Annotated in this window: 61 protein-coding genes (1 of these 61 running past the window's edge); 39 read left to right on the plus strand and 22 right to left on the minus strand. The window is 65.0% G+C overall.

Translation table 11 applies throughout. The features are described from left to right. Positions 1-161: 161 nt before the first annotated feature. On the plus strand, positions 162-611 hold the full coding sequence (locus CH271_RS08520; protein ID WP_094633377.1) for a YdeI/OmpD-associated family protein: 450 nt from the start codon (positions 162-164) through the stop codon (positions 609-611). 128 nt (positions 612-739) lie between these two features. On the opposite strand, the gene yczR is transcribed toward CH271_RS08520, so the two are convergent. Together yczR and CH271_RS08530 are read right to left on the minus strand one after the other, a co-directional pair. Continuing rightward, a complete protein-coding gene (gene yczR, locus CH271_RS08525; RefSeq protein ID WP_094633378.1) occupies positions 740-2203 on the minus strand; it encodes a MocR-like transcription factor YczR in 1464 nt (487 codons plus the stop codon). A gap of 201 nt (positions 2204-2404) precedes the next feature. Beyond that, positions 2405-3361 (minus strand): formylglycine-generating enzyme family protein, encoded by a 957-nt coding sequence (locus CH271_RS08530; protein WP_256986333.1) that lies wholly within the window; start codon positions 3359-3361, stop codon positions 2405-2407. Between the two features lie 274 nt (positions 3362-3635). Here CH271_RS08530 and CH271_RS08535 point away from each other — a divergent pair, with 274 nt between their 5' ends. From CH271_RS08535 to CH271_RS08635, 21 genes are all read left to right on the plus strand, one after another. Continuing rightward, positions 3636-5273: an FAD-dependent monooxygenase gene (locus CH271_RS08535; protein WP_094633380.1), complete on the plus strand. Its 1638-nt coding sequence runs from the start codon at positions 3636-3638 to the stop codon at positions 5271-5273. 52 nt (positions 5274-5325) lie between these two features. After that, positions 5326-5781 carry a VOC family protein gene (locus CH271_RS08540; protein ID WP_037193869.1) on the plus strand — a complete coding sequence of 152 codons (456 nt, stop codon included), beginning with the start codon at positions 5326-5328 and terminating at the stop codon, positions 5779-5781. Positions 5782-5814: 33 nt separating this feature from the next. Then, positions 5815-6582 (plus strand): dienelactone hydrolase family protein, encoded by a 768-nt coding sequence (locus CH271_RS08545; protein ID WP_256986334.1) that lies wholly within the window; start codon positions 5815-5817, stop codon positions 6580-6582. Between the two features lie 178 nt (positions 6583-6760). Beyond that, complete coding sequence (locus CH271_RS08550) at positions 6761-8092, plus strand: ABC transporter substrate-binding protein (protein WP_052047933.1); 1332 nt, start codon at positions 6761-6763, stop codon at positions 8090-8092. A 47-nt stretch (positions 8093-8139) separates the two neighbouring features. Then, positions 8140-9384 (plus strand): acyl-CoA dehydrogenase family protein, encoded by a 1245-nt coding sequence (locus CH271_RS08555; RefSeq protein WP_094633382.1) that lies wholly within the window; start codon positions 8140-8142, stop codon positions 9382-9384. Positions 9385-9422: 38 nt separating this feature from the next. After that, complete coding sequence (locus CH271_RS08560; protein ID WP_094633383.1) at positions 9423-11405, plus strand: branched-chain amino acid ABC transporter permease; 1983 nt, start codon at positions 9423-9425, stop codon at positions 11403-11405. Continuing rightward, positions 11402-12172 carry an ABC transporter ATP-binding protein gene (locus CH271_RS08565; protein ID WP_094633384.1) on the plus strand — a complete coding sequence of 257 codons (771 nt, stop codon included), beginning with the start codon at positions 11402-11404 and terminating at the stop codon, positions 12170-12172. Before CH271_RS08560 ends, CH271_RS08565 begins: the two co-directional genes overlap by 4 nt. After that, positions 12169-12930: an ABC transporter ATP-binding protein gene (locus tag CH271_RS08570; protein WP_052047936.1), complete on the plus strand. Its 762-nt coding sequence runs from the start codon at positions 12169-12171 to the stop codon at positions 12928-12930. Before CH271_RS08565 ends, CH271_RS08570 begins: the two co-directional genes overlap by 4 nt. Beyond that, a complete protein-coding gene (locus tag CH271_RS08575) occupies positions 12927-13568 on the plus strand; it encodes an NADPH-dependent F420 reductase (RefSeq protein ID WP_037193876.1) in 642 nt (213 codons plus the stop codon). The genes CH271_RS08570 and CH271_RS08575 overlap by 4 nt, the downstream gene beginning before the upstream one ends. A gap of 29 nt (positions 13569-13597) precedes the next feature. Next, positions 13598-14014: an SRPBCC family protein gene (locus CH271_RS08580; RefSeq protein ID WP_037193878.1), complete on the plus strand. Its 417-nt coding sequence runs from the start codon at positions 13598-13600 to the stop codon at positions 14012-14014. Next, positions 14007-14699 carry an SDR family NAD(P)-dependent oxidoreductase gene (locus CH271_RS08585; RefSeq protein ID WP_094633385.1) on the plus strand — a complete coding sequence of 231 codons (693 nt, stop codon included), beginning with the start codon at positions 14007-14009 and terminating at the stop codon, positions 14697-14699. Before CH271_RS08580 ends, CH271_RS08585 begins: the two co-directional genes overlap by 8 nt. Positions 14700-14731: 32 nt before the next feature. Beyond that, complete coding sequence (locus tag CH271_RS08590; protein WP_094633386.1) at positions 14732-15451, plus strand: CoA transferase subunit A; 720 nt, start codon at positions 14732-14734, stop codon at positions 15449-15451. Beyond that, positions 15448-16086: a 3-oxoacid CoA-transferase subunit B gene (locus tag CH271_RS08595; RefSeq protein WP_037193885.1), complete on the plus strand. Its 639-nt coding sequence runs from the start codon at positions 15448-15450 to the stop codon at positions 16084-16086. The genes CH271_RS08590 and CH271_RS08595 overlap by 4 nt, the downstream gene beginning before the upstream one ends. Positions 16087-16160: 74 nt before the next feature. Beyond that, a complete protein-coding gene (locus tag CH271_RS08600) occupies positions 16161-16988 on the plus strand; it encodes an IclR family transcriptional regulator (protein ID WP_037193887.1) in 828 nt (275 codons plus the stop codon). A 139-nt stretch (positions 16989-17127) separates the two neighbouring features. Then, positions 17128-17664, plus strand: a complete 537-nt coding sequence (locus CH271_RS08605; protein ID WP_094633387.1) for a flavin reductase family protein — start codon at positions 17128-17130, stop codon at positions 17662-17664. Beyond that, entirely contained in the window at positions 17661-18599 is a 939-nt protein-coding gene (locus CH271_RS08610) for a fumarylacetoacetate hydrolase family protein (protein ID WP_094633388.1), read from the plus strand. Before CH271_RS08605 ends, CH271_RS08610 begins: the two co-directional genes overlap by 4 nt. Positions 18600-18606: 7 nt before the next feature. Further along, a complete protein-coding gene (locus CH271_RS08615) occupies positions 18607-19401 on the plus strand; it encodes a hypothetical protein (RefSeq protein ID WP_094633389.1) in 795 nt (264 codons plus the stop codon). 26 nt (positions 19402-19427) lie between these two features. Then, positions 19428-20384 (plus strand): helix-turn-helix domain-containing protein, encoded by a 957-nt coding sequence (locus tag CH271_RS08620; RefSeq protein WP_179274703.1) that lies wholly within the window; start codon positions 19428-19430, stop codon positions 20382-20384. A 129-nt stretch (positions 20385-20513) separates the two neighbouring features. Next, positions 20514-22301: an FAD-dependent oxidoreductase gene (locus CH271_RS08625; RefSeq protein WP_094633391.1), complete on the plus strand. Its 1788-nt coding sequence runs from the start codon at positions 20514-20516 to the stop codon at positions 22299-22301. Next, a complete protein-coding gene (locus CH271_RS08630) occupies positions 22298-23374 on the plus strand; it encodes a maleylacetate reductase (protein WP_094633392.1) in 1077 nt (358 codons plus the stop codon). Before CH271_RS08625 ends, CH271_RS08630 begins: the two co-directional genes overlap by 4 nt. Positions 23375-23382: 8 nt before the next feature. Beyond that, positions 23383-24279 carry a dioxygenase family protein gene (locus CH271_RS08635; RefSeq protein WP_037193899.1) on the plus strand — a complete coding sequence of 299 codons (897 nt, stop codon included), beginning with the start codon at positions 23383-23385 and terminating at the stop codon, positions 24277-24279. Between the two features lie 14 nt (positions 24280-24293). On the opposite strand, the gene CH271_RS08640 is transcribed toward CH271_RS08635, so the two are convergent. Genes CH271_RS08640 through CH271_RS08660 form a run of 5 tightly spaced genes read right to left on the minus strand, consistent with a single transcriptional unit; the run spans position 24294 to position 27702 of the window. Beyond that, entirely contained in the window at positions 24294-24917 is a 624-nt protein-coding gene (locus tag CH271_RS08640) for a TetR/AcrR family transcriptional regulator (RefSeq protein ID WP_037193901.1), read from the minus strand. Positions 24918-24927: 10 nt separating this feature from the next. Further along, on the minus strand, positions 24928-26148 hold the full coding sequence (locus CH271_RS08645; protein ID WP_094633393.1) for an NAD(P)/FAD-dependent oxidoreductase: 1221 nt from the start codon (positions 26146-26148) through the stop codon (positions 24928-24930). After that, a complete protein-coding gene (locus CH271_RS08650; protein ID WP_027495558.1) occupies positions 26145-26318 on the minus strand; it encodes a rubredoxin in 174 nt (57 codons plus the stop codon). Before CH271_RS08650 ends, CH271_RS08645 begins: the two co-directional genes overlap by 4 nt. After that, positions 26315-26479 carry a rubredoxin gene (locus CH271_RS08655; RefSeq protein ID WP_037193905.1) on the minus strand — a complete coding sequence of 55 codons (165 nt, stop codon included), beginning with the start codon at positions 26477-26479 and terminating at the stop codon, positions 26315-26317. Before CH271_RS08655 ends, CH271_RS08650 begins: the two co-directional genes overlap by 4 nt. Then, complete coding sequence (locus CH271_RS08660; protein WP_094633394.1) at positions 26479-27702, minus strand: alkane 1-monooxygenase; 1224 nt, start codon at positions 27700-27702, stop codon at positions 26479-26481. Before CH271_RS08660 ends, CH271_RS08655 begins: the two co-directional genes overlap by 1 nt. Positions 27703-28160: 458 nt before the next feature. Between CH271_RS08660 and CH271_RS08665 the strand changes: the two genes are divergently transcribed. The 4 genes from CH271_RS08665 (at position 28161) to CH271_RS08680 (ending at position 32529) form a co-directional block, all read left to right on the plus strand. After that, positions 28161-29990, plus strand: a complete 1830-nt coding sequence (locus CH271_RS08665; protein WP_094633395.1) for a DUF4012 domain-containing protein — start codon at positions 28161-28163, stop codon at positions 29988-29990. 32 nt (positions 29991-30022) lie between these two features. Continuing rightward, the gene (locus CH271_RS08670; RefSeq protein ID WP_179274704.1) at positions 30023-30691 is read left to right on the plus strand and encodes an SGNH/GDSL hydrolase family protein; all 669 of its coding nucleotides are present in this window, start codon (positions 30023-30025) and stop codon (positions 30689-30691) included. Between the two features lie 418 nt (positions 30692-31109). Beyond that, positions 31110-31328 carry a hypothetical protein gene (locus tag CH271_RS08675; RefSeq protein WP_037194183.1) on the plus strand — a complete coding sequence of 73 codons (219 nt, stop codon included), beginning with the start codon at positions 31110-31112 and terminating at the stop codon, positions 31326-31328. Between the two features lie 91 nt (positions 31329-31419). Then, entirely contained in the window at positions 31420-32529 is a 1110-nt protein-coding gene (locus CH271_RS08680; protein ID WP_094633397.1) for a GGDEF domain-containing protein, read from the plus strand. Positions 32530-32592: 63 nt separating this feature from the next. Here CH271_RS08680 and CH271_RS08685 read toward each other — a convergent pair whose 3' ends face one another. Both CH271_RS08685 and praA read right to left on the minus strand, forming a co-directional pair. Further along, positions 32593-33309, minus strand: coding sequence for a hypothetical protein (locus tag CH271_RS08685; protein ID WP_037193916.1), 717 nt, complete (start codon positions 33307-33309; stop codon positions 32593-32595). Positions 33310-33361: 52 nt separating this feature from the next. After that, positions 33362-33871 carry an alkane oxidation protein activator PraA gene (gene praA, locus CH271_RS08690; protein ID WP_094633398.1) on the minus strand — a complete coding sequence of 170 codons (510 nt, stop codon included), beginning with the start codon at positions 33869-33871 and terminating at the stop codon, positions 33362-33364. A gap of 445 nt (positions 33872-34316) precedes the next feature. Between praA and CH271_RS08695 the strand changes: the two genes are divergently transcribed. Beyond that, positions 34317-35531, plus strand: a complete 1215-nt coding sequence (locus tag CH271_RS08695) for an EAL domain-containing protein (RefSeq protein ID WP_037194187.1) — start codon at positions 34317-34319, stop codon at positions 35529-35531. A gap of 144 nt (positions 35532-35675) precedes the next feature. Here the strand turns inward: CH271_RS08695 and CH271_RS08700 are convergent, their stop codons facing one another. The 8 genes from CH271_RS08700 to CH271_RS08730 all read right to left on the minus strand — a co-directional run bounded on the left by CH271_RS08700 (position 35676) and on the right by CH271_RS08730 (position 40593). Then, entirely contained in the window at positions 35676-35897 is a 222-nt protein-coding gene (locus tag CH271_RS08700; protein ID WP_094633399.1) for an ANTAR domain-containing protein, read from the minus strand. Positions 35898-36016: 119 nt separating this feature from the next. Then, positions 36017-36325 carry a WhiB family transcriptional regulator gene (locus CH271_RS08705; protein ID WP_037193923.1) on the minus strand — a complete coding sequence of 103 codons (309 nt, stop codon included), beginning with the start codon at positions 36323-36325 and terminating at the stop codon, positions 36017-36019. A gap of 106 nt (positions 36326-36431) precedes the next feature. Then, positions 36432-37559, minus strand: coding sequence for a cation:proton antiporter (locus CH271_RS08710; RefSeq protein ID WP_094633400.1), 1128 nt, complete (start codon positions 37557-37559; stop codon positions 36432-36434). A gap of 15 nt (positions 37560-37574) precedes the next feature. Next, a complete protein-coding gene (locus tag CH271_RS08715; RefSeq protein WP_094633401.1) occupies positions 37575-37775 on the minus strand; it encodes a hypothetical protein in 201 nt (66 codons plus the stop codon). A gap of 164 nt (positions 37776-37939) precedes the next feature. Further along, on the minus strand, positions 37940-38536 hold the full coding sequence (locus CH271_RS08720; RefSeq protein ID WP_143546026.1) for an Rv1733c family protein: 597 nt from the start codon (positions 38534-38536) through the stop codon (positions 37940-37942). Positions 38537-38654: 118 nt separating this feature from the next. After that, a complete protein-coding gene (locus tag CH271_RS08725; protein ID WP_094633403.1) occupies positions 38655-39539 on the minus strand; it encodes a universal stress protein in 885 nt (294 codons plus the stop codon). Then, positions 39533-39691 carry a hypothetical protein gene (locus tag CH271_RS28760; RefSeq protein ID WP_170945769.1) on the minus strand — a complete coding sequence of 53 codons (159 nt, stop codon included), beginning with the start codon at positions 39689-39691 and terminating at the stop codon, positions 39533-39535. Before CH271_RS28760 ends, CH271_RS08725 begins: the two co-directional genes overlap by 7 nt. 128 nt (positions 39692-39819) lie before the next feature. Continuing rightward, complete coding sequence (locus CH271_RS08730; RefSeq protein ID WP_037193931.1) at positions 39820-40593, minus strand: sulfite exporter TauE/SafE family protein; 774 nt, start codon at positions 40591-40593, stop codon at positions 39820-39822. A gap of 129 nt (positions 40594-40722) precedes the next feature. Between CH271_RS08730 and CH271_RS08735 the strand changes: the two genes are divergently transcribed. From CH271_RS08735 to CH271_RS08745, 3 genes are all read left to right on the plus strand, one after another. After that, on the plus strand, positions 40723-42102 hold the full coding sequence (locus CH271_RS08735) for a rhodanese-like domain-containing protein (protein ID WP_094633404.1): 1380 nt from the start codon (positions 40723-40725) through the stop codon (positions 42100-42102). 281 nt (positions 42103-42383) lie between these two features. Next, positions 42384-42815, plus strand: coding sequence for a hypothetical protein (locus CH271_RS08740; protein ID WP_143546027.1), 432 nt, complete (start codon positions 42384-42386; stop codon positions 42813-42815). Beyond that, complete coding sequence (locus CH271_RS08745; protein ID WP_179274705.1) at positions 42812-43312, plus strand: flavodoxin domain-containing protein; 501 nt, start codon at positions 42812-42814, stop codon at positions 43310-43312. The genes CH271_RS08740 and CH271_RS08745 overlap by 4 nt, the downstream gene beginning before the upstream one ends. Here the strand turns inward: CH271_RS08745 and CH271_RS08750 are convergent. Beyond that, on the minus strand, positions 43287-43745 hold the full coding sequence (locus CH271_RS08750; protein WP_094633407.1) for a DUF1003 domain-containing protein: 459 nt from the start codon (positions 43743-43745) through the stop codon (positions 43287-43289). The two genes, CH271_RS08745 and CH271_RS08750, sit on opposite strands and share 26 nt — an antisense overlap. A gap of 256 nt (positions 43746-44001) precedes the next feature. Between CH271_RS08750 and adhP the strand changes: the two genes are divergently transcribed. The 3 genes from adhP (at position 44002) to CH271_RS08765 (ending at position 46438) form a co-directional block, all read left to right on the plus strand. Then, positions 44002-45012, plus strand: a complete 1011-nt coding sequence (adhP, locus tag CH271_RS08755; protein WP_037193942.1) for an alcohol dehydrogenase AdhP — start codon at positions 44002-44004, stop codon at positions 45010-45012. Between the two features lie 137 nt (positions 45013-45149). Beyond that, the gene (locus CH271_RS08760; protein WP_094633408.1) at positions 45150-45881 is read left to right on the plus strand and encodes a GAF and ANTAR domain-containing protein; all 732 of its coding nucleotides are present in this window, start codon (positions 45150-45152) and stop codon (positions 45879-45881) included. A 137-nt stretch (positions 45882-46018) separates the two neighbouring features. Then, positions 46019-46438 (plus strand): hypothetical protein, encoded by a 420-nt coding sequence (locus CH271_RS08765; RefSeq protein WP_094633409.1) that lies wholly within the window; start codon positions 46019-46021, stop codon positions 46436-46438. 58 nt (positions 46439-46496) lie between these two features. Here CH271_RS08765 and CH271_RS08770 read toward each other — a convergent pair whose 3' ends face one another. Beyond that, positions 46497-47027, minus strand: coding sequence for a flavodoxin domain-containing protein (locus tag CH271_RS08770; RefSeq protein WP_094633410.1), 531 nt, complete (start codon positions 47025-47027; stop codon positions 46497-46499). A gap of 124 nt (positions 47028-47151) precedes the next feature. Continuing rightward, entirely contained in the window at positions 47152-48063 is a 912-nt protein-coding gene (locus CH271_RS08775; RefSeq protein ID WP_179274706.1) for a universal stress protein, read from the minus strand. Positions 48064-48256: 193 nt separating this feature from the next. Here CH271_RS08775 and CH271_RS08780 point away from each other — a divergent pair, with 193 nt between their 5' ends. The 4 genes from CH271_RS08780 to CH271_RS08795 all read left to right on the plus strand — a co-directional run bounded on the left by CH271_RS08780 (position 48257) and on the right by CH271_RS08795 (position 52449). Continuing rightward, positions 48257-48922, plus strand: a complete 666-nt coding sequence (locus CH271_RS08780) for a response regulator (protein WP_037193950.1) — start codon at positions 48257-48259, stop codon at positions 48920-48922. Then, positions 48915-50618, plus strand: coding sequence for a sensor histidine kinase (locus CH271_RS08785; protein ID WP_037193952.1), 1704 nt, complete (start codon positions 48915-48917; stop codon positions 50616-50618). The genes CH271_RS08780 and CH271_RS08785 overlap by 8 nt, the downstream gene beginning before the upstream one ends. Before the next feature lie 107 nt (positions 50619-50725). Continuing rightward, positions 50726-51568, plus strand: a complete 843-nt coding sequence (locus CH271_RS08790) for a universal stress protein (protein WP_094633412.1) — start codon at positions 50726-50728, stop codon at positions 51566-51568. Further along, complete coding sequence (locus tag CH271_RS08795; protein ID WP_094633413.1) at positions 51565-52449, plus strand: universal stress protein; 885 nt, start codon at positions 51565-51567, stop codon at positions 52447-52449. The genes CH271_RS08790 and CH271_RS08795 overlap by 4 nt, the downstream gene beginning before the upstream one ends. 11 nt (positions 52450-52460) lie before the next feature. On the opposite strand, the gene CH271_RS08800 is transcribed toward CH271_RS08795, so the two are convergent. Together CH271_RS08800 and CH271_RS08805 are read right to left on the minus strand one after the other, a co-directional pair. Next, positions 52461-54851, minus strand: coding sequence for a phosphoketolase family protein (locus CH271_RS08800; protein ID WP_094633414.1), 2391 nt, complete (start codon positions 54849-54851; stop codon positions 52461-52463). Then, complete coding sequence (locus CH271_RS08805; protein ID WP_094633417.1) at positions 54848-55726, minus strand: universal stress protein; 879 nt, start codon at positions 55724-55726, stop codon at positions 54848-54850. Before CH271_RS08805 ends, CH271_RS08800 begins: the two co-directional genes overlap by 4 nt. Before the next feature lie 151 nt (positions 55727-55877). Between CH271_RS08805 and CH271_RS08810 the strand changes: the two genes are divergently transcribed. Further along, positions 55878-56273, plus strand: coding sequence for a DUF6153 family protein (locus CH271_RS08810; RefSeq protein WP_094633415.1), 396 nt, complete (start codon positions 55878-55880; stop codon positions 56271-56273). 82 nt (positions 56274-56355) lie between these two features. Continuing rightward, positions 56356-56501, plus strand: the beginning of a protein-coding gene (locus CH271_RS08815; RefSeq protein WP_094633418.1) for a DUF305 domain-containing protein. Its footprint extends 472 nt past the window's final position; 146 of the gene's 618 nt are visible here — the first part of the coding sequence; the start codon lies at positions 56356-56358; its stop codon lies beyond the right edge, outside the window.

Here is a 56501-nt window from a genome sequence, read left to right on the forward strand (position 1 = left end):
CCCGGCACTCACCTGAGGTCGGTAGCCCGCCCGCGGCCGTATCGATATCCGCCGTCCATCACAGCTCGAGGGAAGCCACCTCGAAAGCGCAACAGCCCGAATCCCGCCGTTCGACGCGAATTGTGGACACTGAGCGCACCCGTGACCGATAGCCTGTCCGCATGGCAGCAACGGTTCTGCGAGTGTCCACGGTCCTCGAATCACGAGGCCCGGCAGCGGCCATTGTGCTCACGGACGAGCAGGTTGCGTCCCTCGGTTCCACCAAAACTCCGCCGGTTCGGTTCACGATCGGTGGTCAGACGGTGCGTGGTCGCATCGGCCGGATGGGCTGCGAGAATCTGCTCGGGCTCAACAAGAGTGTTCGCGCCACACTCGGCGTGGAGGCCGGCGACACCGTCGACGTGACCATCGAGTTGGACGACCAGCCGCAGGTGATCGAGGTGCCGCCGGCACTGGCGGCAGCCTTGGACGCGGACCCCGCTGTGCGAGCAGCGTTCGATGCGCTGGCACCGTCGACGCGCAAAGAGCACGCCCGATCCGTCGCGGATGCGAAACGCGACGACACTCGCGAGCGGCGTGTCACGGCAATCGTCCAGTCCCTCCGGCCCTGAGTGCTGCCGGCCCTGCGACGTCGCAAACGCGCGCGCATTCGTCAGATGCGCGCGATTCCGCTAGCGAACAGGTGACCAAATCGCGCGCGTTTCGCAAACGCGCGCGCGTTTGCGATCGACGTCGGGGCTCACACCACCGCAGCAGGCGTGCTCGACGCCACGGCCGGTGCCGGGGTGTTCTCTGACGACAGGCGAGCGAGAATCTCTACAGCCGAGGTGATTTCGGGCAGTGACCGCGTGAAGGGAATGCGTTGACGATCGTCGAAGGCGTAGCCCGTTCCGAAGCGCAGTCCGGGTGCCAGCAACAGGCCGTGAGAGTGAGCTTCCGCGACCAGCGCACTGGATCGGATGCCCTCGGGTAGGGAACACCACAGGGCCAATCCGCCGTCGGGAACTCGAAAGTGCCAATCCGGCAACTGGTCACGCATCAGTGCGACGGTGTGGTCGCGGGCAATTCTCGACGCCTCCGTGCGGACTCGTCGCACCTCGTCGTATCGACCCAACAACTCGATTGCCGCCAGTTGATCGATGATCGAGACCGAAAGTTGGCGTCGCGCATAGGTTGCGGCGACCCTCGCCAGCAGGCCGGCTTCGGCGCGAACCCACCCGACTCGCAGGCCACCCCACACAGTCTTGCTCGTCGACCCGATGGTCACCGTCGCCACGTCCGGGGTGGCGGCGCCGAAGGGTTCGATGTCCGGTGAACCGTCGACAGACAGATCGGCCGCCACCTCGTCGACGATGGTCAGTACGGCATGTCGGTGCATGGTGGCGGACAGCTGGCGACGGGTGCGGAGGGGGAGTCGCGCACCCGACGGATTGGAGAAGTCGGGCATGAAATATGCGAGAGTCGGCGCACTCTGCCGCGCAGCTCGGTCCGCTGATGCCACGAACTCGTCCGTGTTGTCGGGGTCGATGGGCACCGGGATGCATCGGCCACCGAGGGAGTGGACGAGTTCGACGACACCGGGATATGTCGGGTGCTCGACCAATACCCGGGCACCCGGCTCGGTGAACGTCGCCAACACAGCGTGGATGGAGTCGGTGGCACCGGAGGTGACGAGAATGTTCTCCGCGGTGGTCGGCATTCCCCGTCCTCGGTAGTACGCGGCAATCGACTCGCGGAGCTCGTACAGGCCGAGTGGGGCGTACCCGCCCAAGGGGAACCGGTCTCGAATCTTCTCGGACGCAACGCCGTACGCATCGGCCAGCAGGGGAGAAGCCGAGGGTGACGCGTTGACGAATTCGAGTGTCGCGGTGTCACGGTCGCCGGCGAGAGAACCCCAGGACGGCAAGGACCCTGTCGGTGAAACGTAGGTACCCGATCCTCGCTGCGCGCTGATCCACCCTCCCTCGCGAAGATGCTTGTAGGCCGACGCGACCGTGACCCGACTGACGTCGAGACTGATCGACAATGCCCGCTCGGCGGGAAGCCGCGTCTGCGCCGAGACCTCCCCGCTCTCGATCAACCGCCGCAACTCGTCGGCGATCTCGAGGTAGAGCGGGCCGCCGGATCTGTTCCGCAACGTCGACGGGTCGATCCGTGCTGCCAGCTCCGGGGCCGAGATCGCCGTTGCGTCGAAAGGATCCATACAGGCCACTCTCGCACACTGGACTGCACTATTCGACGAAAAACCAGTCCATTGTGGTCCCATGATCGCAATTGGAGCTGTTGTGGCCTTATCCGTCATCGGAGCAGGGTGGACCGTGGTCGCACTACGCGAGGGCGGGCGATGCGGGCCTGCCGGGCCGCCGCGGAGTCGTGTTCGGTCCGACTGACCGCGCGTTCTGGCTCAGCGAGTCGGTGCAGAGCCTCTGACGATGCAGCGGAAACCGATGTGGGACATCCCGGAGTCGACGGGTTGCGCCTGCCGAGCTGCGGGACGATAACGGCGGCAATAGTTCTCGGCGCAGAGGTGGGATCCGCCCTTGATGACCCGACGCGAGATGGTCCCGGCGGGATTGCTCGGATCGTGGCTGCCCTCGGCCGACGCGACCCGCGGATCGACTGCCGGTCCGCAGCAGGCATGGGTGGCGGTCTCGCTGTGATCGGTGCGGTAGAAGTCCGCCGTCCACTCCCATACGTTTCCGGTGACGTCGTACAGGCCGTAGCCGTTGGGCGGATACGAACGCACGGCCGTGGTCCTACGATCGGCGACCGGTTTGAGGTTCTGCCAGGGAAACTCCCCGAGCCAGTAGTTGGCCAACTGTGTACCTATCGGTGCCAGTTGGTCTCCCCATGCATAGGGCGCGCCGTTCAACCCGCCGCGCGCCGCGCGTTCCCACTCGGCCTCGGTGGGTAGTTCCTTGCCCGCCCACTGCGCGTAGGCGTGCACGTCCTCCCAGCTCACATGCGTGACCGGATGCAGTTCGCGCCCGTCTATACCGGACCCGGGGCCCTCAGGATGCGCCCAGTTCGCGCCCGGGATCAGCCGCCACCAGCCCTGCCAATTCGTCAGATCCACCGGGCCCTGCGTCGGGGTGAACACCAGCGAACTCGGCACCAGACGCGCCGGATCCGCATCCGGATAGTCCGCCGGATCCATCGGCCGCTCCGCCACCGTCACGTACCCGGTGGCTTTGACGAACCGTCTGAACTGGGTGACGGTCACCGGAGTCTCGTCCGCCCAGAAACCCTCGACGGTCACCTCGTGAACGGGCGCCTCCTCGGGATAGTCGGCCCAGTCCGACCCCATCCGAAACTGGCCGCCGGGCACCCACTGCATGCGAGGGAAAGGTGGGGCACTCATGGCGGTGATCGTACACATTGTCGGGGAAACCATTGTGCTGTCACGGAATTGACCGGGATCTGTCGACCTCGCGCGCGTGATCCTCGCTCGGCACTGCCCGATTGCGAGATCGGGACCCCGCCAGCGACACCCAGGCCCCGCCGGCAACGCCCAGCTCGCGGCCGTAGTACCCGCCAGTAGCGAAACGTGATGCTTGCCACTTCTCGAACCCGCTGTTATCTTGGAAACACATTCCATCAGATGGAATCGTTCATGGAATTCAGAGGAGTGGACAGTGGCATCTCGTTCCAACGAAGTACCCGTCGCGATCTCGGGTGCGGGGCCGGTGGGGATGGCGTTGGCCATCGATCTCGCCCTTCGCGGTATCCCGAGCGTGCTGTTCGAGAAGCGTTCGGAGGAGGAACGGATCGTCGCACGCGCCAACATGACCAACGTTCGCTCCATGGAGCACTTCCGGCGCTGGGGCATCGCAGATGCGTTGCGCGACAACGATCCTGTGAGCCCATTGGTCTACCGTGACGTGGCCTTCGTGACCCGCCTGACCGGTCACGAGGTCTTGAGGTTTCCCCGCGCGTACGAGTGGTCGGAGCGACTGCCCATCGCGTCCGAGGTCGCGGAATGGGCCCCGAACGAGGCGATCGAGAAGACGCTGCGGGACCGCGTGAAGGCCCTTCCTCTCATCGATCTGCGCTTCGAGAGCGAAGTGAAGAGATTCGAGCAGAACGACCACGGGGTGACCGTCACCGTCGCCACCCCGGACGGCGAACAGACGCTGCTGGCGCAGTACATGGTGGTCTCCGAGGGCAGTCGAAGCCGACTCCGTCGTGACGGCCTCAACGTCCGAATGGAAGGTCATCCCAACCTCGCACGCAGCTTCCTGTGGCACATCAAGGCTCCGGCACTGGCCGAACTGTGGAAGGCCACTCCGATGGCCTCGATGCTGCTGTTCTACAACGAGGACCGTGCCGGCGACAGTCTGGTGCCGCAGTCGGGCACCGATCACTGGGCCTACTTCTGCTCGCCCGTACCCGAGGACGTCGACGGTGACGACTGGGAAGCCTGCCGCGCCATGCTCTTTCGAGCAATCGGCGAGGAATTCGAGGTCGAGCCACTCGCGGGCGGTACCTTCATCACGCACTCGATCCAGGCACCTCGATTCGACTTCGGCCGCGTACTGCTGGCCGGCGACTCGGCGCACATGGTCTCGCCGATGGGCGGATTCGGCATGAACATCGGCATCGGTGACGCCGCCGACCTGGGTTGGAAACTCGCCGCGTTGATCGACGGTTGGGGCGGTCCCCTCATGCTCCCGAGCTACAGCATCGAACGCGGTGAAGCGGCGCGCTTCATCCTCGCCGGTTGCGAGAGCAATCAGGCCGTGGGCTCCCGCGAGCTGGTGCGCGACGGTATCGAGGACGACGGCCCCGTCGGTGAAGCGATCCGCGCCCAGGTGGCCGAGGACATCGCGATCCAGAAGGCCCGTCAGTTCAAGCGAATGGGCGGCCAACTCGGCTACCGCTACTCGTCGTCTCCCATCATCTACCGCGACGGAACCGACCAACCTGCACCGTCTTTCGAGGACTACGTTCCGTCGTCCTATCCCGGAAATCGTGCACCGCATCATTGGCTCGCGGACGGCTCGTCGCTGTACGACCACCTGGGGAACGGCTTCACGCTCCTTGTCCTCGGCGACGTCGAACACGGCGCTCTCACCGACGCCGCGGCAGAACGCAACGTGCCACTGCAGATCCTCACCGTCGAGGATCCCGACCTCACCGATCTGTGTGAATTGTATTCCGCCGGAGCGACATTGATCCGCTCGGATCACCATGTCGCGTGGCGCGGCGACGCGCTTCCCGACGATCTCGACCATCTGCTCGATGTCGTCACCGGATCGGTCTCGTTCATCTGAACTGCCAGGCCCTTCAATTCCCATCCACCACATCACCGAAAGGCTCACTCTCATGCCCAAAGTCACCCGTCTAGGCCACGTCGGACTGTTCGTCTCCGACCCCGAGATCATGATGGAGTTCTACTCGACATTCCTCGGAATGACCGTCACCGACCGCGACGAACGCCGCGTCTTTCTGAGTTCGCGGCCGTCGGAGGAGCACCACGAGATTCTGCTCGCGAAGAACCTCGAACGCCACACCGATCCGCAGCAGCTCTCGTTCGTCGTCGATTCGTTGGCCGACCTGCGTGCGTTCTATGCCCAGATCGTGGAGCGCAAGTACGACATCGACCACATCAGCAATCACGGCAATGCGCTCGGTTGCTACTTCCGCGACCCCGAGGGAAACCGAGTGGAGGTCTACTGGCACACCGGAATCGAATGGCCGCAGCCGTTCAGTGAGCCCATCGATCTCTCGCTGTCGGAGGAGGAGTTGCGCAGCCGCCTCGACGAGATGGTCGCGGCGTAGGAAACCCGGCCGGGACCGCGGAGGAGAAGAGCGTTGAAAGAAGGAATGATCGCCGAGGTGGTTGCGTTCAGCGGCCACAACGGCGACCGCATCGAGGGCTATTCGGCTCGCCCGACCGCTGCCGAGCCGGTGGGCAGCGTCGTCGTGCTGCACCACGCACCCGGGCTCGACTTCTGGTGCAAAGAGGTGGTCCGACGGTTCGCCGAGTGCGGATACGCGGCCCTCGCGCCGAATCTCTATCACCGCCGCGGTCCCGGGCACTGGGCCGAGGTCGCTGCGGCGGCCCGGGCCGAGGGATTGGGAAAGGCCATGCCCAACGACCAGGTGATGGGCGACATCGCCGGGGCCACCGACTACGTGAAGTCGCAGCCCGGATCCAACGGCAAGGCCGGGGTGATCGGATTCTGCTCCGGCGGACGGCAGGCCTTCCTCGCGGCGTGCGACGTACCGGAGTTGGACGCGGCCGTCGACTGCTGGGGCGGAAGCATCGTGCCGCAGGCTCCCGATCCGACGAAGCCGAACGCCCCCTCGCGGGGAGTCATTCATCGGGCTCCCGACATGTCGGCTCCGCTGTTGGGGATCTTCGGGAACGACGACACCAATCCGGATCCGACGCAGGTCGACGACATCGAACGTGAGCTGACCAGGCTCGGCAAGGATTTCGAGTTTCATCGTTACGACGGTGCGGGACATGGGTTCTTCGCTACCGACCATCCGCATTACCAGCAGGCACAGGCGGTGGACGGCTGGAAGAAGGTCTTCGCCTTCTTCGATGTGCATCTGCAGTCCGACGCATCCTGATCGACTGTCAGGCGAGGGTCGAAACGCACAGAAAACCCGAAGGTATTGAGGGTTGTGTGATGGCCCTCACATGGCTAGTCTCGATTCCGTACCTCGGAATCGCATTCCACGAAGGCCACGCGAGTAGTCCACGAGACCGCGTGAGCACCCCGCACGCGCTCTCGAAGGAAGAACCCCAATGTCTCTCACTCCCTCCCGTCCCACCAGGGCCGGGTCTAAGTCCGCGAAGTTGATGGTCATCGCGGCAACCATGTCGGCCGTGCTCGCCGGCTGCGCCGCCGAAGCGGCATCACCGACCGGTACCGCCACCGGCGGCTCGACGGCCGTGGCAACGGACCAGACCAACACCTCGGCTGTCACCGACCTGGTCGACTACACCGGAGGAACTGCAGGCGCAGCCGATCAGAGCCTCGAACCCGTCACCATCGGATGGGTCAATCAGCAGGGCGGTGCCCTCGGATTCCCGGCCGCCACCGACGGTGCCGAGGCTGCCGTGAAGTACGTGAACGAGAACCTCGGCGGTATCGACGGCCATCCGCTGAAGCTCGAGACGTGCTTCGTCGTCGAGAACGAGCAGGACGGCAACAGTTGCGGCCTGCAGCTGGTCAACGATCCGGACGTTCGGACCGTGCTGTTCGGCTCGACCATCACCGGCAATCAGTCGTTCCTGGCGGTCAACAAGGGGCAGAAGCCGATCCTGATGGCCAACTCCATCAGTTCCACCGACGCTCAGAGCGACAACGTCTTCATCTACAACGGCAACCCGTCGTCGATCTTCCGTGGACTGACGACCTACCTGGACACCGTCGTCGGCGCCAAGTCTGTGGCGCTGATCTACCCGCAGAACGCTCAAAGTGCGGACGGTGCAAAGGTTCTGCAGACTGCACTCGATTCGGTCGGCATCGAGGTCAAGGCGGTCGGTTTCGACCCGTCGACCACCAACCTCACCGCCGCAGCTGTGGCCTCGGGGGCATCGGACGCCGATGCCATCGTCCCGCTCGTCTCGACTCCGCCGACCTGCGTGGCCGCGGCCAAGGCCCTCGACACCCTGGCCGTGACGGCCCCCATCATCGGAGCCGGCTCCTTCTGCTTCACCGACCAGGTGGCGCAGGGACTCGGCGGTGACGCACCGAAGTGGCAGCAGATCTCGACCCAGACCAACGTCGCCGACATGAGCCAGCCCGACGTCCAGTCGTACATCGAGGCCTCGACGACCGCCGGACTGTCCGAGACGTCCCAGGCCACTCCCGACGCCGCCCTCGCATGGGGGTTGGTCGCCACAGCGACCCGATTCCTCAATGCCGCAGGCGGTTCCGAAGCAACCGCGCCGGCGATCGCCGAACAGGCGAAGTCCTTCACCGGCCCGCTGCTGTTGGGTAGCGCCACCGTCGCCTGCGGCGCGAACACCGCCGAGCCGGGCCTGTGCGGTGCCCAGACTCGAGTCTTCGAATACACCGGCAACGGCTCGTACACCGCGCTCACCGACTGGCTCGAACCATCGGGCTCCTGACACATCGATCTCCGACAGCCCCCACACTCTCGAGAAAGAAGACCATCATGACCGCTGTAGCCAACGACACCGTCGAACATTCCAGCCCCGCGTCGAGTCCGGAAGTCCTCATCGAACGAGCACGATCGTTCCGTGATCACCTGCTCGCAGAACAGGATTCGACGGACGCTCGCGGCACCTACTCGCCCGAGACGCACGAACTGTTCAAGGAGGCCGGCTTCTACCGCACCTTGCTCCCGCAGCGTTTCGGTGGGCTCGAGTACGACGTCACCTCGTTCGTCAGGATGATCATCGAAATCGCCCGCGGCTGCCCGGGTTCGGGCTGGTGCCTGTGCCTTGCCTCCGGTCACGGACTGCAGATCGGTGGATTGTTCGACGAGAAGGCGCAAGCCGAGGCGATCGGACCCGGCGGGGACTTCGCAGCCCCGATGCGTGGCGTGCCGATGGGCACCGCGACTCTGCAGGACGACGGTCGCTGGAGCGTCGACGGAACCTGGGACTACTGCTCGGGATCGCCCTACTCGACCCACGCGATTCTCGCGGTGCGGCTCGTCGAGGGCGGCGAGAAGACCGGCCAGGGATTGGCTCTCGTTCCGCGCAACGGCTGGATCCTGCAGGACGATTGGAAAGAGCGCGCGTTCGGTATGCGCGGCAGCGGCTCGAACAGCATCACCGTCGCCGGCACCGCGGTGCCGGAGGAGAACGTGGTGCGCGGCAGCCTGCTGCAGTTCCGCGGCGGACTGAAGACTCCCGGTTACGAGCTGCACGGCAATCCGATGTACGCAGGCCATCCCATGGGCTACCTGCAGCTCGAGATCACCTCGGTACTGGTGGGCTGCGCCTGGGCCGCGCTCGACGAATACGAGCGCATCCTGCGGACCAAGAAGACCATGGGCCCCAACCCACTTCCGCGCTTCACGTCCCCGGATTTCCAGCGCTACTGGGGCGTCGCGGCCGGCAAGATCCGTGCGGCCGAGGACATTCTGGTGAAGATGAGCCAGCACTACTCCGAGCTGTGCGCGTCGTCGGTACAGGACGGCGGCGAGTTCGAGCCCGAGGACCTGATGAACATCAACGCCAGCACCCACCACGCCGTCAACCTCGCCTGGGAAGCCGTCGAGTTGCTGTTCCGTACCTCGGGAACCAGCGAAGGCGGCCGCAACGGCTCACGCATGCAGCGTTACTACCGCGATATGTCCACGGCGCGAACCAATGTGGGCCTGCAGTGGGAGACCTTCGCGCAGATGTTCGCCCAGGAGCACTTCGATCTCTCGCCGGCACCGCTCGCGTGATGGCCGGGCCCACGATTCGACTCGGGCAGGCGTAGCGCATGGATACCGTCTTCCTGTTCGCTCTGCTCGGGTTGGGTACCGGCGCACTGATCGCGATGATCGCGGTCGGCGTCGTACTCAGCTGGCGCGGTAGCGGAACGATCAACATCGCGGCCGGTGCCGTGGTCATGGTCGCCGGCTACCTCTTCTGGTCCCTGCGCACCGGGTTCTTCGCCCCCGCATTGACCACTCCCGCAGCAATAGTCGTCACGCTGCTGGCAATGGCTCTGCTCGCCGTCATGGTCGAGTTCGCCGCCGTCAAACCGCTCAGATCCGCCTCGCCGCTCGCCAAACTCGTCGCGTCCATCGGCGTACTGCTATTGCTGCAAGCGGTGGTCCAGCTCGTGTTCGGCACCGCTCCGCTCAACAGTCCAGCGGTATTGACCGACTCGGTCGTCGAAGTCGGCGGCGTGACAGTGCCGGTGGCACAACTGATTCTGGCCGCAGTGGTCGTACTGATCTCGACGGCACTGGCGGCACTCTACCGCTTCACCCGCTTCGGAATCGCGACCCGCGCGGCGTCGGAGAGCGAGCGTTCGGCCGTACTGGCCGGGTTGTCGCCGTCGTCGATCTCGCTGGCCAACTCCGTACTCGCCTATGTCACGGCCGGCTTCGTCGGCATCCTGGCCGCCTCCATCGTCGGAGTCAGCGCCTCGACGCTGCCGCTGCTGGTGATCCCGGCCTTGGCCGCTGCGTTGTTCGCGGGGTTCAGCTCGATCGGAATTGCCTGCGCAGCAGGTCTTCTCATCGGCATGGCCGAGTCGCTGCTGTCCTACGCCTCGACCATGGCCTGGTTCCCGACGCAGGACGGAATCACCCCACCCGGGTTGCAGCAGCTCGCAGAGTTCCTGCTGATCGTTGTCGCACTGTGGTGGAAGGGTTCGACACTGCCGCAGCGCGGCGAATTCGTCGGACGCTCGCTTCCGGCGGTACCCCGTCAGGAGCACCTGCTGCGCCGCGTCGGCCCGGTCTTCGTCGTCGGAGCGATCGCACTGCTCGTCCTGCCCGCGGACCTACGCCAGGCCATCACCACCGGCTTGGTCGCGACCGTCCTGTGCCTGTCGTTCATCGTCATCATGGGATACGTCGGGCAGCTGTCGGTGGTGCAACTCGCGCTCGCCGGGTTCGCCGCGTTCGCGGTGTCGCGGCTCGGCACCGAATTCGGTCTCGGCTTCCCGGCCGCCCCGATCATCGCCGTTCTCGCGGCAACGGCACTGGGCGTGGGGATCGGAGCCGCGGCCCTGAGAGTGCGCGGAGTGACCCTGGTGGTGGTGACCCTCGCCGCCGCCGTGGCCATCGAACAATTCGTGTTCGCCAACTCCGAGTGGGGTGGAGGACAGACCGGGGCACCCGTGGCCTCACCCACGCTGTTCGGATTCAACTTCGGACCCGATTCCGGTCTGCGCGGACTGGACGGCGCACTACCGAGCCCGGTGTTCGGACTCGTCGCGCTGGTGGTCGCCACCCTCGCGTACATGGGCGTGGTCTACCTGCGCAACAGCGACCTCGGTCGTCAGATGTTGGCCATCCGCTCCAACGAACGTGCCGCAGCCGCAGCCGGAGTCAACGTGCGCACGGTCAAGATCGTCGCCTTCGGCATCACCTCGGCACTGGCCGGAGTGGCGGGAGTGATGTACGCCTACCAGTTCGGCACCGTTTCGGCGAACAGCTACGGGATCTCCGTCGCCCTGACACTGGTGGCGAGTGTCTACGTACTCGGCGTGACGCTGCCGCAGGGAGCCGTGCTGGCGGGCTTCGGAGCGATCGGCTCGGTGATACCGCTGATCCTGCAGAAATACGTGCTCCCCGCAGACCACATCTCCCTGTACGTGCAGCTGCTCATCGGCGGAGGTCTGCTGCTCCAACTGCGGTTCTTCCCGGACGGCCTGCTCGTGTCGAGGTCGATCAAGAAGGAACGCAAGACGACCGGCATCGACACCCTCGTGCCGGAACTGCCACGGATGAAGAGCGTACGAACATGACGACCAACGTTCTCGAAGCACACAACATCGAAGTACGGTTCGGCGGAGTCCATGCGTTGCGCGGCGTCGACCTGCAGGTACGCCCGGGCCAGATCGTCGGCCTGATCGGACCCAACGGAGCGGGCAAGACCACCTTCGTCGACGCCATCACCGGTTTCGTCCCGGCCGGTGGGTCCATCGAGATCGGTGGCCGCGACGTCAGCGGCCTGCGTCCCCATGCACGAGTGCGGGAAGGTCTGTGCCGTACCTGGCAGGCCGTCGAACTGTTCGACGACCTGACGGTGGCGGAGAATCTCGCCGTGGCGTCACGCCAGCCCACCGTGAGATCGACGATCGCCGGCATGTTCGGCCTCGGCGTCGACGATATCGCGGGTGCGACAAAGACTCTCGACGACGTCGGAATCGGCCACCTGGCCCAGGCGCTGCCCACCGAGCTCTCCGAGGGGCAACGCAAACTCGTCGGAATCGCCAGGGCGCTGGCGTCCAAGCCGGCCATTCTGTGCCTCGACGAGCCGGCCGCCGGCCTGGACACGACCGAAAGCTCCTTTCTCGGAAAGCAATTGCGCAACCTGGGTGATCACGGAACGCCGATGTTGCTGATCGACCACGACATCTCGTTCGTGTTCGGCACCTGCGACTACGTCGTCGTTCTCGAATTCGGTCAGGTGATCGCGCAGGGACTCCCGCATGTCGTGCGATCCGACCCCCGCGTCATCTCGGCCTATCTCGGTCACGACGTCGCCCCAGCAGGAAAGGATCTGACATGAGCGCGGTTCTGAGCGTCGATCATCTCTCGGCCGGCTACCAGCGATCGGTGGTCGTCCGAGACATCGGCATCGAGGTCGCTTCGGGCGAGGTCGTGGCTCTGCTCGGGCCCAACGGCGCAGGCAAGACCACCACTCTCAAAGCAGTCTCGGGGCTGGTTCGTTCGTTCGAGGGCGGAGTGAGCCTGCTGGGTGAGAACCTCGCGGCACTGTCGCCGACCAACCGGGCGCGCCGCGGCATCGCGCATGTGCCCGAAGACCGAGGACTGTTCTTCGGTCTGACCGTCGCCGAGCACTTCAAATTACGCAGGCGCGGTGAGACTCTCGATGCAGACCTCGCCTTCGACTACTTCCCGGCGCTCACGTCGCTGAGCAACCGGCTCGCAGGAGTTCTCTCGGGAGGCGAGCAGCAGATGTTGGCCGTGGGCCGGGCGCTCGCCCGCAAACCGGCGCTGCTGCTGCTCGACGAACTCAGCCTCGGGCTCGCGCCGGTCATCGTGCAGGCACTGCTGCCGGTCATCCGCCGGTTCGCCGACGACACCGGTTGCGGCGTCCTGCTCGTCGAGCAGCACGTGGAGCTCGCCCTCGGAATCTCGGACCGGGCCTACCTGATGGCCCACGGCGACATCTCGGCCGGACACGACGCCCACGTGCTGCTGCAGGACAAGGGGCTGGTCCGAGCCAGCTACCTGGGCGGGGACCAATGGGACGCAAGCGAAGCGGACCTGGCGACAACAACCACCACAGAAGGAGAGAAATGAAAATAGGAATCATCGGAGCCGGACGGATGGGTCAGGCATTGGCCGGACTGTTCACTCGGGCCGGACACGACGTCATCCTCAGCAACTCGCGCGGCCCGGAATCGTTGGCGGACATCGTCGACGAGTTCAACGGACACTGCTCCGCGGGAACGGTGCAGGAGGCAGTCGACAGCACCGACCTGGTCTTCCTCGCGACCCCGTGGGGCAAGACCGCCGCGGCCGTCTCGGTCGTCGAGAACTGGGACGGCAAGATCGTCGTCGACACGACGAACAACCGGACCGCCCCCGGACCGCAGGGCGTCATCGACATCGGCGGCCGGATCTCGAGCGAGGTGGTCGCCGAGTACATACCGGGCGCGCGAGTGGTCAAGGCGCTCAACGTCACTCCCATCCACATCATGGCGACCACACTGTCGGCCGGAGCCGATCCTCAGCACGCGGTCTACATGGCAGGCGACGACGACGACGCGAAGAAGCTGGTGACGGATCTTCTCGCGACGATCGGCGGTGTCGCCATCGACACGGGCGATCTGCACACCGGCGGAGCGCTCCAAGGGATGGGCGGTGCGCTGCCCGGCGACATGGAGATGCTCAGCGTCCCGGCCGCCGAGGCCAAACTCGCTGCAGCCAAGAGCTAGACCTACCAACACAATTCGAGGAGAACACCATGACCATCGTTCAGTTGAGCAAGACGACCACCCTCACCGCCAAGGCCGACGAGGTCTGGTCCTTCGTCAGCGACTTCGGCGGCTACGCCTCCTGGCAGCCGCACATCGACGCCGTGGAAATGCAGGCCGACGGTAGCCGCAAGGTCGACTTCTCCCGCGGCGACTCGGTCTTCGACCGCATCGCGGCCCAGGACGACGCCGCCCGATCGCTCACCTACGAGTTGGTGCCGGGCCAGCCCGGACCGATGCAGCACCTCGCCGCCACCTTCACCGTGCGCGAAGCGGGCGACGGCTCCGAGGTGGAATACGCCATCGAGGCCGACGTGCCCGAGGAGATGCAGGACGGTGCCCGCGTCGGTATCGGAGCGGACATCGACGGTGCACTCAGCGGCCTGAACAGCAAATTCGGTGGCTGACGACGCCCCCGTCGCACTGGTGACCGGAGGAGCGGGATTCATCGGATCGGCTGTTGTCGACCGACTCCGCGCCTCCGGCCACCACGTGGTGACGCTCGACCTGCACGGTGATCCGGCGGTCGACCTGTCCGACGAACACGCCGTGCGCGCAGCCGCACGGGCGGTGCTCGCCGAACACGGCCGCGTCGACGTCCTCGTCCACGCCGGGGTCTCGTTCCAGCGCGCGACTCTCGCCGATCTGGATGCCACCGTGCTGCGCAACGTCATGGCCGTCAACGTCGAAGCGCCGCTGTGGCTGGTCCAGGAACTCGAACCGGGCATGAGCGAGCGAGGATTCGGACGCGTGGTGTTCCTCGTGTCCGACACCTTCTTCAACCCACCGCCGGTGTCGGACATGCTGCCGTACATCACCAGCAAGGGCGCGCTCATCGGTGCGTCACGCTCGCTGGCACGCTCCCTCGGCGCGTCGGGCATCACGGTGAACTGCGTGGCACCGGGCCTGACGCCACCGCCGGTCGGCGGCATGGAACAGCACGTCAAGGACGACGTACTACGCCGGCAGGCACTTCCGCGTCCGCTGGTCCCCGACGACGTGGCCAACGTCGTCGCGTTCCTGGTGCAGCCGGAGAGTCAGGCCATCACCGGTCAGACGCTGTGTCCCGACGGTGGGCTGGTGCTGCTGTGACCTCGAATTCGGCCGTGCGGGCCGGTAAACGGATGTCGGCCGACGAGGCCGTCGCCGACATTCCTCACGGCGCGAGCATCGGCGTCGGTGGATTCGGCACCGCCGGAGTGCCGTGGGCGCTGGTGCGAGCACTGCGCGCCCAGGGTGCTTCCGGCCTGACCGTCGTGGCGAACAACTGCGGGGTCAACGGAGCCGGTCTGGCTCTGCTGTTGCACGACCGTCGCATCGACCGTGTGATCGCGTCGTACATCGGATCGAACGAAGAGTTCGCGCGGCAGTACATGAGCGGCGAGATCGAGGTGGAGCTGACACCGCAGGGGACTCTGGCCGAGCGGCTGCGGGCCGGCGGAGCGGGCATCGCTGCCTTCTTCACCCCGACCGGCGTCGGCACCCTCGTCTCCGACGGCGGTATGGCGCATCGGTACAACTCGGCCGGGGACGTGGTGAAAGCGTCTGCTCCCAAGGAGATTCGCCGATTCGGACTCGGTGGCCGCGAGCGTGAGTACGTGCTCGAAGAGGGCATCGTGACCGACTACGCGCTCGTTCGCGCTGCGGTGGCCGACACGGCGGGCAACGCGATATTCAGGGCCTCGGCGCAGAACTTCAACCCGGACGTGGCGATGGCCGGCCGCATCACCGTCGTCGAGGCCGAGCGCGTCGTCGAACCCGGCGAACTCGATCCCGACTCCGTTCAGCTCTCGGGCGTGTTCGTCCAGCGTGTGGTCGAAGTACCGGACGAGGTGGTCGCATGACCGGCCTCGGTTGGAACCGGGATGAGATGGCGCGGCGAGCCGCGCAGGAACTACGTCCCGGTCAGAGCGTCAACCTGGGCATCGGTCTACCCACCCGCGTGGCCAACCACCTGCCGTCCTCGCTGGGAGTGACCGTGCACAGCGAGAACGGAGTCCTGGCCGTGGGGCCGACGCCGCTGCCGGAATGCCTGGACACCGACCTGATCAATGCCGGAACCGAACCGATCACGGTGCTCCCCGGCGCATCGTTCGTGTCCTCGTCGACGTCGTTCGCCATGATCCGCGGCGGACACATAGACGTGACGGTGCTCGGTGCGATGGAGGTCTCGGCGACCGGCGACCTGGCCAACTGGATGATGCCCGGTCACATGGTGCGGGGGATGGGCGGGGCCATGGACCTCGTTGCGGGTGCAGGCCGCGTCATCGTCGTCATGGAACACGCGGGCAAGGACGGCACTCCCAAACTGGTGCAGCAGTGCGCGTTCCCGCTGACCGGACGCGCGGTGGTGGACCGCATCGTCACCAACCTCGGCGTTCTGGACGTCACGCCACGGGGTTTCGCGCTGCGTGAAGTGGCTCCAGGGGTGACGATCCACGATGTGCGCCGACTGACTGGGGCGTCCGTGATGACGTGATGAGCCCGGCCACAGGGGCGTTGAACGATGTGGCGACCGGGATGACTAGTAAGCTCACGTCCCATGGAGGCTTTGTGAACGAGCGCGAGAACCGAGACGCCGGCCATGTGCGTGCGGTGTCCCGGGCCACCCGCATCGTCACGGCGTTGGCCGAGCACCCGTACCCGCTGGGTATCGTCGAACTCGCCCAGTTCGTTCACCTGTCGCCGGCCAGCGTGCACCGCATCCTCGGCACTCTCGTCAGTGTCGGTTGGGTGGAACAGAATTCGCGTACCGCGAAGTACCGGCTCGGAATGCACGCCATCGGCATCGGCAGCGTCGGAATGGTCACCAATCCGGTACTGCACGACGCGCGGATGTACCTGTCGCGTCTGGCGGAATGGTCCGGCCACGATGCCGTTCTGAGCACCCTCGTCGGGGTCAAGGCCGTTCAGCTCTCGCGCGTAGCGGGAGCGCACACCGAGTTCATCGAATTCGAGCCCGGGCACCCGCAGCCCGCGTACGCCATGGCCGACGGCAAGCTTCTGTTGTCGTACATGCCGTACGAGCAACGTCGCAATCTCTACGAGAACGACGGACTGCGGCGGTTCACGCCCAACACGATCACCGACCCGGATGCCATGGAAGCGGAGTTCTCGCGCATCCAGGAACAGGGTTACGCCGTCGACAACTTCGAACGGTTCGATACCGGGCGCGGAATCGCGGCCCCGGTCCTCGACGCCGATCGACGGCCCATCGCAGCGATGCTGTGCCTGGGCAAGATCGAGCCCGATCGTGATGCGGAGATCATTCAGCAGCTGCTCTCGTTGGCACGGGAGATGTCGGAACGGCTGCGCGCCGCGGGAGATCTGCCGGCGTCCGCTCTCGATATCGCAATGCCCGAGACCGACTCGGGTCACTGATTTCCCCGAAACCTTTCTGACGCAAAGGCGTCCGCTGCACTCCGTCCTTCCCGAGGGTTGACGGCAGTGTTCGACGTCACGTAAAGTCGGTTGAAATAAGATTCCATTAGACGGAATCAAAACCCGAATGGACTGTCTCATGGCGACGTCGACCACCGAAACACCCGCCGCAGTGGATGCGGGAATGCTCTTCCGAAAAGTATTGGGCCACTTGCCTACCGGCGTTGTCGTCATTGCGTCGGATGGCCCATCCGGTCGGACCGGGATCGCGGTGAACTCGTTCACGGCGGTCTCACTCGACCCGGCACTCGTCTCGATCTGCGTAGCGCGCACCTCGACCACCTGGCCGGCCATCAGAGCGGCAGGCCGGTTCTGCATCAGCATTCTCGCCGACCATCACGAACAGGCGTCACGCCAGTTCTCGGCACGCAACACCGATCGTTTCGCAGGCACGAGCTGGCACGACCAGTCGGCTGGCCCGGCCCTGGACGACGCGGTGGCCTGGCTCAACTGCGAGATGTACGCCGAATACGCGGCAGGCGATCACACGATCGTCGTGGCCCGAGTACACAGTCTCAGCGCGGCCGAGGACGGCAGCGCTCTGGTCTTCTTCCGCGGCCGGTACGGACGTTTCGTCCCCAACCCCCAACCCCCAACGAAAGGTGCAACACCATGAAGCTTCTCTTCTTCGACGATTTCAAACTCGGAGCCCTCCACGGCGGCAACGTGATCGACCTCAGTGGCGAAGTCAAGGACATCCCGGCGGCGCATCCGCAGGACGTCATCCGCGGCGTCATCGAGGGCTGGGCCACCTACCGCGAACGCCTCGAAGCCGCAGTGGCCGCAGGTGACGGAATTCCGTTGAGCGCAGTACGCATTCGTCCGCCGATCCCTCGGCCGTCGAACATCGACTGCATGGCGCGCAACTACATGGAGAACGGCACCCTGCCCGAGCGGCCACCGATCAACGGATTCGCGAAGTCTCCCAACTCGATCATCGGACACGGCGACACCATGGTGTTGCCCGACGTCGCAGCAACGATCTTCGAGGGCGAGGCGGAGCTGGCCATCATCATCGGCAAGCGCGCGCACAACGTCTCGGCAGCCGATGCATACGACCACATCTTCGGCTACACCAACCTGATCGACGGATCTGCACGCGGAATCCCGCCGCGGGAGAACGCTTTCTACCAGATGAAGTCGCGGGAGACCTTCTGCCCGATCGGCCCGTACCTGGTGACCGCCGACGAGGTGCCGAACCCGCAGAACATGCCGGTCACGCTGTGGAACAACGAAGAGATCAAGCAGGAGTTCGACACCGACGACATGGCGTACAGCATCGCCGAGTCCGTCGAGTTCGTCTCGCACATGCACGCCCTCGAACCCGGCGACATCATCGCCACCGGAACCAATCACCGTGGACTGCATGCCTTTCAGGACGGCGACCGCATCGACTTGCAAGTGGGCGACCTCGGCCGGCTCAGTGTCACCATCAGCGACGAGCTGCATCGCACCTGGGGACGTCAGACGCGCCAGGAATGGACCGAAGCGGGAAACAAGGGTCGGACTCCGCCTCAGCTGAGCGGACGCTACGCCCCCACCGCCGAATGACCGCCCGATGAAAGTGCTTCGCGTGCACGAGACTCTCGGCGATTCCGACACGTACGGAGGAATCGACGCGGGCGATGCCTTCCTTCCGCACCGCGACTCACGCGTCAAGGGTCCGGCGAATGTCGTTCCGGCAACGGCCTTCTGGCTCACCCGAGCCCGGATGGCCGACGTCCCCGCCCCCACCTCGCTCGGGTCGCACGCCGTTGTGGTGCTCTCGGGCGAGGTGCGGATGGACGTACGCGACCGCAGCCCGGCTGTGCTGACCGCCGGAGACCTGGTGTTCGCGAACGTCGCCAGTCCCGAGACCCTGACGATGACCTGGGACGGCTTCGCGTGGTTGCTCTACCTCGCGCTGGACGACTGGCTGCCCGAAGCAGGCGACAACGAAGCCCGACCCGACCCGGCGATCCGACAGGGCCGGCCGTCGCTGACGTGGATCTACGACGACGGCGGAACCTCACGGACCGAGCCGCTGCGCTGGCCGAGCGATCTGGCTCCGGTACCGCCGGTCGAACAGTGGCCCCGCTCGCTCGGAGCATTCGTCACCCGCCGCGATTACGGCGAGGACGGGTACGTTCCCGGCGTGTGGCACAACGGCCCGCGACCGCAGTTGGGCGTCACGCTCAACGGCAGGGCCGAGAACGAGACCGGGGACGGAACGGTGACCTCGCCGGTGGCAGGCGACATCGCCTACATCGACGACGTGACCGGAGCAGGCCACGTCACGCGCGGTCTCGGTGATCGGTGGATGCTGTTCGTTACAGTCGATCCGGAACACCTGCGTTTCGTACCGGAGAAGTAAGTCCCTCGCCGAGGAGGAGGCCCGACGTGCCGATCGCTGCGTCACCCGTGAAGTTCTCCACCGTCGGGCTTCCCTCCGTCGAGCGAATACAACGGTGGGAGGGACACAACTCCGAGGTGCTCATCGGACTGAGATGCCGCAGCCTCGAAGGCGGGTCCCTCGAGGCCACCGAAACCAACGTCCAGGTCGGATCGGTCGGCCTGGCCCGCGTCGTCGGAACCTCCCATGTCGTCGAGCGAGATGCCGAGCTGATTCGGCGGCGGCCGTCGGACTCGGTGGTCCTGTACTTCAGCCTGGTCGGCGATGCGTTCTTCTACTCGGAGGACGGAGTGCGCACTGTCGGCCCCGGCCAGGTACTGCTGTGCGACGCCGACAGAGCCTTCATGCGCGGGTTCTCGCACGGCCTCGAGGAACTCGTCGTCAAGATCCCGCGCGGCATCTACTCCGACGTCACCGGCGAGGACTCGCTCGCGGCCCCGAGGGTCTTCGACTTCTCGGCGAACGGCAACGTGCACGCCGCCGCCCTCGCAGCTCGGGTCAGCCGGGCAATTCGCGCAGACGGGCCCACACCACTGGACGAGCGAACCATCCTCGAACTGGTCTCCGTCCTGACCGGTGGAACGCGCAGCGACGTCGGTGCGGCGCATCGCGCGTCTGCCCGCTCCTACATCGAGCGCCGTCTGACCGACGCGTCGTTGTCTGCCACCGACGTGTCCGACGCCATCGGCATCAGCGCCCGGCACCTGTCCCGAGTCTTCGCCGCCGACGGCACCAGCGTGCCCAAGTACATCCTCGAGCGACGCCTCGCCCGTGCACACACGGTGCTCACCTCGCCGTCGGGACGCTCGACGTCGATTGCCGAGATCGCCGCCTCCTGCGGATTCTCCTCTGCCGCTTACTTTTCCAGTGCCTTCTCGGCGCGGTTCGGAGCCAGAGCATCGGACGTTCGACGCGACGCCGTGGTGCTGCGGTCGGGGCACTAGTTTCGCAATTGCGCCACCGTTGTCGATTTGCGCCGAGATGACCGCGATCGATGGCCACCCCCGGTGTGATGCAGGACACTGGGTTGCAAGACCCGAGATCAACGTCGGGCGCAACGAAGGGTGTGTTCCATGCCGGTGTTCGACGACGGCCAGAAGGCCACAGAGCTGCCCGATTCCTCGGTGGTCGAGACCGACGTTCTCATCGTCGGCTCGGGGCCGGCCGGTGGATCCGCAGCACTGCTGCTGTCCACTCTCGGAATCCCCAACATCATGATCACCAAGTACCGCTGGACGGCCAACACTCCACGCGCTCACATCACCAACCAGCGCACCATGGAGGTCTTCCGCGACGTCGGTATCGCAGACCAGGTGCTGGCCGACGCCACCGAGCACGGGCTCGTCGGAGACACCGTGTTCTGCACCTCGATCGCGGGCGAGGAGATCGGTCGCATCCGCACGTGGGGTACCGGGGCCGACCGCGAAGCGGACTACCAGCTCGCCTCGCCGTGCCTGACCGTCGACATTCCCCAGACGTACCTCGAGCCCATCCTGGTGAAGAACGCGACGATGCGGGGAACCCAGGCCCAGTTCTCCACCGAATACCTCTCGCACGTCCAGGATGCCGACGGGGTCAGCGTCTCGGTGGTCGATCGACTCACCGGACACCGCTACACGATCCGTGCCAAGTACCTGATCGGCGCGGACGGGGCGCGTTCCAAGGTGGCCGCGGACATCGACCTTCCGCTCGAGGGCGCGATGGACATCGCCGGGTCGATGAACATCACCTTCAAGGCCGACATCGCCGAGTACGTCGGACACCGACCGTCGGTGCTGTACTGGGTGATTCAGCCCGGATCCAACGTCGGCGGTATCGGTGCCGGTTTGGTTCGCATGGTCCGGCCGTGGAACGAGTGGCTCGTGGTCTGGGGATTCGATATCGCACAGCCACCGCCGGTGGTAAACGAGGCGGCCGCCATCGAGATCGTTCGCAGCCTGCTTGGCATGCCGGAGCTCGACGTCGAGATCACCGGAACATCGTTGTGGGGCAACAACGAAATGTACGCCACGCACCTGCAGAAGGGCCGGGTGTTCTGCGCGGGCGACGCCATCCACCGACATCCGCCGAGCAACGGTCTCGGCTCGAACACCTCGATCCAGGACTCCTACAATCTCGCGTGGAAGATCGCCGCGGTGCTGAAGGGTCAGGCAGGCGAAGCGTTGCTCGATACCTACACCGCCGAGCGTGCCCCGGTGGCCGAGCGAATCGTCAAGCGTGCCAACCGCTCCGGTCGTGAGTTCGCAGACCTGTTCCACGCCCTCGGGGTCACCGACGCCAAGACCGAGGAGGAGATGGTCGAACGCATCGAAGAGCGTAAGGCCAACACGCCTGCGGGCGCGGCGAAGCGGGCCGCGCTGGTGAAGGCGATGGAGATCAAGAACTACGAGTTCAACGCCCATGGAGTCGAATTGGGGCAGTTCTACACGTCCTCGGCCGTCGTGTCCGACGGGGTTCTGCCCGAGGCGGTACGAGACCCGGACCTGTACTACCAGGTCTCCACAGTGCCGGGATCGCACCTGCCGCACGCCTGGGTGGGTGACAACATGCACAAGTTCGCGATGATGGATCTCGCGCCCTACGACCGCTTCACGCTCATCACAGGAGTGGCCGGATCGGATTGGGAGTCGGCGGCGGACAAGATCGGTCACGAACTGGGTGTGGCCGTCGAGGTCGTTGTCATCGGGCCCGGACGCGATGTCACCGACCTGTACTTCGACTGGTCTCGGCTCCGTGAGGTGACCGAGAGCGGTGCATTGTTGGTGCGCCCCGACAAGCACATCTGCTGGCGTGCACACGAACTCGCGGCAGACCCCGAGGACGCCCTGCGGCAGGCATTGACGGCGGTCCTGTCGCGATGACCTACGACTTCGCCTACGAGGCGAACCCGATGCGGGTGCGATTCGGCGCGGGCTCGCTGTCGGCTCTGGCCGACGAGCTCGATCACCTCGGTCTGCGGCGCGTCCTCGTTCTCTGCTCGCCGAGCCAGAAGGGCACAGCCGAACGTATTGCCTCGATGCTCGGAGACCGATGTGTGGGCGTGCGGGCCGACGCCGTGATGCACGTGCCGTCGGAGGTGGCGAAAAGATCCAGCGCCGAAGCCCTTTCCCTCGGGGCCGACGGCTGCATCACCGTCGGCGGCGGCTCCTCGATCGGCCTCGGCAAGGCCATCGCCCTCGTACACGGGCTGCCGATCGTCGCGGTTCCCACCACGTACGCCGGATCGGAGATGACCCCGGTGTGGGGTCTGACGACCGACGGACGCAAGGAAACAGGTCGCGACATCAGGGTGCTGCCGCGCAGCGTCGTCTACGACCCCGAGCTGACGACCGGCCTTCCGGTCGACATCTCCGTCACGAGTGGAATCAACGCCGTGGCGCACGCCGTCGAAGCGTTGTATGCACCCGACATCAGCCCCATCGCCGCGCTGATGGCCGAGGACGGGGTGCGCGCGCTCGCATCGGCGCTCCCCGCGATCGTGGCCGATCACCTCGATCCACAGGCGCGCAGCGACGCCCTCTACGGTGCCTGGTTGTGCGGTGCCACTCTCGGTGCCACCACGATGTCGTTGCACCACAAGCTGTGTCACTCTCTCGGCGGTACCTTGAACCTGCCGCACGCTCCGACCCACACCGTGGTGTTGCCGCACGTGTTGGCCTTCAATCAGTCGGCTGCACCGGGCGCAGTGACGGCGCTCTCGCGTGCGCTTCCCGGTTCCGGGGACCCGGCAACCCGGTTGTGGGAGCTCTGTCGCGGACTCGGAGCGCCACGCTCTCTGGCCGAATTGGGTATGAAGGAGAGGGACATCGACCGAATCGCCGACGACGTGACGAGCAGATCGTACGGAAACCCGCGGCCCGTCACCCGTGAGGCCGCCACCGCCATTCTGCACGCAGCGTGGGCCGGCGACCCGCCGACCGACATCGGACAGTGAGAGAGACCATGACCGAGCAGACCATGACCGGACAAGCGCAGGATGCCGTCGAAGAGCGGTTGGTGGAGAACGTACTTCGATCGTTCGACGACTGCACCGACCCCCGGTTGAAGCAGGTGATGACCTCGCTGGTGCACCACCTGCACGGGTTCATCCGCGATGTGCGACTGACCGAACAGGAATGGAACACCGCCATCGGCTTCCTGACCGAGGTCGGTCACATCACCGACGACCGCCGTCAGGAGTTCATTCTGCTCTCCGACGTCCTCGGGGCGTCGATGCAGACGATCAACGTGAACAACCCCGCCTACGAGGACGCGACCGAGGCGACCGTGTTCGGCCCGTTCTTCGTCGACGACGCGCCGCGTATCGAGAACGGTGGTGATGCATCGGGAGGTGCTGCAGGACAACCGTGCTGGGTCGAGGGAACCGTGCGCGACACCGCAGGCACACCGATCCCCGGAGCGCGCCTCGAAATCTGGGAAGCCGACGAGGACGGGTTCTACGACGTTCAGTACGACGACGCACGCGTCGGCGGTCGAGCGCATCTCTACAGCGACGACGACGGGAACTATCGATTCTGGGCGCTGACTCCGACTCCGTATCCGATTCCGCACGACGGGCCGGTCGGACGAATGCTCACCGCGACCGGTCGCTCACCGATGCGGGCATCGCACCTGCACTTCATGGTGACGGCACCGGGGATGCGCACGTTGGTGACACACATCTTCGTCAGCGGCGACGAACTGCTGGGCAGCGACACCGTGTTCGGAGTGAAGGAATCCCTGATCAAGGACTTCGTCGAGCAGCCGTCGGGAACACCGACTCCGGACGGTCGCGACGTCGGCGACAAGACCTGGGCCAGAGCCGACTTCGACATCGTGCTCGCACCGGCCGACGTCTGAGGGTGCCGGTTGGCTCAGGTCCGGCCTGAGGTGATCGAATCGACGAACGGCGTCAGCAGCAGCGCAAAATCATCTGCAGCAGCCGCAATGTCGTGCGGGGGCTCGGGGATGTAGCTCAATGCCAGACGCACGATCGCCCTGCTGATGACGTCTGCCTGCCGTGGGCTCGCACCGACCCATCCGCGTTGGAAGGTGTTCGCGAGTCGGTCTCCCGCGCGCTCGATCAGTACGGCACTGTCGGTGGTGATCAGGCGGAGCAGATCCTCGGGGGCGTCGCCACCGTGCAGTGATCGCACGAGAGGATCCAGTGCGCTCAGCTGGAAGAACGACGAGAAACCCTGGCGCAGGGCAGCGCCGGCATCGTCGGGATGCTCGTACAGCGCGGTTTCGCACAGGTCGACGAATATGTCCGTCAATCTGATGGCGTAGCCCTGTGCGACGCCGCGTCGTGAACCGAACTCGTTGTACAGGCTCTGTCTGCTCAGGCCTGCCGCCTTCGCGATGTGACTCATCGTGACGTTGCGCCAGTTGCGCTCGTGCAACAACTCGCGCAACGCATCGAGCGCGGTATCGCGCGCAAGAGTGGACGCGGCTTCACGGTATCGACCGGGGGTCGACGTCTGTTCGGCTGCGGGCATGAACACGACTCTATCGAACGACCGCATGGGGTTGATCCAGCCAATCCTCTCCGAGGAGATCCCGATCGATGGGGTCTCCGCTCGCGATGAGGGATCTGATCTGCCTGATGTCCTTCGGGAAACCCACGCCGATGGCCCCGACGAGCTTCTCGTCACGCAGCGCACATGCCGTGAAGCGGCGGTCGGCGATGGTGCCGCGAACCACGACGTACTCGTCGTCGACGCCGGTCCACCCAGCGAACTGCAGGTTGACGCCGTGCTGAGTCGACCACCCCCACGGCACATCGAGATTGCCGACATCGAGACCGAGAATGGACCGTGCCGCCCGAGTTGCCTGATCGACGGCACCGTTCCAGTGCTCACTCCGATAGGTGCCGCCGAGAATCGTGTTGGGGACCTCCGCGACGTCGCCCGCGGCGTAGATGTTCGGTGTCGAGGTACGCATCTCCGCGTCGACCAGGACTCCGGAACGAATGTCGAGGCCGTGTTCGGCTGCCAGCTCGACATTGGGTACCGAACCTGCCGACACCAGGACGGTGCCGGCCGACCAACTGCGTCCGTCCTGTGCGACGGCACGAAGGGTGCCGTCGTTCTGCTTGTCGAGACTCGTCACGGTGACGTCGGTGTGCATCGTTATACCGTTGTCTGCGTGTAGGTCTCGGTACATCTGCGAGATCTCCGCCGGAGCGATGCGACTCAGCGGAGCCGATGCTGCCTCCAGCACCGTCACCTCGGCCCCGAGCGACCGCGCAGCCGCAGCCGCAGCCGCCTCGCATCCGATCAATCCGCCGCCGATCACCAGCAGCGATCCGGTGCGGAGGATGTCGGCATGCAGTGGTGCGACATCGGCGGAGGTGCGCAGGGTGAACACGTGCGCAGTACCCGGCAGATCGAGTTGCCGAGCCCGAGAACCCGTTGCCAACAGCAAGGCGTCGTACGGGACCGAGTCACCGTCGTCGAGCAGCACGGCTGAGTCGGTGATGGCGACAGCTGTGACGCCCGTCCGGACGTCGACACCCTCGATGGCTGCACCCAACCGGACCTGATCGACCGATTTGGTGCCCAGCAGCAGCTCCTTGGAGACCGCCGGGCGACGGTAGGTGGCCTCCTGCTCGCTTCCGATCTGCGTGATGGATCCCGTGAAGCCCTCGGCGCGTAGCACTTTGGCGGCGGTGTACCCGGTGGCGCCGGTGCCGACGATCACGACGTCAGCGGGTTGCCGAGCAGTCACCCGCGCTCGACCTCGACCATCTCGAAATCGGCCTTGGCAGCACCACAATCGGGGCACGACCAGTCGTCGGGGATGTCGTCCCAGCGCGTGCCCGGCTCGATCCCGTCCTCGGGCCAGCCCAGTTCCTCGTCGTACTCGAATCCACATTGAACGCAGCGGTAGAGCTTCATGCCTTACTCCTGAAGTCGATTTTCTCGCGGACACCGCAGTCGGGGCACGGCCAGTCGTCGGGTACCTCGGACCATGCGGTGCCGGCCGGAAAGCCCTCGCGTGGAGCGCCGTTGGTCTCGTCGTAGACGAACTCGCACACCGGGCACTCGAAGGCGGCCATCACTTGGCTCCGTGTGCGGCGAGGATCTTCTCTCGCTTGGACGGCTGGATGTTGACCTTCGTGATGTCACCGTCGTAGTGATCGAGAACGCGGTGGTCCATCACCTTGCGCCACACCGGCGGGAAGTACGCCAGCGAAATCATGCTCGCGTATCCACTCGGCAGATTGGGCGCACCGTCCATGCTGCGCAGGGTCTGGTAGCGGCGGGTGGGGTTGGCATGGTGATCACTGTGTCGCTGAAGGTGATACAGGAAGATGTTGGTGACGATGTGATCGGAGTTCCAGCTGTGCTCGGGAGTGCAGCGCTCGTAGCGGCCGTTCTCCTTCTTCTGACGCTGCAGGCCGTAGTGCTCGAGGTAGTTGACCGTCTCGAGCAGCGAGAATCCGTAGATGGCCTGAATCACCAGGAACGGCAGCACGATCGGACCGAACACTGCGACCAGCGCCGCGTAGAGGACGACGGACATCAGCCAGGCGTTGAGTACGTCGTTCTGAATGCTCCACGTGCTCTTGCCCAATCGCTCCATGCGCGTCTTCTCCAGCTCCCACGACGACTTCAGGCTGCCCCAGACGCTGCGGGGGAGGAAGGCCCAGAAGCTCTCGCCGAACTTCGAGCTCGCCGGATCCTCGGGGGTGGCGACGCGGACATGGTGGCCGCGGTTGTGCTCGATGTAGAAGTGGCCGTAGAAGGTCTGTGCCAGAGTGATTTTCGACAGCCAGCGCTCCAGGCTGTCCTTCTTGTGGCCGAGCTCGTGTGCAGTGTTGATGCCGACGCCGCCCATCACGCCGATGCTGATGGCGAGACCGATCTTCGAGATCAGGCCGAGCCCGCCGTCGATGCCGAGCCACGACAGGTTGTTCGCCGACCAGAGGTAGCAGGCGAACACCAGACTGGCGAGCTGGAACGGAATGTAGGCGTAGGTGCAGTAGCGGTAGTACTTGTCTTCCTCGAGTGCCTTCATCGCCTCGTCGGGAGGGTTGTCCCCGTCGGGCCCGAAGAACCGATCGAGAATCGGGAGCAATCCGTAGACCAGCAGCGCGCCGATCCACCACCAGACCGGAGCCACTGCGTTCCAGCCGAGCTGATTGAAAGCCCACACCAGGCCGGTCGCCAGGAACACCGCCGTCGGCGGAATCAGGCCCATCAGCCAGAGGTATCGCTTGCGGTCGTGCCACGCGTCGACCGGGGCCTGCGCCTGGTCGTCGACATTCGATGCGGTCATCGTCACTCCTCGTGTAAGGCCGATCACTGTGGATTGGACAATACACAAGATTTGTCAGGCTGTTGTACAAAATCAGAAATTTGTACAAACAATGTCTGGGACTGTGGCTGCGCCCACAGCACCACCGTTCGGACAGATCCAGCTGCTACCTTCCGACTCGTTGTGGCCGGTCACAAACGGCCGCAGCGCTCGCAGGTCCGTCTGTATCCCGTCGGGGGTACTTCACAACAGGAGTAGTTATGGACGCATTCATCGCCAAGATCATCGTCGACGTCATCCTCGGGCTCATCGGCAGCGGAAGCGCCGAGAGCGGCAGCACTGCAGTGAGTGCACTCATCGGATCCTGACGTCGAACGGCTGCGCCGGTGCAACACCGGCGCAGCCTGCCCGAGAGTCGTGTCGCGGTGAGAGGACGTCGTTTGTAGTCTTAGCCGCAACGAAAGGGCACCCATCCAGCCATGAGCTACGACAACGACTACCCGTACGGCGACCATCGCAGCTCTCGTAGTCGCAGCAGGCGTCGTCGTTCCAAGAAGAGAACCGGTCGACGCATCCTGCTCGGTTTCGGTGTGTTCGTCGTCGTAGCGCTCGGACTCGGTGCCTGGCTCGCCTACACCGCCAACACCGCGTACACCTACCTCGAGCAGGCTCGCGACTACGCCCAGTCGGCGAAAACCGCACTGCTGGCGGGGGATACGCAGAAGGCCGAGACCTCCGTGGACGACGCGGTGCGTACCTCGACCCACGCGAAGGACGCCACCGATTCGCTGATCTGGAAGGCAGCCGCAGCGATTCCGTACGTGGGTCAACCGCTGGATGTCGTCTCGCAGATCACCGACGTCGTCAACGGGCTGACCGTGGATGTGCTGACGCCGTCGGTCGAGGTGGGGGCCACACTCGATCCGAGTCAGCTCCGGGGACCCGACGGTGCCATCGACATCGCCGCCCTGCGCGACGCCTCGCCCGCGCTGTCTCAGGCGTCCGCCGCGGCCGACGTGCTCAACGCACAATCCCAGGCGATCGAAGAGCCGACGTTCGTCGCGCAGATCGGCGACGCTCGAATTCAGTTGCAGGATCAGACGCACGAGCTGACGACACTGTTGACCAACACCGACATCGCCGCGAAAGTGCTCCCCGCGATGCTCGGGGCCGACGGCCCACGCAGCTACTTCATGGCCTTCCAGACGCTGTCGGAATCTCGCGGAACCGGTGGCCTGATAGGCGGACTCGGCATCGTGCGTGCCGTCGACGGCAAGGTCGCGGTCGACTCGCTGGCCAGCAATGCCGAGCTCCGAATTCCCTACGACCCGATCGATCTCGGTCCGGACTTCTTCAACTTCTACGAGAGTCGCTTTCAGCCCACTCAGAATTGGCAGAACAGCAACGTCAGTCCGCACTTCCCGTACGCGGGGCAGATCTGGCAGTCGATGTGGGAGCAGGAAACTGGCGAACGTGTCGACGGCGCTCTGGCCACCGATCCCGTTGCCCTCGGCTACATCCTCGACGTCGTCGGCCCCATCACGATGGGCGACGGTGAGGTGATCGACGGATCGAACGTCGTCCAGATCACGCAGTCCGATGCGTACTTCCGCTTCGAGGACGACAACACCGCGCGCAAGGCGTACCTGCAGGACATCGCAGCCCGCGTGGTCGCAAAGATGCAGGGCAACATCGGATCTCCCAGCGCGCTGCTCGAAGCACTCGGCAAAGCGACCAGTGAAGGCCACATCGCCGTGTGGAGCGCCGACCCGGCTCTGCAATCGATCCTGGGACCGACCAAGATCGGCCACGAAGTTCCCGAGAGCCCCGACCCGTACGCCGCGGTGGTGGTGAACAACGGTGCTGGCGGCAAACTCGACTACTACCTGCAGCGCAAGGTCACCTACTCCGCACAGTCCTGCGACGGCCCGACGCGGACCACCCGCGTCGTCGCCGAGATCACCAACAACGCTCCGCAGCAGGACTACACCACCTACATCGCCGGCAGGCAGAACGAATCGACCCGATACGACGGACCTCCGGGAACCAACCGATCGGTGGTGGCGCTGTACGCAACTCAGGGCGCAACGTTGACCGATGCCACCATCAACGGAACCCCTCTGTTTCTGCTGACTGCTGCCGAACGGGGCCATCCGGTGTTCTACGTGCCCGTCGTCATCGAGCCGGGACAGACCAAGACCATCGAGTACAACCTCGTCGAACCGACCGTTGCAGGTGAGGCGCAGGCACCGGTGCAGCCGCAGTCGGTTCCGGCACCGACCGAGGTGGATTTCCCCGCCTGCAACTGATGCACCGTCGCCCATGAGGCAAAATCCCCGGCGTGCGAAGAACTCGACTGTGGATCGCCGGTGCACTCGGGTTGGCGCTCGCCGCCGCGCTCGTGGCAGGACCACTGAAGAAGCCGGCGCTCACGGTCCGCAACGCGCACTGCTTCGGGTGGAGCGTCAACGACACCGGCCCACGGTTGGTGACGCTGGGAGACTCGATGGCGCAGGGTAATTCACGCGTCGACTGGGGAATTCACGGCAACACGGCGTGGTATTCGTACCTCGTGTGCGGGGACGACGCTCCCGCGGCCGACGGTGGCAACCTGGGAATCAACGGCGCGACGACGACGCAGATCCTCGCCCGAACCGACGACGCACTGGCAGCGAACCCGGACATCCTCGTTGTCAACGGCGGCACCAACGACCTCGCCCGGTCGGTTCCGCTACCCCGGATCATCGACAACCTGCGCACGATCCTGGACCGGGCACGCGACGTCGACACGGTCGTGATCGCCACGGTGCCGTCGTCGCGCAAGGTCAGTGCCGACGACCTGAACGGCGAGATTCGAGCACTGGCCGCCGAGCGCGGCATACCCGTCGCAGAATTCGCGCCACTGCTCGATCGACCCGGAGCCACCTTCGACGGCGTGCACCCCACCGCGAGCACGGCTGCCGAGATGGCGGCCGAGGTTGCCGGAGCGGTCGGAGTTCGAAAGACGTAACCGCCGTCGTGCCGGATGCGCGGGCCTGAACGTTCGGAACCGTGTCCAGGACGCGGAATACCGCCGATCGGAGTCGATAGTGAACGCCGAGGTGCGCGCTCAGAGGCGGCCCTGTTGGACCGCGACGATGACGAGGGCGATCACAGCAATCGTGAGGATTGCTAAGAGCGCCAAGTGAATTGGATCGGTTGAGCCTGGCGGCCGAACCCCGTTCGGACCCCTTTTCTGGAGCATGTCACAGACTGTAGGTCACTTTCTCGGATTGTGCACAGGATAGGTGGTACAAACCGAGGCCGAACTGTCTCGCGGACTCGCACATGTGTTCGATAAAGCGTAGAGTCGTGCTCGGCGGAGTTGGGAGGGAAGCCCGGCTCCGCCGCCCAATCGTGGAAGGCCCAGTGAGGTGGACGGTGATCCGATGGACGACGTGCTGCGCAAGGTCGAGGAACTGAAGGCGTTGGTCGTCGAGCTCGAGGCTCTGGATCGACAACGCGTCGGACTGGGGGATCGGCTGGTGGATCTGGAGCATTTCTTTCGCAGAGCCGGATGTCCCGAACTGTCGCAGCAAGCCCTCGATGCGTTCATGGTGACCTATGCGGGCCGAGTGTTCGAGTTGGCCGACGGTATGCGGGGATAGGCGCAGGTTTTCCACTTTGCGGACCAGGTGGTTTCGTCTGTGGTTGACTTGTCCATCCACGTCGTGACACTAGGAAAGCTGCTCGAGACCTGTGAACAGTCTTCGCCAATGGTGGTCGCTCCCGGTCGACTACGGGTGGAACGTTGCGTATGCACGGTCCCAGCAAGCGCTGCACGTCACCAGGATCCTCATCGGGATCTTCTGCTTCGTCTACGCGGCTGCTGCGGTGATCGCCCTGACGATCCCGGGTCTCGGAGACAGCGGCCCGGGGCAATGGGCGCTGTGGTCGACCATCGTCACGACTCCTCCGCTGGGGTTGGCCTGGCTGATCGGCGGTTGGCCGAGCTGGCGCATGTCGATCGCATTCGTGCTTTACGCCGACATCGTGCTCGCCGCAGTGCTCCTCACCATCGACGAGCCGTCCGAGATGCTGCCGATGGCGGCGCTGTTCACGGTGATGGGCAGCTACGTCGTGGGCTTCCACGGCCCCAAGTTGTTCACCGCGCATCACCTCTTCGCCTTCGTCACCGTTGCGGCCCTCTACGTCTCGGCCATGGTCGGCGACCCGGCGCAGCGGCTGCAGACCAATCTCTACCTGGTGATGCTGATCCTGGTGATGTTCTCGGCGCCGCTGATCTGTCACTCCTTCCTGATGCTGTTGCGCCGCGACGCCACCGGCGCGTTCTACGACCCGCTCACCGGACTGCAGAACCGCCGGGGATTCGACGCGGCGATCGGCAACCTCGACCTTCGATCCGGGATCGACACGACGGTGGCCGCCGTGGTGATCGACATCGACAACTTCAAGGCCGTCAACGATCGATTCGGCCACGAGTACGGAGACACGGTCATTCGTCTCACCGCGAGCCGCATTCTCGATGTCTTCCCGGCACCGGCCGTGACGGTTCGACTCGGAGGCGAAGAATTCGCGATCGTCTGCCTCGACGGCGTCGACTCGGTGATCGATCGATCCGAGGAATTGCGAATCCGCCTGTGCGACGCGACCGACCGGTCCCCTCTGACGGCATCGATAGGCGTCGCCCACACTGTTGTCGAGGCACGGGACATCGTCGGGGACGTCGATGTGCTGCTCGGCCGAGCCGATCGAGCGATGTACCGGGCCAAGCGGATCGGCGGCAACCGCGTCACGGTGTACCAACACGAGGAGCCGTCCATCCATCCGGTCGACGAACGGCAGTGAACGACGGCGTCGACCGGGTTCCGCAAGGGAACCGGTCGACGCCGCCGATCGAGGTGCGAACCGCTATGCCACCTCTGCCGCAATCGCGGACCGGGTGCCGACGTCGAAGACCGGATCGGTCAGGTGCACGTCGAGAGTGTTGCCCGGACCGGCGATGATCGCGTTCAGCACCGACGTGAACGCGCCACAGTTCTGGAACTGCGGAATCGTGTACGTGCCCTTCACGTGTGCATCGGCCTGGTTGTTCTGAATCAGGTCGATCGCATCGAGCGAACCGGAGAGGTTGGCGGTGGTCTCGGCGGTGACGCAGTTGCTACCCGCAGGGATCAGGTCGACCGCGGCCGATCCGGCCGATCCGGTGTCGATGCCCAACGGCTTCACCGAATCGATGCGAATCTTGAAGCTCTGTGCGACGTCGAGGTCCAACGTCGGTGCCTCGTCCGGTCCGCCGCGGACGATGGTGCCGGACACCGGCGTCGCGTCGACGATCGAGATCGTGAAGTTCGCCAGCGTCGCGGGTCCGAGTTTCAGGTCGGCCGACGCCTGTGGGAGTGCAAGTGTTCCGGTCACCGTGCCGTTGACCAGATCGACGTCCGTGGCGAGGTCGGTGGTGGGAAACACCACCGGCTGACCGGTCTTGGCGATGATCGTCGTCGTGTCGGCCTGGAACGTGATCGGGAGCGTGTCGGCAGCGTTCGCCGGGGCGGCGACGAGCGTGCCCAAGGCGATGCTCGACGCCAATGCCGTCATCGTGACGACAGTCTTGTTGCGAATCTTCACGTGGTCTCCTTCTCGAGAATGGTTGATGCGGAACGAGGTGGGACGGGAGGAGTCAGGACAGGGTGAAGGCGGGGTCGGGCTGGACCGAAAGGCTGTTGACGGTGCAGTTGCCGGACATCGGCTGGTCGGTCGCGGTGAGCGTGTTGGTCATGTTGTCGAAGGACCCGGCCAGCGTGGCGGGCCCGCAGTTGTAACCGACCAACGAGAAGCCCACGTTGGACACCTCACCGGTGGTGGCGCTGGTGGGGGTCAGAGTCCAGGGCAGGTTCTTCAGCTGGGGCAGGCCGCACAGACGGTTCGAACCGCTGATCTTGGCGTCGGTGATCGATGCCGAGGAACCGTCGGCACTGGTGGTGCCGGACAGTGAGATGGAACAACTCACGGGCACCCCGAACGAAGCCGGCGTGCTCACGACGATCGTGCCGGGTGCCGTGAAAGCGGTGCTTGCCGGGGAGATTGTTGCGGCGCCGGCGTTGGCGGCACCGACTGTCGCTCCGGCGATGGCAACAGCGGCCACGGCGGCGGCGAGCGTGCGAGAGCGGGTCGGCGGGTTGAGCGTCATCGATCGAACCTCCAAGTCCAGAACGGCTCCGGACCCCCGCGAGGGTCCGACGGTGCCGGTGTTCCGGCAGCCGGGAGGGACGTTAGGTCGACGAAACTTCTGCAGAAATTGCTTTACGGCAAGTCTGTGAGAAGTCACAATCCGGTCGGTATGTTTGTTGTATGCAGTGGTAATGAAATTCGGCGGAAGTCTCGAAAGCGCACTGCAACTTCGGCTTTCGGCCCGATTTCGGGGCCGCGAAGGGCTCCCGATTCCGCGTGCCCGCTCTCGCGCGACGCCGTTACCAACGCGTTATACAACGTTACCGAAACGAGATAGTTCCGACTGCGTCGATGACATCTCCGACACCGACCATGAGGGAAGCGAAGAAAAGCATGCTCCACAGGTTTGAAAACGGATGAGCCCCCGCGTGACGGGGGTCGTTTTTTCGTGTCAAACTGTGGGTGTGACGTTCGCGCTGGCCGAAGCAGGATCTGCAGTCGACACGGACACGGGAGAGCTGACGGTGCATCCGTATTTCGCCCCGGTCTGTCGGCTGGACAACGGCGCGCTCGCAGCGATCGAAGTTCAGTTGCGGGGCCCCGAGAACGGTCCGCTCGCGTCGGCCGACGCGCTCAAGCGCGCGGCCAGAGCAATGGACGCCAAGCGTGAACTCGACGCGCTCGCGTGGGGAGTGGCTCGAATCAACCAGTCTGTGCGGTTGCCGATGCTCGTCTCCATGGACGTCGACTCTCTTGCCGCGCTCGATTCCGCCACCGAAGAACAATTGCGCCGCGACATCGTGGTCGTCACCGAAGCGGCACTCGTGGACAGTCCGGCCCGCACCCTCGCCGCGATCGACAAGGCCAGGCGCGACGGCAAGGTGGTGGCCGTCGACGATGTCGGCCGTCGGCCGCAGTCGATGACTCTGCTGCCGCTGATCGAACCCGACGTGATCATCCTCGCCGGGTCGATGGTGTCCCGACGCCCCGATCTGGCCACCGCACGCACCGCCCACGCCGTCTCGGCTCAGGTGGAACGCACCGGCGCGGTGGTGGTGGCAAGCGGAGTCGACACCGCATTGCATCGCACCCGCGCACTCGGACTCGGAGCGACCTACGGGGTGGGCGAGTTGTATCCGGCGGCGGAGACGACCGAGGAGCTTCCTGCCGACGCTGCCGAGGTGATGCCCCCGTTCCCGACCTGGAGCACACCTGCTGTCGCCGCGGCATCGCCGTACGCCATCGCGTCCGACGGTAAGACGGCCACCCGCAGCACCAAGCGTCTGCTGGTGGCGATGAGTACGTCCCTCGAGATGCAGGCTGCCGCAGCGGGGCCGGAAACGTTGGTACTCGGCACTTTTCAGCGGGCGGAGCACTTCACCTCGACCACCCGTGGGCGTTGGGTCTCGATGGCCGAGCAGATCTCGTACGCCGGCGTGTACGGCGTGGGCATGGGTTACGTGCAAGAGGGTGGCATCATGCATGCGCCCCTCGATCCGACGGATCCGCTCGTGGAGGAGTGGAACGTCGTGGTGCTCGGACCGCACTTCTGCGGAGTGCTCGCAGCGATCGATCTGCACCGCGGGGAGGTCGACGCCGATCGCGAGTTCGATTACGTGATGTCGTACGACCGCGCGACCGTAGTGCGTTGTGCGCGTGCAATTCTCGCGCGTTTTTGACCCACCGATGACCGCGTTCCCGGAACGGATGTTTCGGGCAGCCATGGTAGGGCATACGGCACAGCAGGTAATGAAGTAGTCCGGACTGCCGCATTGCTCAGGCCCCGTGCGTTGAACACACAGCGCACGGGGTCGCCTGACACATCACCGCTCGGTCGAGGCCCGGTCCACCAGTTCCTGTGCGATGTCGCGAAGCTTACGATTGGTGCCTTGCGATCGGTCGACGAGCAGTCCGAATGCCGCGTCGGCGCTGATGCGATGTATTGCCATCAACATTCCCTTGGCCTGTTCTATCGGTGCTCGCTGCGAGAGTGCCCTCTGAACGTCGTCCGGCAGCCCCGAGTGGGTTCCGTTCGCTGCGGTCATGCAGACATTGTTGCGCGTCTTGTTCCGACGCAGGTCAGACCCGGGAAGACGCGCCGAAGACGCGTCGAACAGAGCTGTTGGCGTGACCTTTTTCGTAGCGATCCGTTATTGTTCCGTGATCAGGCGGCAGGATTGGACAGTGGGCGCCCGATGAGAAATTCGAGTGTGCGGTATGCGTCCGTGCGGCGGCCGTTACTCGCATTGTCGTGATAGGCGGCACCGGCGACGACCACGCCGACCGGAATGCGACCCGACTCGATATCGCGAGCCGTCTGCTCGGCGCAGTTACGCAACACCGGGCAGTCGGCGCACAGGCGCCATGCCTTTTCTGCGCGCTTGCGACCGTGTCGAGGAAGTTGCTGCGAGTCGTAGGCATCCATGTCTTCGATGCACGCACCCTTGAGGCGCCAGACCTGGTCATCCGTCATCGTCGTGATCCGTTTCGCGTCGTGCCGATCGTTCCACGACCTTTGTTCCCCGTCCGGATCAACTCGAAACACCCAAATGCCTTGCGCCGCCCCGGGCCCGCCGGGGTCAGGCCGGACGACGAGCGGCGACCCGCGATGCTGCGGCCGCCGCCGCGATGGTCACCAGTGCGCCGAGCACGATGGCGGGGCCCTCACCGGGAGCCAGCACGCCGCTCTGCGTGCCGAGTGTCACGGCCGAGACCGGAACACCCATCTGGGCTGCCGCGAGTATCCCGAGCCCGGCGGGCTGGCCCGTCAGACGCATCGCACCGTGCGCGGCGATGGCTCCGAACCCCAACACGAGTCCCAGCGCGATCATGTTCGGGTGACTGCCGAGGGCGCGCAGATCGAGGGATGCGCCGAGCCAGACGAAATACAGTGGCCCCAGGAAACCTTCGGTGATGGCGAACAGTTGTTTCGCAAGGCGTCGCGGTTCTCCGATGGCAGCGACGGCCAGCCCGAAGCCGAAGCCGGCCAGCATCACCGATGCATGGGTGTGGACCGCGAGGGCCGCGAGGGCGAACAACAGAATCAGGTTGAGGCGCAGTTCGAGCGCGAGTTTGCGTTGGGCAGACACATGATGCACGCGACGGCGCAGTCCCGAGGCGTCGAAGTGGCGCAGGACGACAAAGATCACGGCGGCGGCGATCAGGACCGTCGCCGATCCGAGTGCGGCGGGACCGGCCTGCCGTGGATCGATCACGAGAGGCAGCGCGACGATACAGACCGCGTCCGCCAGCGCGATCTGCGGCAGGAGGGCCATCAGACCGGGTGCGGTCATCGTGGTGAACTCGACGATCGGCATGATGACAGCGGCCGAGGACGATGCCATCAACACCGCGTACAGGCCGAGGTGAGGTGGATCGAACGCGGCGGAGACGGCCCAGCCGAGCACGGTTGCCAGCAGCCCGACGGTCACCGCCCGCGCAGTACCGACCCCGAGACCGATGCGCAGTCGCGGGTCGCGAATCGGTATCTGACTGCCGGCCACGAACATGACGAGCGCAAACCCCACCTGCGCCAGGAAGCTCAGCGTCTGCTCGCTGGGGTCGACGATGCCGAAGCCTGTGTGGCCGAGAGCAATTCCGGCGACGAGTTCGCCGACGACGACGGGTATCCGAAGCCCGCGCGGAAGCGCCAGCAGTGGGCCGAGCAATCCCACTGCGGCACACAGGGCGAGCGTCTCGAAGGTCATACGCCCGCTCCGACGTCAAGCCGAGTTCAGAATGGGTCGTCGACTCGACGGCAGTGCCGACGCCACGAGGTCGCGAGGGTGCAGCGCGCCCTGCTCGTCCATCATCACCTGTATTCGAAGATCGACCACGCGTAATTGTGCAGCCAACGGGCTGCACATGAGCGCACGCTCGTAGTCCGCACTGCCGGAACAGAATTCGGTGCCGATACCGATCATGTCATCGCCTCCTCGAACGTGGGAGCTTCGTGTCGACGAGTGCAAGGACGACAGTCCTGAGCGTACGACTACACACGCGATGTGCCATCGGCACAAAGGCCCTTTTTTCGAGGACGCTCGGCCCTCCTCGTGGTGACCGGCCGCGTCGCCGGGCTTCGACGGCGCTACCGCGAGCGATGGTCGCGGGCCTGTAGAAAGTGTTGCCAATCTCTGTCCCACTGCCGCATTCGTGAACGTTCGCCGGCTTTGGTGGTGAGGTAGACCAGACCGCCGATGACGAGGGCACCGAGGAACCATACGAACACGGCCGTGGCAGCTCCGTTGACGACGGCACCGGCAGCAGTGTCGGGAGCGCGCACCAGATTCCCGTCCGCATCACGCCAGATCGGAGTCGTGTCATCGACCCGCAATGCCGACGGTACGTCGGTTGCCCCGGAGCGCAGCGAGCCGTCCGGCGCGCTCCACTGCACGGTCGCGGTACCGGCCACGGTCGTGACGCCGTCGGTATCGGACCGAGCGGATTTCGTGGCGTCGATGACACGGGCGTCGACTCGAACATAGTCTGCGCGTTGCTGTTGCGAGCGCAGCGACAGGTCGCTGTAGGTCACCGAACCGATCGTCGCTGCCACAGGGATGAGCAACAGAAGCACCGCGATCCCGACGGCGACTGCCGCTCGTTCGATCCTGCCCGGTAGCCGCATCAGTGGATTGGAAATCCATGGACTGTGTCGCCACGATCGGTGCGCGAGTTTCGAGAACATGGCCGCCACCTACTCCCACCCGAAGTGCATTCGTCTCCTACGAGTGTCCGGCGTCGAGCAGTGGATCCGTAAGGGCACAAGGTCCCGATGAGGCGGGGGTCGTCGGCTGATCGAGGGCTCAACGCACCACGAGAATCGGACAGCACGATGCGTGCACGAGAGACTGTCCGACCGACCCGGTACGCGGACCCGTCCGTGGTCCGTGGGTGCGGCTGCCGATCACGAGAAGGTGTGCGGTAGCCGATGCGCGTCGTAGCTCGTGCTGCGCCGATGCGTCGAGCAGGTGCAGATGCACGTCTACGGTGGAATGCGCGGACGCAGCAGCATCGACGCGACCTTCCAGCCACTCCAGCCCTCGGATCTGTTGCAGCTCGATGTCGTTCGTGACGGGCCGACTGTGGGGCGATCCGACGTGCAGCGCGGTGAGGGGGACTTCGAGCGCGTCGGCGAACCAGAAGGCCGCCTCGATCGCCCGGGTGCAGGAGTCCGAGTGATCCACGCCGACGACAACCGGAGAGGTCGGCGTGAGGTCTGCGTGCTGGGGGCGCCACACCAGGACGGGGCACATCGATTCTGCAACGATACGAGTTGCGTTGCGGCCGAACAGGACATCACGGATCGGACCCGATTCACGGCCTCCGATGACAATCAGGTCGGCGGTGTGCGACAGCGCGCCGAGAACGGGGGCGATCGGGTCGTCCGTCAGAATGGAATCGATTGCGATGCGGGGATCGAGACCGACGAGTTCACGGCGAGCCGATCGAAGAAGGCGTCGACCGTGCAGTCGCTCCAACGACCGGGTCGATTCGCGGGGTGTGAGTGCGTGCACGAGCCGAATGCGTGCCCCGGTGACCGAGGCCAGACCCGCTGCCCAGGACAGTGCGTCGCGGGACGTCGGGGTGCCGTCGAGCGCGACGACGATGTCACCCCAGTCTTTCTTCGCCCAGAAGCCGGGAGCGACCGGGGTTCGTGTGGGCTGGGGTCGCGGCTCCGCGCTCACCATGATCGCTCTGCCATGGGCGGCAGGGTGCGGCGAATCGCGGCCGCGACGACCGCGTGGCTCAGATTGGGGAACCTCGCGGCGAGCGTGGACGCGATCGATCTCAGTTCGTCGTTCACCAGCCGGGTGGTCGGTCCTGCGTCGGTGATGGTCATGAAGATCGGCTCCCTCGCGGTCGTGGAGAAGGGGTGCTCCTGCCTCGAGGGTGCCCGGCGCGGCTCGTGCGATATAGGGCCTTTCGACCCACAGTTCCGGCCCGACATGGGGCCGGACAATAGCGAGATCAGCTCAGGAAGGCCGCGTCGATGACGACGTACCCGGCCACTGCGAACACCAGGTAGGCGAACAGGCGTTGCAGCCGTGCGGTATCGACCCGGGTTCCGAAGTGCGCGGCCAGGAGGGAGCCGACAATTGCGGTGCCTGCGAACGCAAGGGTGATCGACCAGTCGATGGTCGTGCCGCTCAGATGTGAGAACAGACCGGCGACGGAGTTGGCGACGATGATGACCAACGAGGTGCCGACCGCGACCGACATCTCTATCCCGAGCATCAGCACCAGCACCGGAATGATGAGGAAACCGCCTCCGACGCCGAACAGCCCGGTCATGAATCCGACAGCAAGGCCTGCCGGAATCGAACGTGGAGCGCAGTGTCTCCAGTTGATGCCCGATGCCGATGTCTTGCAGGCTGTTCCTGTATCTCCTCGCTCGGCGAGCATCCGGGCTCCTGCGGCAACCATCACGGCGGCGAAGCCGAGCAGCAGGATCCTCTCGGGAAGCAGCCGGCCGAGTGCGCTGCCGGCGAAGGTCGCTGGAATGCCGGTCGCAGCGAACACCGCCGCCAGTCGCCATTCGACGCGGCGGGCTCGCAGCTTCGGTATCACTCCCACCGCCGAGGCGGTGCCGACGACGATCAGCGAGACGGGGATCGCTTCCTCCACGCCGAGGCCAAGGGCGAACACCAACACCGGGACCGCAAGAATGGATCCGCCTCCACCGAGTAGGCCGAGGAGAATTCCGATCACAGCGCCGAATCCGAGCGCCAGCCCCAATGTCATCGTGTGTTCACTCCAATCTATGGTGCCACGGTATACCCCAGGGGGTACTTGACATACCCTAGGGGGTATTGCACACTGTGTCTACCACCTCGCGAAACTCGCCCGGAGACGTCTCAGACGGAGGAACCCATGATCCTCGAGCAGTACTACCTCGAATGTCTTTCCCACGCTTCGTATCTGATCGGAGATCAGAGGACGGGACGCGCGATCGTCGTCGATCCGCGTCGCGACATCGCGGAGTATCTCGACGACGCCGAGAAGTACGGACTCGTCATCGAAGGGGTCGTCAACACTCACTTCCACGCGGACTTCGTCTCGGGCCACCTCGAACTGGTCGACGCGACCGGTGCCTGGATCGGCTTCGGCGAGGCTGCCGAGACCGACTATCCGATCCGCCGACTGCGCGACGGGGAGCGGTTGTCCCTCGGCGACGTCGAACTCGAGATCCTGTCCACTCCCGGTCACACCTGGGAGTCGATCTCGGTGCTGGTTCGCGAGCATCCCGGGGCCACCCCTACGGCCGTGCTCACCGGTGACTCCCTCTTCATCGGCGATGTCGGACGACCGGACCTGGTGAATCTCGGGGACGGCTCGACCACGGACCTGGCCCGTGCGATGTATTCGACGATCCACGACAAGCTGCTGACGCTGCCCGACGACGTCATCGTCATGCCCGCTCACGGTGCCGGCTCGTCGTGTGGAAAGAACCTCTCCACCGAGCTCACCTCCACCATCGGTGAGCAGCGCGCGAGCAACCCGTCGGTGCAGCCGATGACCGAGGACGCCTTCGTTGTGCTCGTCACCGACGGCCAACCGGCGGCGCCGTCGTACTTCTCCGCCGACGCAGCCATGAACAAGCAGGTGCACCCACTGCTGTCTCCTGGCCGCATCATCCCTGCGCTGACACCCGAGGCCGTGAGGGTCGAGCTGGTTTCCGGCACACGAGTGCTCGACGCACGAAGTGTGGACGATTTCGCTGCCGGTCATCTGCGCGGATCGATCAACGTGGGGTTCGACGGTCGCTTCGCCGAGACCGGCGGCATGGTCGCGGAGGTCGGTGGTCGCATCGTGCTGATCGCCTATCCGGGCGAAGAGCAGGAGGCAGCACTGCGGTTGGCCCGAATCGGATCCGACAACGTGACCGGATACCTCAGAATCGGCAGTGACGGTGCGTTTCCAGCCGAGCTGGCGACATTGGTCGAGACGGCACCGCGCACCACGGTCGAGCAGCTCGATGTGATGCTCGCCGCGGACGAGGTGACGCTCATCGACATTCGCAACCCGGGTGAGCGCGACTTCGGCACGATACCGGGAGCGATCCCGATCCCGCTGGCGCAGTTGCGAACTCGCCTCGACCAGGTGCCGACCGGTAAACCTATCGTGATGCACTGCGCCGGAGGATGGCGCTCGAGCGTGGCGGCGTCGCTGCTGCGCGCTCAGGGATTCGAGGACGTCTCGGATCTGCTGGGCGGTTACAACGCCTGGGCCGACGCCCACGTCCCGGCCTGACTTTCGACCGACTCGTACCAGGAGGATTCTCATGTGTTACCCCGTCACCTGCAAGAAATGCCACAAGACCGGCTGGGGCGGTTGCGGCAGACATGTCGACTCCGTCATGCGTACGGTTGCCGCAGCCGACCGCTGCACCTGCAACGAGGATTCGAGCCCGCCCGTGAAGGAGCGTCGAAGCATGCGGTCGTGGTTCGGCCGCTGAGACCTGATTCAGGTAGTCGAGCGGCAAGTACTTTGTGCTCTAGCGCAATTGATCTCTTGCCGCACAGACTGGAACGATGACATCGACAACGCGAGTGGCAACCGAGCGCAACCGGCGATCGCCGTGGCTCGGCGCAGTCTGCGGAGGGGTATCGATCAACGCGTTCGGTGCTGCGATCGGATTGGCCTCGGGTGCAATCGATCCGAGTTCCTACGTCGAGGCGAAAGTGTCTGTGACACTGACAGCACTGTCGCTGATGTTGGTCGTCGGCGTTCCCATGGGGCTCGCTGCGGCGTCTGCCTTCGCAGGCGGCGGACGGTCGGGTCCGATGGCTCATATCGCCGGCGTGCTCCTGGTTGCCTGGATCATCGTGCACTCGGCGGTGACCGGTGAGACGAGTTGGCTGCTGGGATCGTTCGGAGTACTGGGGTTCGTCATTGCGGTCCACGGATGGCGGATGACGGTGGCGGCGGGCAAATCCGCATACCTCCTGTCGGACGAGACATGAAAATACTCGTCTCCACCGCAGGTCGACATGGAGCGACCCACAGTCTGGGCCAGGAAATGGGTCGAGTCTTCGAGCACTGTGGTGTCGACGTCGATGTGCGGGCACCGGAATCCGTGGTCCGCGTAGACGGCTACGACGCTCTGGTCATCGGGAGCGCTGTCTACTCGGATCGCTGGGTTCCAGCCGCGAAGGCTCTGGTCGACAGGGTGTCGAGGTCCGAACATCCACCTGTGTGGCTGTTCTCCTGTGGGCCGCTGCACTCGAGCGACAGGCCGGTCAACGTCACTTCCGACGCGGCACACGCAGTATCGGTAATGCATGCGACCGCACACCGAACGTTTCCCGGGAAGCTGGTGCCAGACCGACTTTCGGCGGGAGAGCGTCAGATTTTCGAGAACTCCGGAGCAGTCGCAGGAGACTTCCGCGACTGGGTACTCGTGTGCAATTGGGCCCGAGAGATACTCGCGTGGCTCAATGCAGAGAAGCGTGGTTCGTGACCTGTTTCGCCGGTGATGTCTCTGCACTCGTGCGGTGCGCCGACGGACAGACGTGCGTGTGAATCTCGGCCGCCAGCTGCGCCACCGATTCCGTCAAGACGGTATTGGCCTCGATCATGTCCTGGAGTAGGGCGGTGTTCGAAAGTGTGTGTACGGCAACCTCACTGCTCACCGAGTCCGCGCGTTTCGCCGAGATCAGCAGAATCGCTCCCTGGAGTCCCGCGATCATCGACAGGAACAGGTTGAGCAGGATGAACGGGTACGGGTCGAATCCGTCGCTCTGGTTGTAGGCGGCCCACAGCGCCATGGTGCCCAGAAACAGGAACACGAACGGCCACGAGCCCATCCCGTTTCGGACGTAGTCCGCCGCTCGCTCACCGACGGTCAGGGCATCACCGGTCCGGACACCCGGGTGTCTTCGCCACAGGTTCATCGCTCGCAGGTCTTCGATCGGGAGTGTGCAGCAGAATCCATGCTGCCGAGTGTGGTCCGGGTCGTCGACGAGCGTCAGGGGCGAAATCCCCTGCTTCTCGGGCCTTTCTGCTCCCGAGCTGCCGGTTCGGTATACGTCCCGAACCGGCGGTGACTTCCGGCCCTACATGCCGAGTGTCGCAGCGCCGACCATCGACAGTGTGCATTGCTCGATGGTCGAGAACGGCATTGGTTTCGATAGTTGGAGGAAATCCACGATGAAAGCTGCTGTTGTCACCGAGTTCGGCGGACCCCTGGTCGTCAAGGACATCCCTATCCCGACACCCGCCCCGGAGCAGGTGCTGGTGAAGATGGAGACGTGCGGAGTCTGTCACACCGATATTCATGCAGCGCAGGGGGATTGGCCGGCCAAGCCGACCCTGCCGTTCGTTCCCGGGCACGAGGGAATCGGCGTGATCGAGGCCGTGGGATCGCAGGTCGACACGAGTCGAATCGGCGAACGCGTGGCGATCGCGTGGCTCGGTTCGGCATGCGGCGAATGCGATCACTGCGTGTCCGGATGGGAGACGCTGTGCGAGACACAGCAGAACAGTGGCTACTCGATAGACGGGGCCTACGCCGAATACGCTGTGGCCCATGCGAAATACGTCGTCCGCGTTCCCGACGGCATCTCCTCGTTCGATGCAGCTCCGCTGACGTGTGCCGGCGTCACCACCTACAAGGCAGTCAAGGTCGGCGGTGTTACACCGGCTCAGCGCGTGGCCATCTTCGGCGTCGGCGGATTGGGCCACATGGCGGTGCAGTACGCCAAGATCGCGGGCGGATTCGTCACCGCAGTCGACATCGAGGAAGAGAAGCTCGAACTTGCACGTGAACTCGGTGCCGATCACACGGTCGACTCGTCGAAGGTCGACCCCGTCGAGGAGATCAAGGCGCTCGGCGGAGCCGATGTGGCCATCGTGTTGGCCGTCATCCCGAGCGTGTTCGATCAGGCCTTCCGTTCGCTTCGCCGCGGCGGTCGACTGGTGTGTGTCTCGATGCCCGCTCACGGTGTGTTCCCGGTCCCGATCTTCGAGACGGTCGTCGGCGGAATCTCCGTCCTCGGTTCGATCGTCGGTACGCGAAAGGACCTACGTGAAGTATTCGCACTGCACGAGGCCGGGCGGACCACGGTATCGGCCGTATCGCGCAAGTTGGACGAAGTGAACGAGTGCTTCGACGACCTCATGGGTGGCCGCGTCACCGCTCGCCAGGTGTTCGAGTTCTGATGTGGACCTCGTCGGTCGCAGTGGACCGATCCCGGTGTTCCTTCGTCCGTGCGACTCGGCTGTCGGTGAAGCCGTAAGGTCGGGGTGGGCAGGCGCATGCCCGAAAGGCATGTGTGCCCACAACGGAGTGAGCAGTGATGAACGCAGGGGAACACGAAGACGACCTCCGGTCGAGTCTGGTCGACCTCAGCAAACTGCCGGTGACCGATCTGTCTCTGTCCGACACCCTCTCTCACGTGGCGCAACTTGCAGTTCGGGCCGTTCCCGGCGCGGACGGTGCCGGATTGACGCTCCTGCATCCTGACCGCCCCGACACGATTGTCGCGAGCGCGGAATTCGTCCGTGCCGTCGACGACATCCAGTACGGACTCGGCCAAGGCCCCTCCATCACCGCAGCTGCCGAGGGCATCACCGTTCGATCCGGTTCACTCGAATCCGACCCTCAGTGGCCGGAATTCGGTCCGAAGGTCGGTCGAATGGGAGTGCACAGCGTGTTGTCTCTGCCGCTGATCACCGCAGGCGGTGTGCTCGGCGCGATGAATGTCTACGCGCGCCGGCCCGACGCGTTCGATGCTCGCGCTGCAGAGTTGGGCGAACTGTTCGCGGTACCGGCTGCGGTCTCGGTGCAGAACGCGCGGGCGCTGTCGAGTGCCGCCCGGCTCACCGAGCAGCTCGAGATGGCACTGAGCAATCGCTCCGTTATCGACCAGGCGATCGGGGTGCTGATCAGCCGAAGCGGATGCACCGGAGCCCAGGGGTACGACAAGCTCCGATCGTTGAGCCAGAGCGAGCACAAGAAAGTCGCAGTGGTCGCTGAGGCCATGGTGGGCGAGGCGATGAAGACGGCCCGCTCCCGTTCCCGCACGTAAGGGCGTAGCGTTCGAGCCGCGAGCGCATTCCGAGGCATCGAGTCCGACTTTTCCTCGCGCTCGCATACCCGCCCGGCAGGATGCCGCGGGTATATCGGACGAATCGAATCGGCGATCGGGCCGCACCTGGATTCTCGATGAAACTTCCGCCTCGATTGCTGGACGATCTTGCGACGCTGACCGAATCACTGGACAACTCGTCCGTCGATCTCGCGCGCTTGGCCGGGCAGTTGGCGGCCGACATCGATGTGGCCGTCTCGGATGTCGGCTCGATCACCCTGACGTCGATCGTCGACGGTGAACGGTTCGACGTGGTGATAGGGACCAGAGATCCGGTCCGCGGCGGAACCGATTCCGGGGCTTCCGAGCCGCGATCTCTTGCCGATGTGAGTGAGGTGAACCAGGCAATCGGTGTTCTTGTTGCCAGTGGCCGCACGGTTGCCGAAGCGCGTGCAGAATTACGCAGAGTCGCCGAGCGCTGGAACCGATCGACAGTCGACGAGGCCGGCCGCACCCTGCGTGACGCTCGGGGTTGGTTTCCACCCGCTCGGCCGTAGGTCCCGGAGCCGAGCACCCAGGTGGACGAGGGAGTCCGCGGTCACTCGTCTTCGGCGTTCAATTGAGCCGAGAGGCCTCATCGGCCCGGAGCACAAAAGGTGTGAGATGGGAGGCGATGACCACCGCCCACGACATGACCTCTGCTCGTGATCTGCTGTCACCATCGGAGGCACCGATCAGTCGCACGACGGCACGCTCGAACAGTGACAACCGCGAGTTCGTCAGCTTGCCACCGAACACGCGATGCTCGATCACCCAGTCGGCCTCGGTCTCTTTCGGCCGAGCTTTCGGCGGAGTGCTGTCGTCCACCGGGCCACTCGAGAAGAGCCACACAGGAATTGCCTCCAGTTCGGCCTGTTCCCTGGTGACCAGCGCGCGTGCGTCTCGTAGCCATCGGCCCATGTACACGCCACTGCCGATTATCGCGGCGTCGTACTCGGCAATGCTGTCCACGTCGCGGGCATCACGAACATCGACTGTCGTCGTGCTGTCGATGCTGGACAGTTCCCGCAGAATCGACGAGCCCAGCCACTGTCCGATTTCCCGGGTGGCGCCGTGGCGGCTTGCTGTTGCGATCAGTATGCGCATGTGGATGTCCTGTCGGTTCGGCTTCGGTTCAATTGCAGTGCAAAATGATTCATGTCCGTCAGGTGCTGCAGTCGATCCGGATCGGCGCACGCATGTCGAGGGTCGAACAGTTCTTCCGCAGTTTTCACAGGTACTCCTTCGTCGCAGGCGTTCTGTTGCGCGCGGCACTGGGCACAACGGTGACCGGACACGATGCGCGTGCCATCACCGAGCGGCTGGTCGAGCCGAGCATCATTCCGGCGAATCCTCCGCGACCGTGACTGCCCAGCACCACCAGTTGGGCGCTCTGCGCGTGGTCCAGCAGTGCGTGGACCGGTCGGTCTCTGACCGCCACCTGTCGTAGTGTCACCGTCGGATGCCGACGCGCGCAATCATCGACGGCCCTTGCCAACACGCCGTCGGCTTCGGGTCGATGGTCCGCCCAATCGAGGCCGGGAACCGACATCCCTATCGACAGATCCGAATCGGCCCACGCGTGCAGTGCGGTGAGTGGAGCGCTTCGGACTTCTGCCTCCTCGAACGCCCGCTCCACCGCGGCCATGGCGGCCGAGGTTCCATCGACGCCGACCACGACCGCCTCGAACCCCGTGTAGCCGCTCATCGGCCATGCATGTACGACCGTGACCGGGCAGTGTGCATGCGTACTCAGCGCGACGCTGACCGAACCCAACGACGTGCGTTGTGCCGCACCGAGTCCGCGTGTCCCGATGACAACCATCCGAGACGTCTCGGACATCTCGAGTAGAGCTGCAGCGGCGGGGCGGTCCGACAGAACCACGTCGACGGCGATGGTGGACACGGCCGACCCCGTCGGCCGGGCTATCGACATCGCCTCGTCCAGAATGCGGTTCGTCTCGAACCTCAGATGCGCGGATGTCCGTTCGGGTAGGGCATCGAGGCCCGTGAGAACCGTCGGGACGGCCGAGACGATCGTCAGGTCGGAGCCGTGCAGTTCGGCATCGAGCACGGCCCACCGGACAGCGTCCAGAGACGCGGCTGAACCGTCGACTCCGACGACGGTGTGGGATCTGCCCATCTGATGAGTCCCTTCGAGGTGGTGCCAGAGCTCCATCAGACGCTTCGGCTCGGCATCCGCGCGCCAGGACAACTACACCGAGATCAGGGACTTTCGGCCCCACTTTCGATGACCAAAGGTCGAGCTCTCCCGTGTGCGGGTCCGTAGTGTTGGGAAAGATGCGCCCACCGAGGACGCGGGTGAGGGGTTGGACGTGGTCACAGTGTTCTTGGTCGACGACCACGAGATCGTGCGTCGAGGTCTGATCGATCTCATCGATTCCGATCCCGATCTTTCCGTGATCGGTGAAGCCGGAAGTTGCGCACAGGCACTCGCTCGGATTCCCGCGTTGAGGCCGGACGTCGCCGTTCTCGACGTTCGACTGCCCGACGGCAACGGCATCGAGCTCTGCCGCGAATTGCTCGACCGACTGCCCGATCTCAAGACCATGATGCTGACCTCGTTCACCGAAGACCAGGCCATGCTCGACGCGATCCTCGCCGGCGCGAGCGGCTACGTCGTCAAGGACATCACCGGTATGGAGCTGACTCGCGCGATCAAGGATGTCGGCTCCGGTCGGTCGCTGTTGGACAATCGCGCAGCGGCCGCGCTGATGGACAAGCTGCGGGCGGGCACGGCCGCTCCCGGACCGATCGATCACCTCACCGGGCAGGAACGGACATTGCTCGACCTCCTGGGGGAGGGGCTGACGAATCGGCAGATCGCCGCTCGAATGTTCCTGGCGGAGAAGACCGTCAAGAACTACGTCTCCCGGCTGCTGGCCAAGCTCGGGATGGAGCGCCGCACCCAGGCAGCGGTGTACGCGTCGAGGCTGGCCGAAACGCATCCGCGAACGCAATCCGGGCCGTCGGATGGATGATCACCGCGGACCGGGTCTTCCGCAGCTCCGCCTCGGTGAACTGCTGGCCGAGGTGCAGGACCGAATCGGGCGCATCGCGGATGCACGAGTGCAGGCGGACGGTCTGCTCGATGCGATGTTCGTCATCACCTCGGGCCTCGACCTGGAGGTGACGTTGCGGTCGATCGTGGAGTCGGCCGTCAACCTCGTCGGTGCCCGGTACGGTGCACTCGGCGTGCGCGGCGAGGGTCACGAGCTGAAGGCGTTCATCCATCACGGCATGGAAGAGCAGGTGCGCGAGGCGATCGGCCCACTTCCCACCGGACGAGGTGTGCTGGGTCTGCTCATCGACCAACCCCATGTGCTCAGACTCGACGACCTGTCGTCGCATCCGGAGGCAGTAGGTTTCCCTCCCAACCATCCGCCGATGAAATCGTTCCTCGGCGTGCCCATTCGGGTGCGTGACGAGGTGTTCGGAAACCTGTACCTCACCGAGAAGAAGGACGGAGCCCAGTTCACCGAGGACGACGAGGTGGTCACCCGGGCTCTCGCCTCGGCGGCCGGAATCGCGATCGAGAACGCCCACCTGTACGAGGAGTCGCGGATCCGGCAATCGTGGATGGAAGCGATGCGGGACATCGGTACCGAACTGTTGGCCGGGAGCGACATCGACGAAGTGCTGCACATGGTGTCGAGGCGGGCACTGCATCTGACCGGGGCCGACAGTGCGTTCATCGCTGTTCCCGCCGACGCGGCTCCGAACTCGGACACGGTCTCCCGGTTGGTCATCTCGGTCGCCGAGGGGCACGACGCAGACGCTCTGGTGGGTTCGCTCATCCCGATCGAGGGATCGAGTTCCGGTGCGGCATATCGCCTTCGGACCGCTACCCGCAAGGAGGAGCTGGACTACCGACCCAACGCGCATGTGGCGAACACCTTCGGCCCGGCCCTGATCTCGCCGCTTCGGGTAGCCGACGGCGTGCGAGGCGTCCTGGTGACGCTGCGCCGAAAGGGCGGACCGGTCTTCAGCGACTCTCAACTCGATCTCATTTCCAGCTTCGCCGACCAGGCCGCACTCGTGATGGAGATGGCCGACACCACGCGGCGCATGCACGAGCTCGACGTTCTCGCGGACCGTGATCGGATCGCCCGGGACCTTCACGATCACGTCATCCAACGGATCTTCGCGGCCGGATTGTCGCTGCAGAGCACGTTGCAGAAGACCGAGCTCGACGACATTCGTCAACGTCTGACTCGCACCATCGACGACCTGCAGGACACCGTGCAGGACATTCGTACGACGATCTTCGACCTGCAGAGCTCGACACACTCGACCACGCGTCTGCGGCAGCGCGTCAACGGAGCCGTCCTCGAACTCACCGAAAGCGTTCCCATTCGCGCCGTGGTTCGCATGTTCGGGCCCCTGTCGGTCATCGACAGTACCCTCGCCGACCACGCCGTCGCCGTCATTCGTGAAGCGGTGAGCAACGTCGTCCACCATGCTCGGGCCCAGACCGTCAACGTCACCCTGGCGGTCGGGGACGATCTCCGCATCGAGGTCTCCGACGACGGAATCGGACTGGACGAGAACATCACTCGCAGTGGACTGGCGAACCTCGAGGCGCGGGCAGTCGACTGCGGCGGCACGATGACCTTCGGGTCGTCCGCGGCCGACGCAGGTGGCACCGAGCTGATCTGGTCGGTGCCGCTGCCCTGACGGCGGACGACCTAGGTCACTTGTTCCGATGACCTCGGACTGCTGTGCCAGGTGTGCCTGCGCTCGTAGCGTTCTCGTCGTAGACGCGCACCATCGAGAGGCATCTGATGAACACTTCACATTCCACCGGACCGGTCGTGGTCGGAATCGACGGATCGGAGACCGCACTCGATGCGGTTCGGTTCGCCGTGCAGGAGGCACGCGGGCGGGGCACGTCACTTCGGTTGATCCACGTGATCGACAGACACGCGGTGCCCGAAACCGTCTACGGCGCTCCGGATGTCGACGGTGACTATGCCCGCACGGCATTGAGTCGCGCAACGGATGCGGCCGCGGCGATCGATCCGTCGGTTCTCGTGGAATCGGTCGTTCTGCAGGGGCGGCCCGAATCGGTGATGTCGACCGAGGCCGGATCTGCGTCTCTGCTGGTACTGGGGACCACCACCGGCAGTGCGGTGGCCGCCTGGGTACTCGGATCGATGGTCGGCGCCGTGGTCGAAGCATCGCCCCACCCCGTGGCGATCGTCCGTCATTTCGACGCCGAACGCCGCGGCCCGGTCGTTGCAGCCCTGGGTGACGCCGACGTCTCGCAAGCCGATGTCGTGGTGGCTCAGGCATTTCACGAGGCATCGATCAGGGCGGCCAGCGTCTTGGCGGTGCACACTCAGGCTGTCTCCTCCATTCTCGCGTCCGCTCTCAGCGGCCCGGGCGACGGGCTACACCCCGAATCGGCAATGGACGTTCGGCTCGAACCCTTCGGCGCGGACTATCCCGACATTCGTGTGGCGTCGGTGTATGCCGAGGCCGACTCGGGATCGGAACTGGTGGCGGTCTCCGAGACGGCCCAGCTGATGGTGGTCGGTCACGAGCGAGACCGAGTGCCGGGACGAACACTGACCGCCGTACTGCGGCATGCCCATTGCCCCGTCCTCGTCGTCCCGCACGCATGAGTACCTCGAGGCAGTCTCCGATCGTCGTCGGTGTCGACGGTTCCGGCTCGTCGCTCGACGCAGTCGGATGGGCCGCGCATGCGGCCGAGTTGCGTGGGGTACCGGTGAAGCTGGTGTCCGCCTACCAGGTCAAGGCTCTGTACACCAGCTTCGTCGCGTTGCCGTCGCACATCGGCTCCGAGGAGCACACGGCCGCAGAGTCGATCCTCGCCTGGGCGTCGCTGGTCGCTCGACGTTCGGTGAACAACCCGGACGCGCTCGTCATCACGAGCGAATCGATTGTGGGACCGACGATTCAGGCCATGCTGGAGCAGTCCTCGAGTGCCTCGATGATGGTGGTCGGTTCTCGTGGCAACGGCGAATACTTCGCCGAACTGCTCGGCTCGGTGAGCACCGCAGTGGCCGTTCAAGCGCACTGCCCTGTGGTCATCGTGCCGGGAAGCGTGGAGCTGCACTCGTCGGGAGGCCCTGTTGTCCTCGGAATCGACGGGTCGCCGCACAACCAGAACGCTGTTCGGTTGGCCTTCGACGAAGCCTCACTCCGGGGAGCGGAACTGGTTGCAGTCCACGTGTCGACGGACGAACTGATCTCGGCGCCCGACGCGTCCGCCACCGACAGGTCCGATGCGATCCTTTCGAACGGTCGAACCGTGTTGGCAGAGAGCCTGTCCGGCTGGAGCGAACAGTACCCGGACGTCGTGGTACAGCAGAAGATATTGCGCGGCAACGTGGTCGAGAAGATCCTCGAGGTATCACCGCGGGCGCGGGCCGTCGTCGTCGGTTCGAGCGGCCGCAACGGTTTCAGCGACCGACTTCTCGGATCCACCGTCCGGTCGCTGGCCCACCGCGTCGACTGTCCGCTGATCATCGCCCGCGGGTAGTCACCTCGCGGTCACGACCACCGCCATTGTCGAATCTCGGGAAGATCCTCGAAATGTTCCCGGATGTAGGCATCGTGCCGAACGAGTTGGTCCTGGCAGTGCTGCCGCAGTCGTTCGGCACCGGCCGGCGCAGTGCCCGCTCGGTCGAGTGCTGCGAGCGCGAGGTGATAGCGACTGATCTTGTTGAGCACCACCATGTCGAACGGTGTTGTCGTGGTGCCCTGTTCGATGAATCCGCGAACATGGAACCGCTGGGCGTCGGGTCGGCCGTGCATCAGTTGGTGCACGGCGCGGGGATAGCCGTGGAACGCGAAGACCACATCGACAGAGGCGGTGAACAGATCCACGAACTGCTCGTCGGAGAATCCGTGCGGATGATCGACGACGGGAAGCAGTGCCATCAGATCGATGACGTTGACCACGCGGACCCTGAGCTCGGGAGTCCACGTGCGCAACAACTGTGCGGCAGCCAGGGTTTCCTCGGTCGGCACGTCGCCGGCACACGCCAGAACGATCTCGGGATCTTCCTCGGTATCGGTCTCCTCGGTGCCGGCCCAGTCCCAGCGGGACGCACCCGCCGCTGCATGCGCCCGTGCCTCGGGAAGCGTCAGATACTGCGGGTGACTCTGCTTGTCCACCACCAGGACGTTGACGTGACCTCGACTGCGGAAGCAATGATCGGCAACGGCGAGGAGGGTATTGGAATCCGGTGGTAGCCATACGCGCACGACGTCCGGTGCCAGAGGGATCACCGCGTCGATCAGTCCGGGACCCTGATGGCTGAATCCGTTGTGGTCGTTGCGCCAACACGTGCTGGTGAGCAGCACGTTGAGTGACGCCACCGGTGCTCGCCATGCGAGTGTGGCGGCGTGCTGAAGCCACTTGGTGTGCTGGATCAGCATCGACACACTCACCATGGCGAAGGCCTCGTAGCTCGCGAACAGGCCGTGTCGACCCGACAGCAGGTACGCCTCGAGCCAGCCCTCGCAGAGGTGCTCACTGAGCACCTCCATCACGCGGCCGTCGGGACCTAGACCGTCGTCGAACTCGGTGGTCGGCAGCTGCCAGCATCTGTCGGTGGCCTCGAACACGGCCTGCAGGCGGTTGCTCGCGGTCTCGTCGGGACAGAACAGACGAAAGTTGCCGCCACCGTGGGGCTGTGCGTTGTCGAGGTAGATATCGCGCATCATCTCCCCGAGCACGGTGGTCGTCTCGTGCGACGTGCGCCCCGGGGACTCGACCGTGAGCGCGTAGTTCTCGAGATCGCGAATAACGAGGGGCTGCAACAGAAGACCGCCGTTCGCATACGGAGTGGCACCGAGGCGTTCGGTGCCGGACGGAGCGAGTTCGCGGATGGAGTCGACCGGAGCACCGTTGTCGTCGAACAACGACCGGGGATCGTAGGAGAGGAGCCACTTCTCGAGCAGTGCAAGATGCGCTGGGTTCTCGCGGACTCCCGACAGCGGCACCTGGTGCGCCCAATGTGTGCCTTCGATGAGCTTGCCGTCCACCTCGTGCGGCCCGGTCCAGCCCTTGGGGGTGCGTAGAACGACAGCGGGCCATGCGATGTCGTGTTGCGGTTCTCCGTTGCGGGCGGCGTGCTGGATTCTCTCGATCGCGTCGTGCGCTCGGGTGAGGGCGCTTTCGAGGGCCGGGAACACTTCTCGTGGGTCGTCGCCTTCGACGAACAGTGGTGCCCACCCCTGGCCGCTCAGGTAGTCCGCGATCGATTGGTCGGTACTGCGTCCGAGAACCGTTGGTCCGGAGATCTTTCCGTCGTTCAGATGCAGGATGGGCAACACGGCACCATCGCGAATCGGGTTGAGAAAGGCCGGAATCTTCCAGGAACCGGACAGCGGCCCGGTCTCGGCTTCACCGTCCCCGACGACGCAGGCGACGATCAGATCGGGATTGTCGAACGCGGCACCGGCGGCGTGGACGAGGGCGTAACCCAGCTCGCCGCCCTCGTGGATGCTGCCCGGAGTCTGGACGCTGACGTGGCTCGGAATGCCTCCAGGAGTGGAGAATTGCCGACACAGACGTCGGACGCCCTCGTCGTCGAGCGAAATTTTCGGGTAGATCTCGCTGTAGGTTCCCTCGAGGTAGGTGTTGGCCACCAATGCCGGACCGCCGTGGCCCGGACCGGTGACGTACAGCCAGTCCGAATGGGTTCGACGAATCATGCGATTGAGGAGGGTGTAGATCATCGACAGTCCGGGACTCGTGCCCCAGTGCCCGAGCAGTCTCGGCTTGATGTGCTCGGATTCCAGGGGTCGACGCAGCAACACGTTGTCCTGCAGATAGATCTGCGCCACCGTGAGGTAGTTCGCCGCAGCCCAGTAGCGCAGGTCTGCGTCGAGGTCATCGGAGCTGTAACCGGTTTCGGTGGTGGGCGCGGTCATCGGTTCGTGGGGACGACGACGACGGGAACATCCACCGAATGCAACACCGCACGCGAGGTGGAACCGAGAAGCATCGATGTGAATCCACCCCGGCCGCGGCTTCCCACCACGATCAACTGCGCCGACTCGGATGCACGGACCAGCTCACGAACCGGCCTGTCCTGAACCACCACACGGTGGACGGTGACGTCCGGGTAGTCCTCCGACCAGCCGGCAAGGCTCTCCGCCAACGACGTCTTCTCGGCGAGTTCGGAATCGACCCACGGACCTTCGTCGTCGCGCGTCAACACACTGCCGAGCTCGAGGTCGCTCCAGGCGTGCACGGCGACGAGGTCGACGCCTCGAAGTGACGCTTCCTTCAGTGCGAATCCGATGGCAGGTTGGCTGTTGGCGGTGCAATCCACCCCGACGACGACCGGACCGTCGCTGACGGCATTCGATTTGATCACTGCAACAGGGCATTTCGCATGCGTGACAACTGCGGTACTGACCGACCCGATCAACCCGCCGGTGAACTCGCCGAGACCCCTCGACCCGACGACGATCATGGCGGGCGCGACGTCGAAGTGCGTCAGGTTCCGTGCAGCAGAGCCGTGTTCGAGGCGGGTGTCGAGAATCAGTGAATTGCCTGCTGCGGCCTTGTGCGCAACATCGACCGCGGTGGTCAGCACACGCTTGGCCTCGACATCCGGGTCGGAGAACGCACCGATCCGAAGGCTGATGGCATCCCCGTAGGTTCCCGGCGCGAACAGAGACGACGTGACCAACTCGAGCGGAGCGTGGCGTCGAACAGCCTCGCGTGTTGCCCAGCGGACCGCGTCGAGAGATGTTGCAGATCCGTCCACTCCGACGACTACCCGGCTCGATGCATTCATGACGAATTCCCGTCCATTGCCCCACGTGTGCAGATACATGACGAGCATGGCCCGGATGGGACCGTCGCCGACAGAGGCGGAAGTCCTTCGGTGCGGGGCGGAAGTCCCCGCTGACTACCCCTAGGGGGTATGTCTTGCTATCGTCGACGACATGCATTCAGTGATCCGACGCAGTCGCCCGGGCATTGCCTCGGCGACCGGATTGCTGATCGCACTGACCGTCTTCGGGGTGCTGCTGATGCACTCGGCGACACCGAGCACGTCGATGAGCAGCGAACACTCGGCCATGGCGTCGGCGGCCCACCACGATGATCCGGTACAGGTGGCGGCCGGTGACCACGACGGCCCGTCGGCACATCAGATGATGCATCCGTGCGCGGGAGCAACGGTGTCGTGGGCTGCACTGTCGGTCCCATCGGCGAGCGTCGGTTGCGTCCACTCGCCGATGTCGGAGGACGGTATCGGAGGGCGCACCGACTCCGTCTCGGAGCGTGCGCCGCCGTGGACCCTCTGGGAGCTGGACAGATCGGTGACCTTGCGAGTGTGACAGGGAGCCCGGTGGATGCACGACCACCGGCGGATCGGCATACCAAGATCCCTGTATTTCGCACTTGTTCAAGGAGATTCACATGCGTACAACACTCGTCGCGTCGCTGGCTGCCGCCACCGTGAGCGTATTCCTCGTCGCCGGCTGCAGCAGCGACACTTCCGACATGCCGATGGACGGCCATTCGATGAGCGCGTCGAATTCGTCGTCGGTGCCATCTACCCAGGC

This window comes from Rhodococcus sp. 05-340-2, from assembly GCF_002258915.1.
Lineage (GTDB): Bacteria > Actinomycetota > Actinomycetes > Mycobacteriales > Mycobacteriaceae > Rhodococcoides.

Coding starts and splice junctions, on each gene's coding strand:
- CH271_RS08775 (WP_179274706.1), bottom strand. CDS start 48,063: ATGGGCAGATCCCACACCGTCGTCGGAGTCGACGGTTCAGCCGCGTCT.
- praA (WP_094633398.1), bottom strand. CDS start 33,871: ATGACGCTCAACCCGCCGACCCGCTCTCGCACGCTCGCCGCCGCCGTG.
- CH271_RS08700 (WP_094633399.1), bottom strand. CDS start 35,897: ATGACCGCAGCGAACGGAACCCACTCGGGGCTGCCGGACGACGTTCAG.
- CH271_RS08520 (WP_094633377.1), top strand. CDS start 162: ATGGCAGCAACGGTTCTGCGAGTGTCCACGGTCCTCGAATCACGAGGC.
- CH271_RS08555 (WP_094633382.1), top strand. CDS start 8,140: ATGACCGCTGTAGCCAACGACACCGTCGAACATTCCAGCCCCGCGTCG.
- CH271_RS08810 (WP_094633415.1), top strand. CDS start 55,878: ATGCATTCAGTGATCCGACGCAGTCGCCCGGGCATTGCCTCGGCGACC.
- CH271_RS08720 (WP_143546026.1), bottom strand. CDS start 38,536: ATGTTCTCGAAACTCGCGCACCGATCGTGGCGACACAGTCCATGGATT.
- CH271_RS08705 (WP_037193923.1), bottom strand. CDS start 36,325: ATGACGGATGACCAGGTCTGGCGCCTCAAGGGTGCGTGCATCGAAGAC.
- CH271_RS08715 (WP_094633401.1), bottom strand. CDS start 37,775: ATGATCGGTATCGGCACCGAATTCTGTTCCGGCAGTGCGGACTACGAG.
- CH271_RS08800 (WP_094633414.1), bottom strand. CDS start 54,851: ATGACCGCGCCCACCACCGAAACCGGTTACAGCTCCGATGACCTCGAC.
- CH271_RS08625 (WP_094633391.1), top strand. CDS start 20,514: ATGCCGGTGTTCGACGACGGCCAGAAGGCCACAGAGCTGCCCGATTCC.
- CH271_RS08570 (WP_052047936.1), top strand. CDS start 12,169: ATGAGCGCGGTTCTGAGCGTCGATCATCTCTCGGCCGGCTACCAGCGA.
- CH271_RS08675 (WP_037194183.1), top strand. CDS start 31,110: ATGGACGACGTGCTGCGCAAGGTCGAGGAACTGAAGGCGTTGGTCGTC.
- CH271_RS08710 (WP_094633400.1), bottom strand. CDS start 37,559: ATGACCTTCGAGACGCTCGCCCTGTGTGCCGCAGTGGGATTGCTCGGC.
- adhP (WP_037193942.1), top strand. CDS start 44,002: ATGAAAGCTGCTGTTGTCACCGAGTTCGGCGGACCCCTGGTCGTCAAG.
- CH271_RS08765 (WP_094633409.1), top strand. CDS start 46,019: ATGAAACTTCCGCCTCGATTGCTGGACGATCTTGCGACGCTGACCGAA.
- CH271_RS08550 (WP_052047933.1), top strand. CDS start 6,761: ATGTCTCTCACTCCCTCCCGTCCCACCAGGGCCGGGTCTAAGTCCGCG.
- CH271_RS08580 (WP_037193878.1), top strand. CDS start 13,598: ATGACCATCGTTCAGTTGAGCAAGACGACCACCCTCACCGCCAAGGCC.
- CH271_RS08725 (WP_094633403.1), bottom strand. CDS start 39,539: ATGGTGAGCGCGGAGCCGCGACCCCAGCCCACACGAACCCCGGTCGCT.
- CH271_RS08730 (WP_037193931.1), bottom strand. CDS start 40,593: ATGACATTGGGGCTGGCGCTCGGATTCGGCGCTGTGATCGGAATTCTC.
- CH271_RS08805 (WP_094633417.1), bottom strand. CDS start 55,726: ATGAATGCATCGAGCCGGGTAGTCGTCGGAGTGGACGGATCTGCAACA.
- CH271_RS08740 (WP_143546027.1), top strand. CDS start 42,384: ATGACATCGACAACGCGAGTGGCAACCGAGCGCAACCGGCGATCGCCG.
- CH271_RS08590 (WP_094633386.1), top strand. CDS start 14,732: ATGTCGGCCGACGAGGCCGTCGCCGACATTCCTCACGGCGCGAGCATC.
- CH271_RS08750 (WP_094633407.1), bottom strand. CDS start 43,745: ATGAACCTGTGGCGAAGACACCCGGGTGTCCGGACCGGTGATGCCCTG.
- CH271_RS08575 (WP_037193876.1), top strand. CDS start 12,927: ATGAAAATAGGAATCATCGGAGCCGGACGGATGGGTCAGGCATTGGCC.
- CH271_RS08665 (WP_094633395.1), top strand. CDS start 28,161: ATGAGCTACGACAACGACTACCCGTACGGCGACCATCGCAGCTCTCGT.
- CH271_RS08650 (WP_027495558.1), bottom strand. CDS start 26,318: ATGAAGCTCTACCGCTGCGTTCAATGTGGATTCGAGTACGACGAGGAA.
- CH271_RS08640 (WP_037193901.1), bottom strand. CDS start 24,917: ATGCCCGCAGCCGAACAGACGTCGACCCCCGGTCGATACCGTGAAGCC.
- CH271_RS08770 (WP_094633410.1), bottom strand. CDS start 47,027: ATGCGCATACTGATCGCAACAGCAAGCCGCCACGGCGCCACCCGGGAA.
- CH271_RS08785 (WP_037193952.1), top strand. CDS start 48,915: ATGGATGATCACCGCGGACCGGGTCTTCCGCAGCTCCGCCTCGGTGAA.
- CH271_RS08795 (WP_094633413.1), top strand. CDS start 51,565: ATGAGTACCTCGAGGCAGTCTCCGATCGTCGTCGGTGTCGACGGTTCC.
- CH271_RS08635 (WP_037193899.1), top strand. CDS start 23,383: ATGACCGAGCAGACCATGACCGGACAAGCGCAGGATGCCGTCGAAGAG.
- CH271_RS08615 (WP_094633389.1), top strand. CDS start 18,607: ATGAAAGTGCTTCGCGTGCACGAGACTCTCGGCGATTCCGACACGTAC.
- CH271_RS08530 (WP_256986333.1), bottom strand. CDS start 3,361: ATGAGTGCCCCACCTTTCCCTCGCATGCAGTGGGTGCCCGGCGGCCAG.
- CH271_RS08790 (WP_094633412.1), top strand. CDS start 50,726: ATGAACACTTCACATTCCACCGGACCGGTCGTGGTCGGAATCGACGGA.
- CH271_RS08595 (WP_037193885.1), top strand. CDS start 15,448: ATGACCGGCCTCGGTTGGAACCGGGATGAGATGGCGCGGCGAGCCGCG.
- yczR (WP_094633378.1), bottom strand. CDS start 2,203: ATGGATCCTTTCGACGCAACGGCGATCTCGGCCCCGGAGCTGGCAGCA.
- CH271_RS08560 (WP_094633383.1), top strand. CDS start 9,423: ATGGATACCGTCTTCCTGTTCGCTCTGCTCGGGTTGGGTACCGGCGCA.
- CH271_RS08660 (WP_094633394.1), bottom strand. CDS start 27,702: ATGACCGCATCGAATGTCGACGACCAGGCGCAGGCCCCGGTCGACGCG.
- CH271_RS08610 (WP_094633388.1), top strand. CDS start 17,661: ATGAAGCTTCTCTTCTTCGACGATTTCAAACTCGGAGCCCTCCACGGC.
- CH271_RS08735 (WP_094633404.1), top strand. CDS start 40,723: ATGATCCTCGAGCAGTACTACCTCGAATGTCTTTCCCACGCTTCGTAT.
- CH271_RS28760 (WP_170945769.1), bottom strand. CDS start 39,691: ATGACCATCACCGACGCAGGACCGACCACCCGGCTGGTGAACGACGAA.
- CH271_RS08605 (WP_094633387.1), top strand. CDS start 17,128: ATGGCGACGTCGACCACCGAAACACCCGCCGCAGTGGATGCGGGAATG.
- CH271_RS08540 (WP_037193869.1), top strand. CDS start 5,326: ATGCCCAAAGTCACCCGTCTAGGCCACGTCGGACTGTTCGTCTCCGAC.
- CH271_RS08630 (WP_094633392.1), top strand. CDS start 22,298: ATGACCTACGACTTCGCCTACGAGGCGAACCCGATGCGGGTGCGATTC.
- CH271_RS08745 (WP_179274705.1), top strand. CDS start 42,812: ATGAAAATACTCGTCTCCACCGCAGGTCGACATGGAGCGACCCACAGT.
- CH271_RS08760 (WP_094633408.1), top strand. CDS start 45,150: ATGAACGCAGGGGAACACGAAGACGACCTCCGGTCGAGTCTGGTCGAC.
- CH271_RS08655 (WP_037193905.1), bottom strand. CDS start 26,479: ATGGCCGCCTTCGAGTGCCCGGTGTGCGAGTTCGTCTACGACGAGACC.
- CH271_RS08565 (WP_094633384.1), top strand. CDS start 11,402: ATGACGACCAACGTTCTCGAAGCACACAACATCGAAGTACGGTTCGGC.